Source organism: Cupriavidus sp. FW305-27, assembly GCF_058787995.1.
This window is the reverse complement of the sequence record NZ_JBYTAG010000061.1, coordinates 1-43,679: the sequence shown is the minus strand read 5'-3', so window position 1 is coordinate 43,679 and position 43,679 is coordinate 1. Positions and strand designations below refer to the sequence as shown.

At 64.4% G+C, this 43,679-nt stretch carries 38 protein-coding genes, 1 pseudogene and 1 other annotated feature; of the genes and pseudogenes, 23 read left to right on the top strand and 16 right to left on the bottom strand.

The genetic code is table 11. From position 1 onward, the window contains the following. Positions 1-184: 184 nt before the first annotated feature. On the bottom strand, positions 185-526 hold the full coding sequence (locus AC3WRI_RS25320) for a putative quinol monooxygenase (RefSeq protein ID WP_010810244.1): 342 nt from the start codon (positions 524-526) through the stop codon (positions 185-187). Between the two features lie 73 nt (positions 527-599). Then, complete coding sequence (locus AC3WRI_RS25315) at positions 600-1,349, bottom strand: SDR family oxidoreductase (protein WP_011617463.1); 750 nt, start codon at positions 1,347-1,349, stop codon at positions 600-602. A gap of 113 nt (positions 1,350-1,462) precedes the next feature. Between AC3WRI_RS25315 and AC3WRI_RS25310 the strand changes: the two genes are divergently transcribed. Together AC3WRI_RS25310 and AC3WRI_RS25305 are read left to right on the top strand one after the other, a co-directional pair. Beyond that, positions 1,463-2,380, top strand: a complete 918-nt coding sequence (locus AC3WRI_RS25310; protein ID WP_010810242.1) for a LysR family transcriptional regulator — start codon at positions 1,463-1,465, stop codon at positions 2,378-2,380. A gap of 68 nt (positions 2,381-2,448) precedes the next feature. Then, on the top strand, positions 2,449-3,828 hold the full coding sequence (locus tag AC3WRI_RS25305) for an FAD-containing oxidoreductase (protein ID WP_011617462.1): 1,380 nt from the start codon (positions 2,449-2,451) through the stop codon (positions 3,826-3,828). A gap of 29 nt (positions 3,829-3,857) precedes the next feature. Here the strand turns inward: AC3WRI_RS25305 and AC3WRI_RS25300 are convergent, their stop codons facing one another. Together AC3WRI_RS25300 and AC3WRI_RS25295 are read right to left on the bottom strand one after the other, a co-directional pair. Continuing rightward, entirely contained in the window at positions 3,858-4,454 is a 597-nt protein-coding gene (locus tag AC3WRI_RS25300; protein ID WP_011617461.1) for a DJ-1/PfpI family protein, read from the bottom strand. 83 nt (positions 4,455-4,537) lie between these two features. Beyond that, complete coding sequence (locus AC3WRI_RS25295; RefSeq protein WP_010810239.1) at positions 4,538-5,662, bottom strand: NAD(P)H-dependent flavin oxidoreductase; 1,125 nt, start codon at positions 5,660-5,662, stop codon at positions 4,538-4,540. Positions 5,663-5,926: 264 nt separating this feature from the next. Between AC3WRI_RS25295 and AC3WRI_RS25290 the strand changes: the two genes are divergently transcribed. Beyond that, a complete protein-coding gene (locus AC3WRI_RS25290; protein WP_051398573.1) occupies positions 5,927-6,826 on the top strand; it encodes a GntR family transcriptional regulator in 900 nt (299 codons plus the stop codon). A gap of 108 nt (positions 6,827-6,934) precedes the next feature. Here the strand turns inward: AC3WRI_RS25290 and AC3WRI_RS25285 are convergent, their stop codons facing one another. Then, positions 6,935-7,603 (bottom strand): GntR family transcriptional regulator, encoded by a 669-nt coding sequence (locus tag AC3WRI_RS25285; RefSeq protein ID WP_010810237.1) that lies wholly within the window; start codon positions 7,601-7,603, stop codon positions 6,935-6,937. A gap of 335 nt (positions 7,604-7,938) precedes the next feature. Here AC3WRI_RS25285 and AC3WRI_RS25280 point away from each other — a divergent pair, with 335 nt between their 5' ends. The 4 genes from AC3WRI_RS25280 to AC3WRI_RS25265 are packed head-to-tail and all read left to right on the top strand — an operon-like array spanning position 7,939 to position 13,462. Beyond that, positions 7,939-9,192, top strand: coding sequence for an MFS transporter (locus AC3WRI_RS25280; RefSeq protein ID WP_010810236.1), 1,254 nt, complete (start codon positions 7,939-7,941; stop codon positions 9,190-9,192). A gap of 28 nt (positions 9,193-9,220) precedes the next feature. Next, positions 9,221-10,033 (top strand): putative hydro-lyase, encoded by an 813-nt coding sequence (locus AC3WRI_RS25275; RefSeq protein ID WP_010810235.1) that lies wholly within the window; start codon positions 9,221-9,223, stop codon positions 10,031-10,033. Between the two features lie 27 nt (positions 10,034-10,060). Further along, positions 10,061-11,704 (top strand): 5-oxoprolinase subunit PxpB, encoded by a 1,644-nt coding sequence (gene pxpB / locus AC3WRI_RS25270; protein ID WP_011617459.1) that lies wholly within the window; start codon positions 10,061-10,063, stop codon positions 11,702-11,704. A 27-nt stretch (positions 11,705-11,731) separates the two neighbouring features. Beyond that, complete coding sequence (locus AC3WRI_RS25265; RefSeq protein ID WP_011617458.1) at positions 11,732-13,462, top strand: acetyl/propionyl/methylcrotonyl-CoA carboxylase subunit alpha; 1,731 nt, start codon at positions 11,732-11,734, stop codon at positions 13,460-13,462. 39 nt (positions 13,463-13,501) lie between these two features. Here AC3WRI_RS25265 and AC3WRI_RS25260 read toward each other — a convergent pair whose 3' ends face one another. Both AC3WRI_RS25260 and AC3WRI_RS25255 read right to left on the bottom strand, forming a co-directional pair. Further along, on the bottom strand, positions 13,502-14,305 hold the full coding sequence (locus tag AC3WRI_RS25260; protein WP_011617457.1) for a BPL-N domain-containing protein: 804 nt from the start codon (positions 14,303-14,305) through the stop codon (positions 13,502-13,504). A 172-nt stretch (positions 14,306-14,477) separates the two neighbouring features. Further along, positions 14,478-15,389 (bottom strand): LysR family transcriptional regulator, encoded by a 912-nt coding sequence (locus AC3WRI_RS25255; protein WP_041688156.1) that lies wholly within the window; start codon positions 15,387-15,389, stop codon positions 14,478-14,480. A 114-nt stretch (positions 15,390-15,503) separates the two neighbouring features. On the opposite strand from AC3WRI_RS25255, the gene AC3WRI_RS25250 reads away from it, so the two are divergent. Both AC3WRI_RS25250 and AC3WRI_RS25245 read left to right on the top strand, forming a co-directional pair. Next, positions 15,504-16,502, top strand: coding sequence for a Bug family tripartite tricarboxylate transporter substrate binding protein (locus AC3WRI_RS25250; RefSeq protein WP_010810230.1), 999 nt, complete (start codon positions 15,504-15,506; stop codon positions 16,500-16,502). A 7-nt stretch (positions 16,503-16,509) separates the two neighbouring features. Beyond that, positions 16,510-17,685 carry a M20 aminoacylase family protein gene (locus AC3WRI_RS25245; RefSeq protein ID WP_010810229.1) on the top strand — a complete coding sequence of 392 codons (1,176 nt, stop codon included), beginning with the start codon at positions 16,510-16,512 and terminating at the stop codon, positions 17,683-17,685. A gap of 146 nt (positions 17,686-17,831) precedes the next feature. On the opposite strand, the gene AC3WRI_RS25240 is transcribed toward AC3WRI_RS25245, so the two are convergent. The 7 genes from AC3WRI_RS25240 to AC3WRI_RS25210 all read right to left on the bottom strand — a co-directional run bounded on the left by AC3WRI_RS25240 (position 17,832) and on the right by AC3WRI_RS25210 (position 26,742). Then, entirely contained in the window at positions 17,832-18,785 is a 954-nt protein-coding gene (locus AC3WRI_RS25240) for a tripartite tricarboxylate transporter substrate binding protein (protein ID WP_011617455.1), read from the bottom strand. Positions 18,786-18,843: 58 nt separating this feature from the next. Next, positions 18,844-20,343, bottom strand: a complete 1,500-nt coding sequence (locus AC3WRI_RS25235; protein ID WP_011617454.1) for an aldehyde dehydrogenase family protein — start codon at positions 20,341-20,343, stop codon at positions 18,844-18,846. A gap of 24 nt (positions 20,344-20,367) precedes the next feature. Further along, complete coding sequence (gene mmsB, locus AC3WRI_RS25230; protein ID WP_011617453.1) at positions 20,368-21,267, bottom strand: 3-hydroxyisobutyrate dehydrogenase; 900 nt, start codon at positions 21,265-21,267, stop codon at positions 20,368-20,370. Positions 21,268-21,279: 12 nt separating this feature from the next. After that, a complete protein-coding gene (locus AC3WRI_RS25225) occupies positions 21,280-22,416 on the bottom strand; it encodes a CaiB/BaiF CoA transferase family protein (protein ID WP_011617452.1) in 1,137 nt (378 codons plus the stop codon). Continuing rightward, positions 22,413-23,666 (bottom strand): CaiB/BaiF CoA transferase family protein, encoded by a 1,254-nt coding sequence (locus tag AC3WRI_RS25220; RefSeq protein WP_492294289.1) that lies wholly within the window; start codon positions 23,664-23,666, stop codon positions 22,413-22,415. The genes AC3WRI_RS25225 and AC3WRI_RS25220 overlap by 4 nt, the downstream gene beginning before the upstream one ends. 73 nt (positions 23,667-23,739) lie before the next feature. Further along, positions 23,740-24,576 carry a patatin-like phospholipase family protein gene (locus tag AC3WRI_RS25215; protein ID WP_011617450.1) on the bottom strand — a complete coding sequence of 279 codons (837 nt, stop codon included), beginning with the start codon at positions 24,574-24,576 and terminating at the stop codon, positions 23,740-23,742. Between the two features lie 96 nt (positions 24,577-24,672). Beyond that, positions 24,673-26,742, bottom strand: a complete 2,070-nt coding sequence (locus AC3WRI_RS25210) for a flavin-containing monooxygenase (RefSeq protein WP_011617449.1) — start codon at positions 26,740-26,742, stop codon at positions 24,673-24,675. A 364-nt stretch (positions 26,743-27,106) separates the two neighbouring features. On the opposite strand from AC3WRI_RS25210, the gene AC3WRI_RS25205 reads away from it, so the two are divergent. The 11 genes from AC3WRI_RS25205 to AC3WRI_RS25155 all read left to right on the top strand — a co-directional run bounded on the left by AC3WRI_RS25205 (position 27,107) and on the right by AC3WRI_RS25155 (position 39,102). Then, on the top strand, positions 27,107-28,213 hold the full coding sequence (locus tag AC3WRI_RS25205; RefSeq protein ID WP_011617448.1) for a Zn-dependent alcohol dehydrogenase: 1,107 nt from the start codon (positions 27,107-27,109) through the stop codon (positions 28,211-28,213). 55 nt (positions 28,214-28,268) lie between these two features. Further along, a complete protein-coding gene (locus tag AC3WRI_RS25200) occupies positions 28,269-29,420 on the top strand; it encodes a 4Fe-4S binding protein (protein WP_011617447.1) in 1,152 nt (383 codons plus the stop codon). A gap of 20 nt (positions 29,421-29,440) precedes the next feature. Next, the gene (locus AC3WRI_RS25195; protein ID WP_011617446.1) at positions 29,441-30,637 is read left to right on the top strand and encodes a cytochrome P450; all 1,197 of its coding nucleotides are present in this window, start codon (positions 29,441-29,443) and stop codon (positions 30,635-30,637) included. Between the two features lie 40 nt (positions 30,638-30,677). After that, complete coding sequence (locus AC3WRI_RS25190; RefSeq protein ID WP_039016261.1) at positions 30,678-31,538, top strand: enoyl-CoA hydratase/isomerase family protein; 861 nt, start codon at positions 30,678-30,680, stop codon at positions 31,536-31,538. Between the two features lie 70 nt (positions 31,539-31,608). After that, positions 31,609-32,469, top strand: a complete 861-nt coding sequence (locus AC3WRI_RS25185) for an enoyl-CoA hydratase-related protein (RefSeq protein WP_011617444.1) — start codon at positions 31,609-31,611, stop codon at positions 32,467-32,469. Further along, complete coding sequence (locus AC3WRI_RS25180; protein ID WP_011617443.1) at positions 32,466-33,659, top strand: CaiB/BaiF CoA transferase family protein; 1,194 nt, start codon at positions 32,466-32,468, stop codon at positions 33,657-33,659. Before AC3WRI_RS25185 ends, AC3WRI_RS25180 begins: the two co-directional genes overlap by 4 nt. Positions 33,660-33,661: 2 nt before the next feature. Next, positions 33,662-33,907, top strand: a complete 246-nt coding sequence (locus tag AC3WRI_RS25175) for a ferredoxin (protein WP_136227872.1) — start codon at positions 33,662-33,664, stop codon at positions 33,905-33,907. A 58-nt stretch (positions 33,908-33,965) separates the two neighbouring features. Beyond that, the gene (locus AC3WRI_RS25170; RefSeq protein ID WP_041688154.1) at positions 33,966-34,763 is read left to right on the top strand and encodes an enoyl-CoA hydratase; all 798 of its coding nucleotides are present in this window, start codon (positions 33,966-33,968) and stop codon (positions 34,761-34,763) included. 58 nt (positions 34,764-34,821) lie between these two features. After that, entirely contained in the window at positions 34,822-35,790 is a 969-nt protein-coding gene (locus AC3WRI_RS25165; RefSeq protein ID WP_011617440.1) for a LysR family transcriptional regulator, read from the top strand. A 261-nt stretch (positions 35,791-36,051) separates the two neighbouring features. Next, complete coding sequence (locus AC3WRI_RS25160) at positions 36,052-37,656, top strand: class I adenylate-forming enzyme family protein (RefSeq protein ID WP_041688152.1); 1,605 nt, start codon at positions 36,052-36,054, stop codon at positions 37,654-37,656. 18 nt (positions 37,657-37,674) lie between these two features. After that, entirely contained in the window at positions 37,675-39,102 is a 1,428-nt protein-coding gene (locus AC3WRI_RS25155) for an aldehyde dehydrogenase family protein (RefSeq protein ID WP_492294287.1), read from the top strand. 28 nt (positions 39,103-39,130) lie between these two features. On the opposite strand, the gene AC3WRI_RS25150 is transcribed toward AC3WRI_RS25155, so the two are convergent. Then, positions 39,131-40,087: an IS5 family transposase gene (locus AC3WRI_RS25150; RefSeq protein ID WP_492294285.1), complete on the bottom strand. Its 957-nt coding sequence runs from the start codon at positions 40,085-40,087 to the stop codon at positions 39,131-39,133. A 189-nt stretch (positions 40,088-40,276) separates the two neighbouring features. Between AC3WRI_RS25150 and AC3WRI_RS25145 the strand changes: the two genes are divergently transcribed. Further along, positions 40,277-41,305 carry a zinc-dependent alcohol dehydrogenase family protein gene (locus tag AC3WRI_RS25145; RefSeq protein ID WP_439669208.1) on the top strand — a complete coding sequence of 343 codons (1,029 nt, stop codon included), beginning with the start codon at positions 40,277-40,279 and terminating at the stop codon, positions 41,303-41,305. 48 nt (positions 41,306-41,353) lie between these two features. Beyond that, positions 41,354-42,280, top strand: a complete 927-nt coding sequence (locus tag AC3WRI_RS25140; protein ID WP_011617436.1) for an AraC family transcriptional regulator — start codon at positions 41,354-41,356, stop codon at positions 42,278-42,280. A 43-nt stretch (positions 42,281-42,323) separates the two neighbouring features. On the opposite strand, the gene AC3WRI_RS25135 is transcribed toward AC3WRI_RS25140, so the two are convergent. Beyond that, complete coding sequence (locus AC3WRI_RS25135) at positions 42,324-43,085, bottom strand: SDR family NAD(P)-dependent oxidoreductase (RefSeq protein ID WP_492294283.1); 762 nt, start codon at positions 43,083-43,085, stop codon at positions 42,324-42,326. Positions 43,086-43,241: 156 nt separating this feature from the next. Between AC3WRI_RS25135 and AC3WRI_RS25130 the strand changes: the two are divergent. Beyond that, a pseudogene (locus AC3WRI_RS25130) lies at positions 43,242-43,679 on the top strand (transposase); the annotation flags it as partial. Further along, positions 43,520-43,636 (top strand) — a sequence feature (AL1L pseudoknot). (Overlaps the previous pseudogene by 117 nt.)

Below are 43,679 nucleotides of genomic sequence, written 5' to 3'. Positions count from 1 at the left end.
GAGCTTCCGTTGAGCCGTGCGGCATATTGCCACCTGCAGGTCTATGAGCGCCAGCGCGCTGCGCACCAGACGGCTGGCTGAGCAGCCTTCGCCCATTCATGGAAATCACCAATCACGACATGACTATGCCGTCAGACTGTGCTGCGCGCGACCGAGGATGTCGAAAATGCCTTCTCGGCGCTGATCAAGCGTGAAGATCCGGCCGGCACGCTGGCACAAGGCGAGACATCGCCGGCGTTAGAAACTCCGGCGTGCGTGGTGCTTTCAGCAGATCGGCCAGCACCGCCTCGTATTCGCGCCGGTAGGACGCTTTCAGGTGGTGGTCCCTGAAATGCTGCTCGCTGCAGGCCCAGTTCTCATAGAGAACCAGGGTGTCAGGATCTTCGAGCGAGCGGTGCAGATACGTGTTGATAAAGTCCGGCTCCTTCGACATCTGCTCGAGGACATCAAGCAGTCTCGACTCTAGCTCAGCGCGCCGCTCGGGCTTGCCCGGCAGATGGACGATAAAGGCAATGGATTGGTTCATGAAGCTGCTCCAGGCAGGATGGGCCACCTCATGCGCAGACCGCGCCCACGCCGCGGCCCGCAGAGGCATTGACTTACAGTTGGCTCATGCCGCCGTCGGCGATGATTTCCGTACCGACGATGAAGGCCGATTCGGGCGCCGACAGATGCAGCACCGTCGACGCAATCTCCGCCGGCAGGCCGAAGCGGCCCAGCGGAATCCGGCTCTGGATCTGCGCGGCAGTGGCCGACAGGGTGTCGGCTTCCAGGCCCAGCTTGCCGTACAGCGGCGTCGTCACCGGCCCGGGGCTGACCACATTTACCCGGATGCCCGAGCTGACCAGCTCACCCGACAGGGTCCTGGCAAGCGAGATCAGTGCTGCCTTGCTGGCGGCATACACGGAAGACATCGGCATGCCGATGCGCGCATTGATCGAGCCGTTCAGCACGATCGACGTGCCCCGGTTCAGCAGCGGCAGCAGCGCCTGGATCTGGAAGTACGCGCCCTTCACGTTGGCGTTGAAGGTGGCGTCCCACAGTGCCTCGTCCACATCGGCAACGGCGGCAAACTTGGCAATGCCGGCGTTGATGAAGACGGCGTCCAGGCGGATGCCTGCGTCGGTCAGCTGGCGAGCCAGGTCACGCGCGGCCTGCACGGTGCCGGTTTCGTTGCGGATGGCGATGGCCTCGTTGCCGAGCGTGGCGCGGGCGCCCTCCAGTGCCGCTGCGTCGCGGCCGGTGATGACCACGCGGGCGCCTTCCTGGGCGAATGCCTGGGCAGCCGCCAGGCCGATGCCGCTGTTGCCGCCAGTGATCAGAACGGTCTTGCCTTCGAAGCGATTCATGATGTCCTCCAATCGGGAAAGGTGAATTTGAACAATTGCGTGACTGGAGTATGGGCGCTGGCCTCCGGTTTGCCATACGATCAATCCGACGAACACGTTCGAAGGAGTTGCACATGTTGTCGGAGGACGAATTGGCCCTGCTGGAGGCCATCCGGGAGGCCGGCAGCCTGTCGCGCGCGGCGGCCAGGCTGGGCAAGGCGCCGTCCACGGTGTCGCACGCCGCGCGGCAGCTGGAGCAGCGCTTTGATGCACTCTTGTTCGACCGCCGCGGCTACCGCCTGCAGCTGACGCGCGCCGGCGAATTGCTCACCGAAGAAGCCGCCCGGCTTGCGCAGGATGTCGCGCGCGTCACACAGCGCGTGCGGCAGGTCGCCAATGGCTGGGAAGACCGGTTGTGGATCGTGACCGACGAGCTGATGGAATTCGAGACGCTGATGCCCGTCATGCATGCGTTCGACGCGCAGGAATCCGGCGTGGCGCTGCGCGTCACACACGAAGTGCTGGCCGGCACCTGGGAAGCGCTGCGGGATGGCCGCGCCGATCTGGTCATCGGTGCCACCAACGAGCCGCCCGCCATCCCCAACCTGGGGTGGTTCGAGCTGGGCGTGATCGAATGGGTGTTTGCGGTCTCGCCCCGGCATCCGCTGGCGGCCGCGCGCGAACCATTGACACGTGAGGAGATCGCCCGCCATCGTGCCGTGGTGGTGGCAGATTCATCACGCCTCACGGGCGGCCGCGCTTACGGCATGGTGGGTGGTCAGCGCTTGCTGGCCGTGCCGAGCGTGCGAGCCAAGACCCTGGCGCAGCGCGATGGCCTGGGGATCGGCTGGCTGCCCAGGCACCGGGTCGGCTCGCTGCTGCAGCGCGGCGAACTGATAGAGAAGCGCACCGCCGACCCGCGCGAGCCCAACCTGCTCTACGTGGGCTGGCGCGGCGATCACGAAGGCCGCGCGCTGCAATGGTGGCTGGAGCAGTTGCGACGGCCTCGGCTGGCCAGGCTGCTGGTGCGGGGCGTCGACGCCTACGCGTAGCTGGCAGGGCAGCGTCGCACCATCTAAAGTACCTTGTGGCTTTGCGATACCAGGCAAGGAGAATCGTGATGGCTCAAGGATTCGACGCGATCATCATCGGCACCGGACAAGCCGGTCCCGCACTCGCTGCGCGGCTGGCCGGCGCGGGCATGAAAACGGCCGTCATCGAGCGCGCGCGTTTTGGCGGCACCTGCGTGAACACCGGCTGCATTCCCACCAAAACCCTCATCGCAAGCGCGTACGCAGCGCAACTGGCGCGGCGGGCTGCCGAGTACGGCGTGACCATCGGCGGGCCGGTCGCCGTCGACATGAAGCAGGTGAAGGCACGCAAGGACGAGATCTCCGGCCGTTCCAGCAACGGTGTGGAACAGTGGATGCGCGGGCTGGAGAACGTCACGGTGTATCAAGGTCATGCCCGCTTTGAAAGCGCGCATAGCGTGCGGGTCAACGGCGAACTGCTGGAAGCTGACCGGATTTTCGTGAACGTCGGCGGCCGGGCCCTGGTTCCGCCCATGCCCGGGCTGGACCAGGTGCCGTACCTGACCAACTCGAGCATGATGGAGGTGGATTTCCTGCCGGAGCACCTGATCATCGTTGGCGGCAGCTACATTGGCCTTGAGTTTGGCCAGATGTACCGGCGTTTTGGGGCCAGGGTGACCGTTGTCGAAAAAGGCTCGCGCCTGATCCAGCGCGAAGACGAGGATGTGTCGCAGGCGGTGCTGGAGATCCTGGAGCGCGAGGGGATCGAAATCCGGCTCAATGCCAACTGCCTGAGCGCGCGCAGGGAAGGCGACCACATTGCGGTCGGGCTGGATTGTTCGGACGGGGCGCGCGACGTCCACGGCTCGCACCTGCTGCTGGCGGTCGGGCGCGTGCCCAACACGGAGGACCTGGGGCTGGACCAGGCGGGGGTGGAGACCGACGCCCGCGGCTATATCCAGGTAGACGAACAGTTGCGCACCAATGTCCCCGGCATCTGGGCGCTTGGCGACTGCAATGGCCGCGGAGCGTTCACGCATACGTCGTACAACGACTATGAGATCGTCGCTGCCAACCTTCTCGACAACGATCCCCGCAAGGTGACGGACCGCATCGCAGCCTATGCCATGTTCATCGACCCTCCGCTCGGCCGCGCCGGCATGACGGAAGCAGAAGCCCGGCAATCCGGACGCAGGCTGCTGGTCGGCTCTCGCCCCATGAGCCGCGTCGGGCGAGCCGTGGAGAAGGGCGAGAGCCAGGGCTTCATGAAGGTCGTGGTCGACGCCGATACCCGCATGATCCTGGGCGCCGCGATCCTCGGCGTGACCGGCGACGAGGTGATTCACTCACTGCTCGACATCATGTATGCCAAGGCACCCTATACCACCATCAGCCGCGCGATGCACATCCATCCGACGGTGTCGGAGCTGGTACCGACGCTGCTGCAGGAATTGCGGCTACAGGCTTAGCTGGCGCGCCGGCTCGACCGGGGCGCACATCAGAGGAACGGCGCAATGTTCGCCATCGCGCGCGTCACGTAGGCCACCTTCTCGCCCACTGGCGCCACATAGTCAATCGCGTTGCGTGCAGCCTCGACGCCTTCCAGACGGGCGATGAACCAGGCGGCCAGGTACTGCGACGCCAGGCATCCGCCGGCGGTTGCAACGTTTCCCCTGGCGACAAACGGCTGATCGAGCACAGCCACGCCTGCCTCCACTACCCATGGCTTGGAGATCAGGTCCGTACAGGCCGGAACGTCGTTCACCAAGCCCAGTTTGGCTAGTATGAGCGTGCCCGAGCATTGCGCGCCCAACAACTGGCGCGTCGGGTCGAAGCGGAGTTGCGACATCAGCGCGGTATCGGCGACGACTTCCCGGGTTCGTATCCCACTACCCACCAGCACAGCGTCCGCGTTGCATGCGTCCTCCAACGATGCTTGCGCCTCCATCACCACACCGTTCAGCGAACGCACCTTGGCCGCCGGACTGGCGATCGAAACCCGCCAGCCGGGCCGCTTGACCCGGTTGAGGATGGAGAGCGCGATCAGCGAGTCGATTTCGTTAAAGCCTTCGAAGGTCAGGATGGCGATATGCATGGGGCCTCGTGGGAGTGGCGACGTTGGGTTGCGCCATCGTAGAGCCGGCAGTCAGTACATTCAAATAATTGTTATAGATACGCTCAGGCTGCGTCCTGCGGGTCCGCAAACGTCGCCATGCGCAGGATCGCTTGCCTGAGCTCCGACCTGAGTTGCGCCACCAGCTCCGCGGCCGGCAGGGACCTGGCCAGCGGCGCTGCCTGCCCGGCCCACTGCGCCGCGTACTCAGCGCTCCCCGCGGCCTTGGCAGCGGCGTGAAGCGCCTTTCCCGCGTCATAGGCGATCGGGTAGTCCGGCACCGGAGGTGCGTCGGCGGCGGCGCCGAGTGCCGTGAGCCGGTTGGTGAAGCCCCTGGCCGCGCGGCCCGATATGGCGCGGGTGAGCGTGGTCGCGCGCGGCTGGGGCGCGGTCAGCGCCGCGCGATAGGCGGCATCGGCAGATGACTCCGGGCAGGCGACGAATGCGGTGCCAAGCTGGGCGGCTTCTGCCCCGAGAGCCAGTACCGCGGCAATGCCTGCCCCGTCCATGATGCCGCCCGAGGCAATCACCGGAAGTTTCGTGCCCAGCACCAGAAGACGCACCAGAGCCAGCGTGCCGAGGCCTTCGTCGTAGCCATCGGTGTCGAAGGCGCCGCGGTGTCCGCCAGCTTCAATGCCTTGCGCGACGATGGCGTCCACGCCGGCGGCCTCTATCTGGCGGGCCTCATGCAGGGACGTTGCACTGGCCAGCAGCACAATGCCGGCCGCGCGCAGCGCGTCAATTTTCTGCTTGGCGGGAAGGCCAAAATGGAAGCTCACAACCGCTGGCTTTTCTTCCAGCAGCATCTGGAACATGGCGTCGTCGGCCACGAAACTCCTGTAGATCTCGCGCAAGCTGGCGGGTGTGGTCGCGCCGTGCTCGGCAAACTGGGCGGCAAGGTAGCTGAGCCAGGCCTGCTCGCGCACCTCATCGGCCTTGGCGGGGGCGTGGCAGAACAGGTTGACGTTGAATGGCTTGCCGGTCAGCGCTCGTGTCTCGCGGATTGTCTTTCGCGCCGCTTCGGCATCCATTGCCCCGACGCCGAGCGAGCCCAGCCCGCCGGCCTCTGACACGGCTGCAGCCATGGCCGCTGTGCTGACACCGGCCATGGGCGCCTGGATGATGGGCGTGGAAATGCCCAGGATCGAACAAAGGTTGCGGCGCTGGCTGGAAGGCCTGGAAGTGTCCATGAGAGTCTCTTTCGCTTTGATGTGCATGATTCCGCTCGGGAAATTTTCGAAGGCGAGGCTGTGTCGGAGGGTATCGAGAATGCCATGAAATCTCGCGGCGTGAGAAGTTGCTGCGGCTTCGCAATGCATTGTTCATCGCGCGACGCATCCGGACCTGTCGGTGCCGGGCAAGGTGGCTTACCGCGCGCGCCCCGCATTGCGTGCCTGGAATACCCGGCAACTATCGACTAGCTTGAAAGCCTTGGGCCGCTTTGATGGGGCATCATGATGAAGAGGATCACAGGGCGCCTGGCCACCATTGTCTCCGTGGGTGTAGCAGCGGGCCTTACTGCCGCAAGCGGCGCGTGGGCCTCTGACATCGTCTGCAAGCCAATTGCGCGCGAATCCCCCGTACGCTGCAACAATCCGGATGGCTCCGGGGTGAGATGCAGCCTTGCGACGGACGAGGCCGGTCCGCAGGCGCGCCCGCGGCATCTGATCTGCGATTCCCCCAGGCTGTCAGAGCGCTACGAGCGCATTTACGCCGAGCAGCAGAGGATGCTGCGCAAGGGCAGGATCCTGGACTCGGACATCGCGGCGTGGCGCGGCCGGCGCGATGCGTGCGGCTCGGTGCGCTGCCTGGAAAGCATGTTCGCGAAATTCTGGCGGGAGCGGGATTCGATGCGAATCGCACCGGGCCGGTCCGACTCCGCGAATCAAGCAGCAACGGCGGTGTCGCCACCCGCCAGCCAGGAGGCGGCACCGCCGCCTGCGGTGTCTTCCGCGCAGGGCTCGCAGACCTCAACGCAGATCCCTGCGCCGACGCAGCGCGTGCAAGAAGAGCCGCCGCCGGCAGAGCCGCTTGCCGAGGCGGCTGGACCGGAACCCGTCGAACCAACACGGCCGACGGCTCCGGCTGTTGAAACGCTGCCTGTCTGGCAAGCCACAGCGCCTCCCGTTGCCGAGAACAAGAACAGCCGCCCGGACAAGTCCCATCCGGCAGCCCTTGCCGTGGAGAGCCTGCTTTCAGGACTGGTCGTGATGGGTGCGGGGTTCCTGTGGACGCGCCGTGCCGCGCGCGCACAGGATCGGACGCGTTTCGCCATCCCGGCGGCGGCGGTGGTCGTCTATGGCTTGCTGCTTGTGAATGCGCTGCTGCTGCCGTTTACGCTTGCCGTGAAGTGAGGACACTGGCGCCTTACCGACGACAATGCATGGCTCCGCATCTTGAGCAGGCGGGGGCCATTGCGGCTCGGCGTGCAGCAGCTATGCATGGATGCGCCGCACCGGCGTTCAACGCCCCTTGAAAATCGGGTGCCGGGCGCAAACCGACAGCACGATGCGCTCGGACTGCACCAGGTAGTCGTTGAGGGCTGCGGCACACTCTGCGAGCTTGCCCGCCTCGAACAACTGCAGGATGTGCTGGTTCAGCTCGACATATGGGCCATGCAGGAATTCGGGATCCTGCAGCATGCCGAAAGCCAGGCGCAGCTCGGCCAGCAGGTGGGCGAACATCACGTTCAGCCGCTCGCTGTCGGCCAGTTCCACGATCGCCATATGGAACTCCATATTGGCGGTACCCGCGCCTTGCCAGTCGCCGCTGTCGCGGCAGCGCAGTCCCATTTCCACCGCTTCGCGCAGGTGCTTCCTGGCTGGATGGCTGGGGTAGGCCTGGGCGATGGCCTGGCACTCGATCATGCGGCGCACGCGGTAGATGTCGATGATGGCCGCAATGCTGGGAATTGCCACGGATACCCCGCGGTTGGGTTCGTGCTTGAGCAGGCCTTCCTTGGTCAGCACGCGAAAGGTCTCGCGCAAGGTGTTGCGCGAGATCTGCAGGCTCTCGCTAAGCGCGGCTTCCGACAAGCGCTGCCCGGGCGCGAATTCGCCATGCACGATGCGCTGGCGAATCTGCTCCGTGACCCGCTCGGCCAGGTTTCTTACGTCAGTACTGGATGTCATGTTGGCTTGCGTCAGGGGCGACAGGTTCAGGCATGCCCCGTGCGGCGATGTTATCTCACTTTGTTGAACAATAGGCACAAGATTGGTGCGAAGTCTGCCCTGCAGACGTGACTTAGGTGTATACGAGAATCGAACCTCAGCCAATATTGTTCAACAATATGTCACGGTGGTTGAGTCATACGTGCAGATAGATGAACATGGCATGTGTTTTGCTAAACAGCGGCTGGGGTGCGGGGCCGCTGTCTTAGTGGTCTTGCTCGCTACCGGAACTTCGTCGTGAAGACATCGCGACGAGCCTTGTCCACGCTTTGTCCTTATCCATAGTGAGCGCAACCATGTGGCTTAAAGAAACAAATCAGGCGGAGCGCAAGACGCTCTTTGCCGCCTTCGTCGGCTATGGGGTCGATGCCTTCGACTACATGATCTACACCTTCATGATCCCCACCTTCATCCTGGTGTGGGGCATGACCAAGGCCGAGGCTGGCTACATCGCGACGGGCGCGCTCATCAGCTCGGCCATCGGCGGCTGGCTGGCCGGCATCCTGGCCGACAAATATGGTCGCGTGCGGATCCTGCAGCTGACCGTGCTCTGGTTCAGTTTCTTCACGTTCCTGAGCGGCTTCACCCAGTCCCCCGAGCAACTGTTCCTGACCCGCATGCTGCAAGGCCTGGGCTTTGGCGGCGAATGGTCAGTCGGTTCCCTGCTGATCGCCGAGATGATCCGGGCCCGCCACCGTGGCAAGGCGGTCGGACTGGTGCAAAGCAGCTGGGCCATCGGCTGGGGCCTGTCGGCGATTGCATTCTGGGCGGTCTATGCCGTGTTCGAGCAGCAATACGCATGGCGCGTGCTGTTCTGGGCCGGCGTGCTGCCGGCGGTCTTTATCCTGTATATCCGCCGCAATATCTCCGAGCCCGAGGTGTATCAGGAAACCAGGGCCAAGCTGGCCCGCACCGGGCAAAGCAATAACTTCATGCTGATCTTCAAGCCCGGCGTGCTGCGCGTGACGGTGCTGGCAAGCCTGCTGGCGACCGGCATGCAAGGTGCCTACTATTCGGTGACGACCTGGCTGCCCACCTACCTCAAGATGGAACGCAATCTCTCCGTGCTCAACACCAGCGGCTACCTGATGGTGCTGATCGCCGGGTCCTTCGCCGGCTACCTGACCAGCGCCTGGCTGTCCGACCGCCTGGGGCGCCGGCGTTGCTTCATGCTGTTTGCGGTGAGCGCGGCCTTCCTCGTGATCTGCTATACGCAGTTGCCGATCACCGACGCCGCGATGCTGGTGCTGGGTTTCCCCCTGGGTTTCTTCCTGTCCGGGATCTTCTCGGGGATGGGGGCCTACCTGACGGAGCTGTATCCGAGCCATATCCGCGGCTCCGGCCAGGGCTTCTGCTACAACTTTGGCCGTGCGGTCGGTTCCATATTCCCGGCCATGATCGGGCATATGAGCGCATCGATGTCGCTGGGGGTTGCCATCGGCTATCTCGCCGCCGGCGCCTATGGGCTGGTCGTTATCGCCTGCCTGCTGTTGCCGGAAACGCAAGGGCGCGAATTGCTCGCCGAAGCCGGGGCCGAGGCCGCGCATTGATCTGATCCAAGACACTGGAGCAACACGCATGCAAGATTCCGCACTGGAACGCACCCGCATCGCCGCCGTGAACGCCGCGCGCGCAGCGCGCGCAAGCTACCGTGCCGGCACGGTACAGCCTACCGCCGGCATTGCACCGGGGATGACGCAAGCCAACATGATCGCGTTGCCGCGCGACTGGGCCTGGGACTTCCTGCTGTACGCGCAACGCAACCCCAAGGCCTGTCCCGTGCTCGACGTGATCGAAGCGGGTGCACAGCAGACCGTGCTGGCGCAAGGGGCCGATATCCGCACCGATATCCCGCTGTATCGCGTGTGGCGCGACGGCAAGCTGGCGGAGGAGGTGGCGGATGCCACGCCCCTGTGGACTGAGCACCCGGACCTGGTCACCTTCCTGATCGGCTGCAGCTTCACCTTCGAGACGCCGCTGCAAGAGGCAGGCATCGAGGTGCGGCATATCGCCGACGGTTCCAACGTGCCGATGTACCGCACCAACCGCCAGTGTCGCCCGGCTGGCCGCCTGCATGGCGAGATGGTCGTGTCCATGCGGCCCATCCCTGCGCATCGGGTTGCCGATGCGGTTTCCATCAGCGGACGCTTCCCGTCGGTGCACGGCTCGCCCGTCCATGTCGGCGATCCGGCCGCGCTGGGCATTGCCGACCTCGCCAGGCCTGACTTTGGTGACGCCGTGCGTATCGAGCCGGGCGAGATCCCGGTGTTCTGGGCTTGCGGCGTCACGCCCCAGGCGGCCGTGATGGCGTCAGGCGTGCCGTTCGCCGTGACGCATGCGCCGGGCCACATGTTCATTACCGACGTGCCAGACAGCACGTATCACGTCTAGGACCTCCGGGTCATTGCGGAGCTCGTTTTGCGTTTTCTGCCCGTCACTTCGAATGCACTGCTGGTGGAACTGGCCGACCTGGACCAGACCCTGGCCCTGCTGGCCTCGCTGCAGCGCGATCCCGTGCACGGCGTGGCGGAGCTGGTGCCCGCCGCGCGCACCATCCTCGTTCACTTCCGCCCATCGGCCATCAGCGCCGCCGCGCTGGTATCGGCCATCGCCGCGCGCGACCTGTCGCAGCGCGTCGAGCGCAGCAACATCCTGGTCGAGATTCCGGTGCGCTATGACGGCGAGGACCTGGCCGAGGTGGCCCAGCTGCTTGGCATCACGCCCAGGGAAGTGGTGCGCCGCCACACCGGCAGCGAATACACCGTTGCCTTTACCGGCTTTGCGCCAGGCTTTGCCTATCTCAGCGGCGGCCATCCCAGCTTCGACGTGCCGCGCCGCAGTACGCCGCGCACGCGTATTCCCGCCGGCGCCGTGGGCCTGGCTGGCACCTTCAGCGGCGTGTACCCGCAGGCCAGCCCGGGCGGCTGGCAGATCATCGGGGTTACCCCCGTGGCCATGTGGGACCTGAATCGCGAACAGCCTGCGCTGCTGCAGCCCGGCTATCGCGTGCGCTTCATCGACATCGCCACGCTCGATGGCGTGCTCGATGCGGGCAGCGCCATCGCCGCCGGCGCCCCGGCGCGCCAGCCGTTGCCGACGGACAAGGCGGCTGCTGCCGCGGCGCTGAAGGTGAGGGCCACCGGGCTGCAGACCGTGTTCCAGGACCTGGGCCGGCACGGCCAGGCGGGGCAGGGCGTCTCGGCCTCGGGTGCGATGGACCAGGCCGCCCTCAAGATGGCCAACCGCCTGGTCGGCAACCGCAGCGACGGCGCGGCGCTCGAGACCGTGGGCGGCGGCCTGCAACTGCAGAGCGTGGGTGAAACCGTGCTGGCTGTCACTGGCGCCGATGCGGCGCTGACGGTGCGCACTGCCGATGGTCGCCAATGGAGCGTCCCGAACCACCAGGCCGTGGCGCTGGCCGATGGCGACACGCTGAGCATCGGTCAGCCTCTTGCCGGCGCCCGCAGCTATGTGGCAGCACGCGGCGGGTTTGCCGTCACGCCGGTCCTGGGCAGTTGTGCGACTGACTCGCTGGCCAAGGTCGGTCCCGCGCCACTGGCCGTGGGCGATGTGCTGGACCTGCTGCCCGCACCGGCCGGCGCCGTCGTGGGCACCCCCGGGTTGCCTGCCGCCGATCTGCCCACGGTGGAGCAGGACGTCGTGCTGGATGTGGTGCTCGGTCCCCGCACCGACTGGTTCACTGCGGAGTCCGTGGCGCGCCTTGCTGCGCAGCGCTGGCAAGTCACCCCGCAATCCAACCGCGTGGGCCTGCGCCTGGCCGGCGAGGTGCCGCTGGAGCGCGCCATCACCGGCGAGCTGCCCAGCGAGGGCACCGCCCTGGGTGCGTTGCAGGTGCCGCCAAGCGGCCAACCCGTGCTGTTCCTGGCCGACCACCCGCTGACCGGCGGCTACCCCGTGATCGGGGCCGTGGCGCCTTACCACCTGGACCGCGCCGGACAGATTCCGGTTGGCGCCTGGCTGCGCTTCAACCCGCTCGGCGCCTTCGAAGAACTTCAACCGTCAGAACTGCAACTGTCGGCGCAGCGATCGTCTGCCGCCTGAGCGCACAAGCCCCAACCGAGATTTGCGATGAAGAAAGTCCTGATTGCCAACCGTGGCGAGATTGCCGTCCGCATCATCCGCGCCTGTGCCGACTACGGAGTCGGGTCGGTGGCCGTGTATGCCAATGCTGATATCGACGCGCTGCACGCGCGGCTGGCCGACGAGGCCTACGGCCTGGATGGCGACCGTCCGGCCGACACCTACCTGAACATTCCCAAGCTGCTCGATATCGCCCGGCGCAGCGGGGCAGATGCCGTGCATCCAGGCTACGGCTTCCTGTCGGAAAGTGAAGCCTTTGCCAAGGCCGTGATCGATGCCGGCCTGGTCTGGATTGGCCCGTCTCCCGCCACGATTGCGCGGCTGGGCGACAAGGTGGAAGCGCGCAAGATCGCCTTGCAGGTTGGCGCCCCGCTGGTCGCCGGCACGCCCGACCCGGTCGTGGATGCCAGTGAGGTACTGGCCTTTGCCGAGCAGTACGGCCTGCCGATCATCATCAAGGCAGCCTTCGGCGGCGGCGGCCGCGGCATGAAGATCGCATGGCGCATGGATGAGGTGGAGGAGTTGTACGCCTCCGCCGTGCGCGAGGCTGTCACTGCCTTTGGCCGCGGCGAATGCTTCGTTGAGCAGTTCCTCGACAAGCCCCGCCATATCGAAGCGCAGGTACTGGCCGACCAGCATGGCAATGTCGTGGTGCTGGGCACGCGCGACTGCTCGCTGCAGCGCCGCAACCAGAAGCTGGTCGAAGAAGCCCCCGCGCCGTTCCTGACCGACGCGCAGCGCGCGCGTATCCACGCCGCCGCCCGCGACATCTGCGCGGCGGCCAGCTACACCAGTGCCGGCACCGTGGAATTCCTGCTCAGCGCCAGCGGCGCGATCTCCTTCCTGGAGGTCAACACCCGCCTGCAGGTGGAGCACCCCGTGACCGAGCAGACCACCGGCGTGGACCTGGTGGTCGAGCAATTGCGCGTGGCGGATGGCTTGCCGCTCTCCATTACCGAAACCCCGGCGCCGCTGGGCCATTCAATCGAGTTCCGCATCAACGCCGAGGACGTGGGCCGCGGCTTCCTGCCCACGCCCGGGCCGGTGCAGACCTTCGAAGCTCCGTCGGGCCCCGGGGTGCGCGTGGACTCGGGTGTGCAGTCGGGCTCGGTGGTCCCCGGCACATTCGACTCGCTGATGGCCAAGCTCATCGTGACCGGTGCCACGCGCGAACAGGCGCTGGCGCGCGCACGCCGTGCGCTGCGCGAGTTCCGTATCGAGGGTGTGGCGTCGGTGCTGCCGTTCCACCGTGCGGTGATCGACCACGCAGATTTCCTCGGCGCGGATGGCTTCAGGGTCCACACGCGCTGGATCGAGTCCGACTTCGCCGAACCGCTGGCAGCGGCCACCCGTGCCGAGCCCCGGCACGATGCCAGCCTGTTGCGCACCGCCATCGAGATCGACGGCCGCCGCATGGTGCTGGGGCTGCCGGCGCAGCTGCTGCGCGGCCTCGCCGACGCGCCCGGGCAAGGCAGCGCCGCGGCGCCGGCCCAGGCCGCCGCTACTGACCCGGCCGACCTGCCATCCCCGATCGCCGGCACCGTGCAGACCTGGAAGGTCGCAGTTGGCGACGAGGTCAAGGAAGGCGATCTGATCGCCGTGATGGAAGCCATGAAGATGGAGATGCAAGTCCATGCTCATCGCGGCGGCCGCGTAACGTGGCAGGCGGCCGCAGGCACGTTCCTGACGGCGGGGACGCGGCTGGTCAACATTGTGTGAATTCACTAAGAATGCCGGCCAAAGGGTAGGGCGCGCCGCTCAGTTCAGCACCAGCCCCGCGTGCGCCAGCAACCGGCGAAACACCGCCAGGCGTGTATCGCCGGTCTCCGCCAGCCGGTCGCAGACATGGAGGTGTTCACGCATATCGCTGTGTCCGCGCAGCGCATCCTTGCACTCCCGCTCGGAGATCTCAAGGTGGACGCCGGCGAGCACCGCGCGGCCCTTGCCAACCCGTGAACTGACGATGGCCGGCGGCGTGCCATCGATATCCGCATAGACGGCCAGGACCTGCGTGTCAGCGCCGGGAGCGTCGCCGAAGTCAAAGCGGCAGCCGCCATGGTAGTGGGTGTATAGCGACATCGGGACATCGGTCAGGCTGTCCGTGGTGCGCAGTTTCACCGCGGCCGTGGTACGCGGCGTGCCGTCATACAGCATGCCGTCAGTCAGTTCTGGCAGCGAGCCCACTGCCACGGCGTCGACAAAGCACAGCTCGCGCGGGCCGCAGATTGCGCCCCTGGTGCCGGCGTGAAACGCCAGTTCCCGACATGCGTAGTAAGCGCCCGCGCAAATCCCGAGGTAGACGCCGCCCTGTTCGACGAAACGCCGGATGCGCGCGTTCGGGGCACCGTTCAGCATTGCACAGTAGGGAAGGTCGGCGCCTCCCGGCAAGACAAACAGCACCGCCCCATCGAACAGCGTGGCGTCGTGCCGGATGTCGTCTGCCATCACCGCACGGTTCTCGTAGGTGCTGGCGTGGAGTTGGTGCCCGATGGTCCGCATCAGGCATGCGGTCCAGTCGGAAGCGCCGGCGTCGACATAGGTCAGGATCTGGGGCCTTGGCATACCGGCATCCGCTTTTGAATAAGGAACGGGAACTCACGGGACGGCTCCGGTACCGGTCTCGGAGTGGAGGTTGGGTGATCCAAGGAACTCTTATTGTGCATCGACAAGGCACATCATTGCCCTGAATGGATTCAAGCATAACGCTGCCGATCGGGAACAGCTCGCCTGGCGGCTAGTCACGCAAATGCTCGTCCGTGAATTTCCGGAATATTTCCATGCTGGGCGCCTCGGTCCGCCCCGCCAGGGTGAAAGAGGCATAGCGGGGGCCATCATCGACCGCTGGGGTCGTGACCAGTTCGCATAGTTTTCCTGCGGCAATCTCCGCACGCACTGCGGCGACGATGCTGAACAGTATCGCGTCGGAATCCAGCACAGCTTCGACCAGGCTCCGGACATTCTCGCACCTGAGGCTAAGGCAATGCTCCGGATCCGCGCGTGGACCGAAGCGCTTCACCAGGTTGCGCGCGACTTCCGTGCTGAGCGGGGCGGAAGCCAGCGGATAACGCATGACATCGTCAAACGATACGGCGTCTCCGCCGGCAGCCTGTTGCACAAGCGGATGTCCTGTGCGGCAGATAAAGCGGCCCTGCAACGCGTTCAGCAGTTCGTGGCGAAGGTCCGTTGCTGGCGCCACGCTGCTCACCTCCACGATGACTGCATCAAGCGATCGCTGACGCAGCTGGATCATCAGCGCATCGGAAGTACCAAGCGACACGCTGACCTGTATGCCGGGATGGTGCCTGGCCATGTATCGGAGAAACGGCGTCGCCAGCACTGCGCCCGGCCCCGCGCCCAGCCCGACGCGGATGGCACCCAGGTGGTGGTGGTGGAACAGTTCGACGCTGCGGTGCAGTTCCGCTTCCTCGAACACGATGCGCCGGGCCCGGTTTGCAGTCAGCTCCCCCAATGGGGTCAGCACATTGCGCTTGCCGTGCCGGTCGATCAGGCGGCCTCCCAGTTCGTCCTCCAACGTCTGGATGCTCCGGCTCAGCGCGGACTGGGTCAGGTGCAGGCGTTGTGCCGCCTGGCTGAAGGACGCCATATCCGCCACCATCAGCAGATGCTTGAGATGTTTGAGATGCATTGCGCACTTATAGATGAGATTTTTGAATAAATTTTAGACCGATAATGCATTGGACGCATGCCGGACGGCGCTTTACGATCCGATTCCACAAGAACACGCATTGAGGAGACCGCCATGACCCGATTCAAGAACATTGGCCGCCGTTGGCTCGGCGGCCTGGTTGCAGCACTGCTTTTTGCAGGGCTGGCGCCGGCACACGGCTTTCCTGACCGGCCGGTAACGCTGATGGTGCCGTTCCCGGCGGGCGGCCTCTCCGACGTTGTTGCCCGGAACCTGAACGGGTCCCTGGCCCGGCAGTTCGGGCAGCCAGTCATCGTCGAGAACCTCGGGGGAGCTGGTGGCGCGATTGCCGCGCAGAAGGTCCTTCATGCACCGGCCGACGGCCACCTGCTATTGCAGGCAGGGCCCGGCGAGCTCATCACTACGCCGCTGGCCAATGCCGCAATCAAATTCAGGAGCGAAGATTTCAGGCTGGTGCATATGGTCGGCACTGTCGATCTTGCCATCCTGGTGCGCAGGGATCTGCCGGTAAAGGATGTCGACGAACTCGCCGCCTATGCCGCGCAGGCAGCCAAGGCCGGCAAACCACTGACGTACGCCAGCGTCGGCATCGGCTCGCTCTATCACCTCCTGGGGGCGCACATGTCCCAAACCATCGGAGCGCCGATGACTCACGTCCCTTACAAGGGCGGCGCGCCCGTGATCCAGGACCTCGTTGGCGGAATCGTCGATATCTTCATCTCGCCATTTGGCAAGCCTGACATCGAACGCATGCGCACCGGCCAGGTCCGGATGCTGGCCGTACTGTCGCCTACGCGAGTGGAGGCAGTGAAGTCGGTCCCCAGCGTCAATGAGAGCAAGGCGCTGCGAGGCTTCAACTATTCAACCTGGGCTGGCATCTTCGTGAAGAAGGACACTGCCGAGCCTGTCGTGCAGGCGGTGCACAACGCGATTGTGCATACGCTGGCCGACCCCTCGGTGCGCGCAAGCCTGGATGCCGCGAACCTGCCTGCGTCCAAGCCGGTGTCGCTTGCCGAAAGTCAGAAGGCCTATCAGCAGAGCATCGAACAATACCGCGGCATTGCCCGTGCCATCGGCTTGCAGCCGCAATAAGGACGACATGCATCCCATCCTGGCCGCGCTGCGGGACAGCGCCGAAGAGTTCGTAGCAGTTCGCCGTGACCTGCACCGGCATCCGGAGCTCGGCTTCGAGGAACACCGCACCAGCGACATGGTGGCCAGCCTGCTCGCCGAATGGGGCTATGAGGTCGAGCGCGGGCTGGGGACAACGGGGGTCGTCGGCCGGCTGCGACGCGGTACGGGCAACCGCAGCCTTGGCATTCGCGCCGACATGGATGCCCTGCCGATGGAGGAGGCCACAGGGCTCCCCTATGCCAGCTGCCATCCCGGCGTGATGCACGCCTGCGGGCATGACGGGCATACCACCATGCTGCTTTGCGCAGCAAAGTACCTCGCCCGGCGCGGCGACTTCAGCGGAACCCTGAACCTTATCTTCCAGCCGGCAGAGGAGGGGTTGGGCGGTGCAAAGAAGATGATGGAGGACGGACTGTTCAGGAAGTACCCTTGCGATGCCGTCTTCGCCATGCACAACGTACCGGGCACCGCATCGGGCCGTCTGCTGTTGCGCGAGGGCGCGGCGCAGGCTTCGGCCGACAACGTCACCATCACGCTGGAAGGCGTCGGCGGCCATGCGGCGATCCCGCACCACGCGGCCGACCCTGTCGTGGCCGGCGCCTCCATCGTGATGGCCTTGCAGACTATCGTGGCGCGCAATGTCGATCCGCTGCAAGCGGCGGTCATTACCGTGGGCGCGTTCCAGGCCGGTACCGTCTCCAATATCATTCCCTCGCACGCCGTGCTCAGGCTGAGTGTCCGCGCACTGGACCGCGATGTGCGAGAGCGGATCGAGCAGCGTGTCAGGGACCTGGTATCCGCGCAGGCGCAGAGTTATGGCGTCACGGCGCAGGTCGATTATCAGCGCGGGTATCCAGTCCTGGTGAATACGCCGGCCGAAACGGCGTTCGCAAGCCAGGTCGCCCTGGACTTGCTGGGCGCGAGCCACGTCAACTGCCAGGCGTCGCCCATTGCCGCCAGTGAGGACTTTGCCTTCATGCTGGATGCCGTGCCTGGCTGCTACCTGTGGCTTGGAAACGGCGAAGGCGGAAAGGCCGGAGGCTGCTCGGTCCACAATCCCGGCTACGACTTCAATGATGGGAACATTGCTGTCGGTGCGGCGTATTGGGCCCTGCTGTGCGAACGTTTCCTCGTGGACTAAACGCCACCGATCCCCCTGGAACTGTCTGGCGACCGTCGAAATGCTGCTCGATTTCGGGGCCGCACGGCTTGCGCCCAGCGCGGCCCCGAGCCGATGTGCCCGGGGACAGACACGTCAGGCTATTCGCACCAATGCATGTGGCTTCTCTATTCCGGCTTGAGGTCGAGCTGATTGGCAATCTGTTGGTACCGCGTTGTGGTCGCGCCGAGCATATCCCGGAAGGCCTTGGGAGATGCAGGTGAAGGGAGAAATCCCAGCCTTTCTGCAAAGGCCTTGAATTCAGGGTCTCGGAGGACCTTGAGCAATGCGGCGTTCAGTGTATCGACGACGTGCGGATCCATGCCGGCCGGACCAAGTATGCCGATATAGTTGTCCTCTACGTAGCCTGGGATGCCAGATTCAGCAAGCGTCGGTACGTCCGGAAGGAGAGGGTGGCGGTTTTCGCCGGTAACCAAAAGAGCCTTGGCGCGACCCGATCTGATGTTTGGCAGCTCCGCGGCAACGCTGTCAAACATCACGGATACCCTTCCAGAAGTCACATCGATAAAGCCTTCCGGTGCGCCACGGTACGACACGCGCATCAGGTCGAAACCGGCCAGCGCCTTGATTTGCTCGGTCGCAAACATGATGCCCGGCGACGGCGAGGCGTAGCTCAGGCCTTTCTCTTTTCGCGCCATCTGGACAAATTCTCGGCCATTGTTGGCCGGAAGGCCCGGACTACTGACCAGTACAAGAGTCACTCTGACCAGACTGGAAATAGGAGTGAAATCCTTCAACGCATTAAGCTTGTGCGATGAGTACAACATCGGCCCGATAATCAGCGCATTGCCGCCGACAAGCAAGGTACGGCCGTCTGGTGGGCTCTTGGCGACAACGCCAGCGGCAATGTAGCCGTTTGCCCCGGGCCGGTTTTCAACGACAACAGGTTCGCCCAGTACCTGAGAAAGCTTCTGGCCGATTGCCCTGGAAAGCGTGTCGCTGCCTCCGCCCGCGGTATAGGGAACGATGAGGCGACGGGGCGTCGTGCTGTCATTGGCGTGAGACGGCATCGAGACTGTGGTGACCAATGCACAGAACAGCAGCGCGATCGAATTTTTCATGACCGGTGTCTCCTTAATGATTTTCTGAGGCAGAGCGGCGCCTGCGGCGCCGCTGGTGCTATGCGAGATTCACGAGGATGGTCTTCATCTGTGTGAAGTGGTCCAGCATTGCCTCAAGCGATGCCTCCTTGCCCAAGCCGGAATTCTTGTAGCCGCCATACGAGAGGCCAGGCTGGGCTACGAGATTCTGGTTTACCTGGACGAAGCCGGCCTGAAGCCTCAGGCTGGCATCCATCGCCGTCTTCAGATCCCGGGTCCAGACTGACGCCGTCAAGCCGTAGTCTGTGTCGTTGGCCATCGCCAACGCGTCCCTGTAGCTCGAGAATTTCATGACGCAGACGACCGGACCGAAGATCTCTTCGCGCGCCAGCTTACTATCATTGGTCAGGCCGGTGAACATCACAGGGCGGATGAACAGTCCGGCTCCCAGCGCCAGGTCTGCTGGCAATGTCGAGCATTCCACCGCGGTTGTGCCGGGCAGGGATCGTCCCGCTTCGATGTATCCGCACACCTTGTCGTACTGGGCTGGCGAGATGATAGTGCCGATGTCCGTGGCCTCGTCCATCGGATCGCCAATCTTCATGGCATCGACCAGCGCCTTCACCTTGCCGACAAATGCGTCATGCACCGACTCGTGCACGATCATCCGGCTGGAGGCCGAGCAGCTCTGGCCCTGGCGGGTGAACCGCATGCCGGCCACCGCGCCGGCGGCAGCCTGATCCAGGTCAGCGTCGGGCATGACGATCATCGGGCTCTTGCCGCCAAGCTCGAGCGTGACGGGGATCAGCTTGTCGGCCGCTGTCTTGTAGATGATCTTGCCTGTTTCCACGGAGCCGGTGAAAGTGACCTTGTGCACACCGGGATGCGCGACCAGCGGCGCGCCGCATTCAGGGCCATAGCCGGCAACCACGTTGAGGACACCCTTGGGCAGCACCTGGCTCAGGATCTGGCACACGCGCAACACTGCCAGGGGTGCTTCCTCGGCAGATTTCACCACGACAGTGTTACCGGCCACGAGCGAGGGTCCGATTTTCATCGCCAGGATGTACATTGGCGCGTTCCAGGGCAAAATCGCGCCAACGACGCCGAGCGGTTCCCGCACGGTGAGCGTCAGGACATCCGGCCGGTGGGGCACGGTCTCGCCCTTCAGCTCCGGGGCCAGGCCGCCGTAGTACTGCAGCATGTCGGCGATACCTTCCGCTTCGGGACGGCTTTCGGTCCGAATCGCCTTGCCGGTCTCGAGTGTCACAAGCCGTGCCAGCTCCTCGACGTGCGAGGCCAGCAGCCGGGCACATTCAATGACCAGGGCGCCGCGCCTGCGCGCCGGTGTATCGGCCCATTCGCGCTGGGCGCGCTGCGCGGCATGGACGGCGAGATCCACGTCATCGGCAACGCTGAAGGGCGCATCCGCGATCTTGCGGCCGGTGGCGGGATTGATCACGGCGAACGTCCTGCCCGAGCGTGTGGGCGCAAGCTCGCCGTCGATGAAATTGTGCCCACTCAGGGCCAGGGCCAGATCTTCCGCGTTGAGATTGGGATGGAGGGGGTTAGCTGACACAGAGGTCTCCTGGGCTATGCAGCATTAATTGAGAGAAGCGCTGTTTTCGATCAACCTGGCAACTACGGTCCAATCGCGGGCGCCAAGGCCAGATTCGCTTAGCTGCCGGTACAGCTGGATGGCCCTGGCGCCAAACGGTGTCGCGGCGCCAACCTCACTGGCGGCAGACGCGACGAGGGAGAGGTCCTTGAGCATCAGATCCGCCGCAAATCCAGGGACATAATCGCGACTGGCGGGCGAAGACGGCACGGGGCCCGGCACCGGGCAGTTGTGCGAGAGGGTCCAGCACTGGCCGGTAGACTGTGTGATGATGTCGTACATCGTCTGATAGTCCATGCCGAGCTTGCTGCCCAGGATGAAGGCTTCCGAGACGACCGCGCTGCTGACGCAGGCGATCAGGTTGTTGCACAGCTTGGCAATCTGGCCATTGCCGCTGGCCCCGGCATAAAAGATTCTGGCGCCCATCTGGCGCAGGACTGGCTCAGCGCGGTCGAAGGCCGTGCGCGCGCCGCCGACCATGAATGTCAGCCGCGCTTCGCGGGCGCCAGCCTGGCCGCCGGCCACGGGAGCATCCAACATCGCAAAGCCGGCTTGCGCCGCTTCCGCGGCGACAGCACGCGCGGCGGCGGGTCCGATGGTTGAGCTCTCGATCAGCAGGGCTCCCGGCGCGGCGACGTCCAGGACACCGCCTGCGGTGCAGTACAGGTTCTTCACGTCATCGGCATTTCTCACGATGGAAATGACGATCGATGCGCCATCGACAGCCGCTGCCACGCTGCGCTGCGATTGCCCCCCCTGTCCGGCGAAGCCGGCCAGTGCGGCTTCCGAGATATCGAATCCCTGCACGTCGTGGCCCGCACGTACAAGGTTCAGGGCCATGGGCATGCCCATATTGCCAAGACCAATGAATGCAATTCTGCTCATTTCGCTTACCCCTCAGCTATCGGTTGCCGGTTCGCTTGCGCACAGTGCGGTGCGACGCCCGGGGCGGATCGCATCGCGATCGTCCTGTTGAGGGCGAAGCATCCTGGGTGCATCGTTCACGGTGCGCGAGTAGCGCGGAGCCGGGCTGGGCTGCACGACACCATCGATGGTCGTGAATACCCCGCGCGCGCGGGCGTGCGGGTGATCGGGCGCCTCGCTCATCGAAAGGACCGGGGTGACACAGGCATCGGTGGGGTCGAAGATGCGGCACCATTCGTCGCGGCTGCGGGTCTTGAAGATCGTGGAAAGCCTGGCTTTGAGATCCGGCCAGGCTTTCGGGTCCCGCTGGCGGTCGAAGTCCGGGTCGTCGGCCAGACCTAGCCTTTCCCGCAGCAGCGCATAGAACTCGGGCTCAACCGCGCCGATCGCGATGTACTTGCCATCGCTGGTCTCATACGTCTCGTAGAAATGCGTGCCGGTGTCGAGCAGATTGACACCGCGCTCGTCGCGCCACACACCGGCGGAACGCAGCGACCACATCATGCTCATCAGCAACGCGGTGCCGTCGAGCATGGCGCAGTCCACCACCTGACCTTCCCCCGTGGCGCGTGCATGCAGGATGGCGCTGACCATGCCGAACGCAAGCAACATGCCGCCGCCGCCAAAGTCTGCGACCAGGTTGGCGGGTGGCGTTGGCTTGCCGCCCTCGCGCCCGAAGGCGTGCAATGCACCGGCCAGCGCGATGTAGTTGATGTCGTGCCCGGCGCGCTGTGCGAGGGGCCCGTCCTGGCCCCATCCGGTCATGCGCCCGTACACCAGCCGCGGGTTGTCAGCCAGCAAGACCTCAGGGCCAAGCCCGAGTCTTTCCATGACGCCCGGGCGGTAGCCCTCGACAATGCCGTCCGCGTCGCGTGCGAGCGCGCGGGCCTCGCGCACACCTTCGGGCGTCTTGAGGTCAAGGTGCACGACGCGGCGCGAGCGTGCCAGAACGTCCTTGCTCGCATCCATGATGCCTTGCCGCCAGGCCGGTACATGCCGCGCCACGCGGATGACGTCCGCGCCGTTGTCGGCCAGCATCATGCAGGCGAATGGCGCCGGCCCGATTGCGCCGAACTCGATGATCCTGACGCCTTTCAATGGACCGCTCATGCTTGTGCTCCCACCGCGGACTTGCCTGCGGCATCCGCCTCGTCCATGCGGCCGGCGACCACCCGGCTTGCAAAGGCCTGGTTGATCTGCGTTGCCGTCTTGCCCAGGCCCGCGAGGAGTGCGCTGGTGTCCTCCCCGAGCAGGGGCGGCCGGCGGCGGCTGGCCGCTGGCGTCAGCGCCAGGCGGATCGGGGACCGAAGCTGACGCACTCTTCCGAGCAATGGATCGTCATCGTCCGAGTACGTGCCGTTGTGCCGGACCTGCGGATCGGCGAAGAACCCGGCCAGGTCGTTGACGCGCCCAAGCGGGACGCTGTGCTTCTCGGCAAGCTGCTCGACGGTGGCCGTGTCGAGCCGCCGCGCGCTGTGCCGGATTTCATCCCACATCGCCTCACAGTGATCGCGGCGCTCCTTCACACCAGCGAAGCGGGGATCGTCGATCAGGTCCAGGCGGTCAAACATCCGGCAGAGATTCCTGAACTGCTCGTCGGTGAAGATATGGCCCATGACGTGGCCGTCCGACGTCCGGATTGGGAAGTAGGTGTTGGGCAGGGCGCGCGCACCGATACTTGGCGTCTGGAAGTAGTGGTTCACCATCAGATCCGGCAGCATGAAGGCGGCGTAGACGTCCAGCAGCGACACGCAGACCCGCTGGCCCTTGCCGCCGTTGCGCTCGCGGTGGACGAGCGCGGCCAGAATTGCTTGTGCGGCGGTGGCAGCGGTAATCTTGTCGACGACCGAATTGCGGACGGGCTCGGGCTGGTCCTGGCTGCCGATGCCCGGCATGGTCCCGCTCAGCGCCTGCACGACATGATCGTATGCGGGCCGTGCGGCATACGGTCCATCGACGCCGAAGCCATTGATTGACGCATAGATGAGCCTTGCATTGGCCTGGCAAAGGGTCTCATGCCCGAGCCTGAATCCGTCCATCACGCCCGGGCGGAAGTTCTCAATCAGCACATCGGCAGTCAACGCCAGCTCGCGCGCCAGCGCTTGTCCCGAAGGGGACTTGAGGTCGATGCACATGCTTCGCTTGCCACCGTTGAACAGCGCGAATCCAGCCGCGACCCCCTGGTGCTGGGGGTGCCCCTTGCGCATGGGATCGCCACTGATGGGCTCGATCTTGATGACCTCGGCCCCGAGATCGGCCAGCATCTGGCCGGCGAACGGCCCGGCAACCATGGTTGCGAATTCCAGCACGCGCAATCCTGCGCACGGGCCGGGTGCCTTGTCCCCGTTTTCGGTTGTCATATTGTTCCCCGAAGTTTCTGTACACCCAGGCGGTGTTGCGTGAAAGACGCCCGCCGCCGTCGGGTTCCCTACATCAGCACACCCGCCATGCGTCCGGCATTTCACGGACGAGTTGCTTACCCTGCCGTCTCCCTGCCTCGGCGGCCACCTGGCGCCGGCTGGGGTCGAAGTTGTTCTGGCCGATCGCGGCTTCGCTGCTCGCGTCAGGAACAATGAGCACGGCGTCGTCGCGCTTGCCGCAGGCGTCGATCTCGGACTGCACCGTGACGCCGGTTAGGTTGCCCGGCCGGGGCGAGATGACGATGCATTGGCCGAATCTCCGTGCGAGGTGTGCATTGGTCACCGATACGCTGCCGCCGTCCACCCAGCGTTTGCCGCCGGCCGAGATCACGGGCCAGATGCCCGGCGCCGCACCGCTGGCAGCGGCAGCGTGCACCAGGTCGATGCCCGAGTCGCTGGTAAGCAGGTGCAGCTCGCCGCTGTCCACGTCGATGGCGGTGAGCATCAGCCGGTCGGACGGCCAGTCATCGCGGTCGAGCCGGTCGCGCACGACAGCCAGGCGCCGGCGGACCTCAATGGATGAGGCCGCCAGCGCAAACTCGCCGATGCGCCGTCCGGCGCGCGCCGCGTCGCCGGCGCATTCCGTCAGCAATACGGACAGGGTCTGGATGACATCAGAGGACGAGGCGACCGGCACCTCTTGTACGCTCGCAGCAACCTGCCGCGCGTACGCCCACGCAATGCCCCTCGGGTCAAGGAGTGCGCAGCCGGCAAATGCGCCGGCCGATGTCCCGATGACTTCGCTTGCGCCGAGCAGGTCGATGCCGCCGGACGCAAGCCCGTGGAGCACGCCAATCTCCCAGGCGAGGCCGAGGACGCCACCGCCCCCAAGTATCAAACCGCGGTTCATGCTCTAAGTTCCCGTTACCTTGACTGGTTCATAGCCCCGCGCCGGAGGGCTGCCTGCCGGCAAGCATCCGGGCGGCGGGGCGCCGACGGCATTGCATCAGCGCAGGATGAAGGCTTCCTTCATGGGCTCGCGGGTCATGCGCCAGAAGTCCACATGGCGCCATGGCGTCGGGAGGATGGGCCGCCCCTTCTGGTTGGTGTAATAGGTGTGGGCGCGCCGCTCCCAGGCCCAGATCGCCCCCGCCATCTTCTCGTCGAGCTTGCGGTTGTGTTCATCAAACGCTTCCTGGGTCACCTCCAGCGAGCGGGCATCCTCCTCGACCAGTAACTGCAGGCATTCCATCGCGTAGTGGTTGACGACCTCCGCCATGAAGTTGTGCCCGCCAGCATGCCCAGCCCCGGTATGCGGGCCAGAGTTGATGAAGAGATTGGGGAACTTCGGCACCATCCCGCCCAGGTAGGAGGACGGATTGTTGTCGCGCCAGACGTCGGATAGCCGTACCCCGTTGCGTCCCGCCACCTCGATCGGCGACAGCCAGTCGAGGGTCAGCCCGGTCGCGTAGATGATGACGTCGAGCTCGATCAGCTTGCCGTCCACGGTCAGGATGCCGTCCGGCACCACACGCGCCAGCTTGCTGGTCTCGAGGGCCACGTTCGGCTGCGACAGGGCGTAGTAGAAGCCACCGGGGGCAAAGTCATACGGGTCGCGCACGCTTCGCTTGCCCAGCGGTGCGTAGTCCGGCGTCAGCTTCCGGGCCAGTTCGCTTCCCTCGCCAAAACACGAGTTGATGTAGTTGATGCAGAACTGCATCAGGCGGTCGTTGGCTGGAGAGATGGAGACGTGCGTCTTCGCCCATTCTGGGTCTGCGCGAACGATCGGATATCCGACCTTGTCGCTATAGGTCCAGTAAGACTTCAGCCTGTCCCAGTGGAGGAAGTACGGCAGGTACTGGCGCGCCCAGCGCTTGCTTTGCGGAATATCCCCGTCTCCCGCCTGGTTGGGAATGATCCACATCGGCTGGCGCATAAAGACGGTGAGGTGGTCCACTTCCTGCGAGATCTTGCCGATCACCTGCACGCCGGTCGCTCCGGTGCCGATGATGCCGACGCGCTTGCCGCGCAGATCGACGTCATGCTTCCAGCGGTTGGCGTGAATCGATACGCCCTTGAACGTCTCGCGGCCTTGCAGGTCGGGATAGTTCGGGCGGTTGAGGTGGCCGAGGCATGACATGACTGCTGTGGCGCGCACCCGAGATGCCTCGCGCCCCTTCTTGACCACCATCAGTTCCCACTCCTGGTCCTCTTCGATCCACTGGATCTTCAGGATTTCGCTCTCGAGCTCGATGAACTCACTGATGTTGTGCTTCTCGACGATGCCTTCGAGATAGCGCAGGTACTCGGAGCCCACCGGGTAATAGTTGCTCCACGATGGATTGAGTTCGTACGACAGCGAGTAATACGTGGCGGGTGTATCGACCGCGACGCCCGGGTAGTCGTTCGCCGCCCATACGCCACCGACCTTGTTGTTGCTATCGAAGATGCGGTAGCGGAAGCCGCGGTCCTTCGCCTGGATGGCGGCCGCGATGCCACTCATGCCGGCACCGATGATGGCCAGTTCGATACGCTCGGTCGGGCGGCCGCGCTGCGGCAGCACGGGCTGGTTGCGCACAAAGCCTGCCTGTTCGAGCAGCATGTCGCCAAACTCGGCATCGATCGGCTCGCCGGTGACCATCGCTGCCATCTTGAGAAACAGATCGGGCGCCAGATCGTAGCCCGACAGGTATTCGGTCTGTTCGGAGGCGGGCTTGTCCAGCGCGGCAACCGTCAGCTCGATCATCTCTTGCCGGATAGCCCCTGGGATGGTGGCGACCTGGGCGAAGCCCTTCAGCGTTTCGACGACCTTCACGCCAGGCATGAGATCGCCCTTGTCCGGCATCTTCAGTTCAGGCGCGTAGCGGCTGAGCAGCGATGGGTCGCGCGTGATGTGCACGAGCGACGCTAGCAGCAGCGCCGGGTCTACGTCTGCAAGGTATTTGCGAAGGTCAGATTCCGCGATCTGGCGTTGACGCGCAATGTTTGTGAAGACATCTCGGAGTTCGCTCCTGGCTGCAAGCGGGTTGGTCCCGGCTGCGGATGGGATGGCTGCGTTGGAAGGTTCAATATACATAGTGGATTGGCGTTCCGGTTTAGTGGTTTGTTCATGTGGCACGGCCTTGCAGATTGCGGGGACCATGCCGTCCCTGGTCACGTGTCGGAAGTGTAGGAACGGCGCAGTGCCGGACCAACAGGAACCGGTGAAGATGAGAACTTCGCAAAACGCGATATGCAGCGCCAGCGCATGCCGAATGGATCGGCGATCGAGGGTCGTGCTGACGCAGTGCAGCAGTACGAGGCGCGCCTGGACTGGTGATGCAAAGAGGGCAGGAATTGCTCGAATTGAGCAAGTAAGAACTTCGTGAAACGGCGCAATGCGCCCGGACGTCCGCCTCTAAACTTCAAGCGACTGAAGACCGGAAACAAGAGGCGACGCGATGCGAACAAAGGTGCAGGCTGCCGTGATGGTGAAGGCCCGCGAACTCCAGGTGGAGTTGCTGGACCTGGATGAACCGCACGATAACGAAGTGATGGTGGAGATTGCCGCGACAGGCGTGTGCCATTCGGACCTGTCGGTGTACCAAGCAGTGCTGCCGACACCGCTGCCAGTGATACTGGGGCACGAAAGCGCGGGTGTCGTCGTGGGCCTGGGATCTCAGGTGTCGGGCCTGGCGCTCGGCGACCGCGTGGTGCTCAGCCTGCTGGCCCAGTGTGGCAACTGCTTCTATTGCAACCACGGCCAGCCGGTGTTGTGCGAGTCGGGGCAGCCATCGATGCTGCAGGGCACCATGGCAGATGGCACGACGCGATTTACATGGAATGGCGCACCGGTGTTCCAGATGGCCGGTCTGGGAACGCTTGCACAGCGGGTTGTCGTACCGGCTACATCGGTCGTTCCCATCCCGGACTCTCTGCCGCTGGAGCAGGCGGCATTGCTCGGCTGCGGGGTCATGACGGGCTGGGGCGCAGCGGTCAACACGGCCCGGGTCGAAGTCGGCGAAGCGGTGGCCATCCTCGGTTGCGGCGGTGTCGGCCTGCATGCGATCCAGGGCGCGCGTACCAGCGGTGCCAGCATGATCATCGCAATCGATCCCCGTACGGATCGCCTGGAGCTGGCGCGGTCGCTGGGTGCGACCCATCAGCTGCAGCCCGGGACCGGACTGGTGGAAAAGGTACGCGCGCTCACCGGTGGGCGCGGCGTCGAGGTCGCGCTGGAAGTCGCCGGGCGCCAGCAATCCATCGATGACGCCATACGGATGACCCGACGAGGCGGCCGTGCCGTCATTGTCAGTGCGCCGGGTAAGGACGTGGTGGTGAACATCTCCGCGTTCGGCGGGCTGGTGCTCACAGAGAAGACCATCCGCGGCTCCCTCTATGGTTCCGCTCACGTGCGCCGCGACATTGCGCGGCTGGTAGACCTCCACGGGGCGGGCAAGCTGCAACTGGACAACCTCGCGTCAGTCATCTATTCGCTGGACCAGGTCAATGAGGCCATGGCGCATTGCGCCACGGAGGCGGGCGGTCGGGCCATCGTGCGCCCATGAGGTCACGCGCGATGCCTACTCGCCGCGCAGGCGCCGCCAACGAACAGGAGCAACCATGACGCTTCCCACGTCAACATCGATCACGCAGCACCTGATTGATCCGGCCATTTGCATACGCTGTAACAGCTGCGAGGAGTCCTGCCCGGTTGGCGCGATCACACACGACCACAACAACTACGTGGTCGACGTCGAGCGCTGCAACCATTGCCGTGCGTGTCTCCCCCCGTGCCCAACGGGCGCGATCAATCACTGGTACCCGGTGCAGCAGCCGTACACGCTTGCGCAGCAACTTTCGTGGCAGGATCTGCCAACGCCGATGCAAGCGGGCACCGAGACCGATGCCAACGAGAGTCCTGTCCTAGTGCGGGCGCCCGCGTCGGCGAGTGCGCCGGCACTGCACCTGTACAGCCGCGCTGCACCAGCCGTCGCGACGGTGACATTGCGCGAGCGGGCCACGGCACTCGACGCTGACGATGATGTCTGGCACATCGTGCTGGATTTCGGCAACCAGGCGATGCCCATCCTGGAGGGTCAGAGCATTGGCATCCTGCCGCCCGGCCTCGATGCCAATGGGCGCCCGCATATCGAGCGACTGTACTCGGTCGCCAGCGCAAGAACGGGCGAGCGGCGGGGCACCAGCACTGTCGCACTGACGGTGCGGCGCAAGCCGGGCGGCCTGTGTTCGAACTATCTGTGCGGCCTGGTCCCAGGTGAAACGGTGCGGGTCGTCGGCCCGCTGGGCGATACGTTCCTGATGCCCATGGAAGCGTCCGCCAACCTGATCATGGTCTGCACTGGCACAGGCGTCGCGCCTTTTCGGGGCTTCATCCAGCACCGCCTGCGCAGCATGCGCGGCGCCACAGGCAGCCTGATGCTGTTCTTCGGCGGCCGTCGTCCCGTGGAGCTGCCTTACTGCGGTGAGGAAGACGGGTTGCCGGAGGGTTTTGTCGACCACTACTTCTGCTTCTCGCGTCAACCGGACGCGCCCCGCATATATGTGCAGGACGGCATCCGGGCCGCCGGCAAGCGAATCAGGACGCTTCTACAGGACGAACTCACGCACGTGTTCCTGTGTGGCCGCAAAGGCATGGAAGCCGGCGTGGAGGATGCCTTCGCGGGTGTCCTTCGCGGCGACGGCGCATCCGCATGGCCAATGGTCCGGGAACGCCTGTTAGCCAGCGGACGCTATCACGTTGAAACGTACTGACATTTTCCAGGAGATCCCAAGTGACCGACACCAACCAGCACGCACTGCTCCATGACGGCTATGACCTTCTCTCCGACCACTATGTACAGGAGGCGCATGCCCTGTGGCGCGACATCCGTTCCAGCGGCTGTCCGGTGGCGCATAGCGAAAAGTGGGGCGGCTCCTGGCTGCCGACAACATACGACGATATCCACCATGTCGCCCAGAATCCCGCAGTGTTCTCATCGCGGGCCGCGGAAATTGCGGGCGAAGTGCCGCCGCAGGGTTCGGGCCTGGTGCTGCCACCGCTGACCAGCGACCCGCCGGATCACAAGATCCACCGTGACCTGCTCGAGCCCTACTTCACGCCGGCGCGAGTTGCAGCCATCGAGCCGTACGCACAGAGTCTCGCGCGCGACCTGGCGCGACGGGTCGCCGTCAAAGGCGAAGCGGACCTTGGCGAGGACTACTCCAAGCCCTTCGTCTTGTCATTGCTGACACGCTTCCTCGACGTACCCGACGACCGTCAGGAGCGCTTCATGGACTGGGCCATCCGGGTCCTGAAGTACGGGCCCTTCGACCAGGAGTTGCGCAAGGCGGCGTTCGATGAAGCCTTCGCGGATCTTGAGCAATTGCTCAAAGAGCGGGAGCAGGACCCGGGCGAAGACCTCGTCAGCCATATCGCACTGGCCACCATCGACGGCAAGCCGATCTCGCGCAAGCACCGTATCGGTAGTCTGCTGCTGGCCGTCCTTGCGGGCGCCGATACCACGTGGAACGCTCTCAACGCCAGCCTGAACCATCTGGCTGATCACCCTGCCGACCGGGCGACGCTGATCAACGAGCCAGGCCTGTTGAGGACGACTGCGGTGGAGGAGTTGCTTCGCTTCTATGCGCCGCTGTCTATCGCGCGCGTCACCACCGAGGAAGTGGAGTTGAAGGGGCGCTGCATCGGTGCTGGCGAGCGGGTGATTCTGGCTTATCCGGCGGCCAATCGCGACCCGGCGGTATTCGAGAACCCAGACGAAGTGCAGCTTGATCGCAAGCGTAACCGACACCTGACCTTCGGGGTGGGCGTGCACCGATGCCTCGGGTCCCACCTCGCCCGCATGGAAATGCGCGTCGCCATCGAGGAATGGCTCAAGGCGATTCCGAATTTTGAGCGCATATCCGGCGCGGTCAAGTGGTCTGCGGGCAATGCCCGTGGTCCTGAGAACGTGCGTATCCGGGTGGTTTGACGCCTGGATGCCCCAGCGGATACAGAACAAGGAGACGACGTTGAACAGCACAGTGATCCTGGAAAAGGACGGCCCGGTGGCGCGACTGATCCTGAACCGGCCGGAGAAGCACAATGCCCTGCGCTTCGATGAGATGGACGACCTGGTTGCCGCCCTGCGGGATGCCGAGTACGACGATGACATCAAAGTCATCATCCTGAAGGGGAACGGGCCCTCATTCTGCGCAGGCCACGACTACAACGATGCCGTCAAGTCGTACGGGCTGGAGCTAACCCCGGACGGCGGCAAGCCGCGGCGCCCCAACCAAAGAACGCGCTTGCAGCGGGACCGACGCCTGGGCATGAGCTACATGGCGTTCCAGAATTCGGCCAAGCCGGTTATCGCACAGGTCCATGGCCATTGCACCGGCGTGGGCATCTACCTGGTGGAGCTGGTGGATCTGGCGATTGCCGCGGACGATGCCTGCTTCAGCCATGCGGAACAGCGCTTTGGTCTCGCCGGCAATACCTGGCACATGAACTCGCAGATCCTGATGTATGGCGCCAAGGTTGCCCGGGAACTCATGCTACTGGGCGAGCGCTTCAATGGCAGCGAGGCTTGCCGGCTCGGTCTGGTCAATCGCGCGGTGCCGTTGGCTGAACTGGAGACTACCGTTGAGAACTGGGCCGGACGTATCGCCAAGCACCCGCGCGACGCCCTGGTGACGGGCAAGGCCATGCACCAGATGGCGCTGGAAAGCCTGGGCTGCGCGGCCCAGTTCACACGTGGCTTTGTCGGCCACACGCTCGGTACGAACCTGAGGTTCGAGAGCGACGAGTTCAACTTCCTGCGCGAGCGCAGGGAGTCTGGCACAACCGCGACTTTCAAGCTGCGCGACATGAACCATCGGGATGCCGACTGAGGCGAGGCCCGGCCGGCAACGACGCTGCCCACCTGCGCGTCAATGCCCATCACCCTGATAAGGAGACGGCGTGGAACTGCATGTCACCCAACTGAGCGTCGACAACGGCGTCGGCCTGGTTCGGCTCAGCCGCCCCGGGCGCGGAAATTCCTGGACTACGCGCATGAATGCCGAGTATCGTTGGCTGATGTCATGCCTGGACGACGACCCGCGCGTGCGTGTGATTGTTGTCACCGGCGCCGGCCAGCAGTTTTGCGTCGGCGCTGACACGAAGGCGCTGGACCATTACCGTGAGTCCGATCAGGACTATCTCGAAAGCTTCAGGAATGACGTGATGGCAACGCCGGGTCACGGCGTACGCCCGGAGTACGAGCACGAGCTGATCTGGCATTGGGGCCTGCAAAAGCCCGTCATTGCCGCCATCAACGGGGCCTGCGCCGGCATCGCCGTCGCGCTGGCCGCTTACTGCGACCTTCGCTATGCCGCGGCAGGCGCCAAGCTCACGACCTCAACGCCACGGCTAGGGCTGCCTGCCGAATTCGGGCTGTCCTGGATCATGCCGCGTATCGTGGGCCTGACCCACAGTGCCGACATTCTGCTGTCAGGGCGCGTGTTCCTGGCGGAAGAGGCGCGCGCCATGGGGTTCCTCAACGGCGTGATGCCGCGTGAAACCCTTGAGGAGGAAGTTCTCCGGATCGCGCGCGGCCTGGCGGACTCGACATCGCCGGTGGCCGTGAAAACGGCCAAGCGTCAACTCTACGCCGACCTCATGCGGCACGACGCGGGCGCCGCGATCGAGGATTCCCGGGAACTGATGGGGCAGTTGATGAAACAGCCGGATTTCAGTGAAGCCATGCGGGCCATGAAGGACAAGCGGCCGCCGGCCTTCAGCCCGCTGCCCGGCACGGCCATGGGGAGTACCGCGTCATGAGTGCCTCCAATCGGCAGGGCCCGCTCGAGCGTTTTCGTGTACTCGACCTCACCCGCCTGCGAGCGGGCCCGACGGCGGTACGGCAGCTGGCGGACTGGGGAGCGGATGTCATCAAGATTGAAAGCCCGCAGGCGCTTGACGTCAGCGACGGCTGGATCGGGGACCGCCTCGGCTCGGATTTCCAGAACCTGCATCGCAACAAGCGCAGCATCACGCTCAACCTCAAGGATCCGGAAGGCGTGCGGATCCTCCAGCGGCTGGTCGAGGCCGCTGACGTGCTGGTGGAGAATTTCCGGCCAGGCGTGAAGACCCGGCTTGGGGTGGACTATGAAACCTTGCAGCGCAGCAATCCCGGGCTCGTCTACGCCAGCATCTCGGGCTTCGGGCAGGACGGCCCGTATGCCGACCGGCCAGGCTACGACCAGATTGTGCAGGGCATGGGCGGGCTGATGGCGATCACCGGCGAAAAGGGGCAACCGCCGTTGCGGACCGGGATCTCGCTGGCGGATACCGGTGTCGGCCTGTACGCGGCGCTCGGCATCATGACGGCCCTGCTCGAGCGTGAAGTGTCGGGCCGTGGGCAATGGGTGCAGACCTCCCTGTTGCAGGGCATGATCGCGCTGACCGACTACCAGGCGGCACGATGGCTGATGGACGGCGAGGTGCCGGAACCGGCAGGCAACGATCATCCCACTGCGACGCCAACCGGCGTGTTCCCGACCGCCGATGGCCATATCAACATTGCCACGGCAGGCGAGGAGATGTGGCGGCGCTTGTGCAATGCGATCGGGGCGCCGGAGCTGCTCGGGCGGGTCGAGTATGCCAGCAACGAACTGCGCACAAAGAACCGGGAGGCGTTGAAAGGCGAGCTTGCGCAATACACGAGGCGCAAGACAAGTTCCGAATGGATCCGGGCCTTCGAGCAGGCGAGCGTTGCCTGTGGCCCCATTTACCGGATGGACGAGGTATTCGAGGACCGGCAAACGCAGCATCTGGGCATGGCCATATCCCTGCGGCATCCGGAGCTTCAGGAGATAAAGGTCGTGGCGCAGCCGTACACGTTGTCGCGCACGCCAAGCCAGATGCGCACGGCAACGCCCGGGCGAGGCGAGCATACCGAAGCGGTGTTGATGGAACTGGGATATAGCGCGGAACAGATCTCGGACCTGCGCGAGCGTCACGTGGTGTGATCGTGGGCGAGCGCGCCAACCTGACCACAGACTACGGAGTGAGCATGAAAATTCGAATTGAATCGGCACGATGCAAAGGGCATCAGAACTGCATCCGGGCGGCGCCGGAACTGTTCATCGTTGGGGAGGACGGCTATGCGCGCGTCAGGGGAAGTGGCGATGTGCCGCCGGCCCTGAAGGAGGAGGTGCTGCTTGCCTGGGCAAACTGCCCTGAGTTCGCCATCGAGGTCGAGGACGACGAGCAATGACCCGGCCTTGATGCGGATACCTGGCGCGACTGGCGCTTTGTAACGAAAACCGGACCATATGATGGAGAACAGCAGGGGACACCTGATTCTCGAGCGCGACGGTGCGACGGGGCGGATTGTGTTCAGCAATATCGCCCGTCGCAACGCAGGCACGGACTCGATGTGGCGCGACGTGGCGCCGGCCCTGGATTCGCTCGCTGGTGACCCGGATATCCGGGTCATTCTGATCGAGGGCGACGGCGGACGCGACTTCATGTCCGGCGCCGACATCGCCGAGTTCAACAGCCGCTTGTCGCAGGCCGATGCCGTGCGCACGGTCGAGCGCAGTGCGCTGCAGGCTTACCGGGCAGTCTGGGACTGTGCCAAGCCGACCGTGGCCGTGATCCGTGGCTACTGCCTCGGCGGGGGACTGGCGCTGGCGAGTTGTTGCGATCTTCGGATCGCATCGGAAACGGCGCGGTTTGGCATTCCTGCTGTAAAGCTGGGAGTTGGCTATCCGGGTGACAGTATGGCGAAGATCCGTTCGCTCGTCGGGCCGGCGTTCATGAAGGAAATCCTCCTGACCGGACGCCAGTTCTCTGCTTCGGAAGCGCTGCGCATTGGACTTGTCAATACGGTCGTGCCCGATGGGGACCTGGCTGCGGAAGCCAGGAGCGTGGCCGCCGCCATTGCCGCCGCAGCACCCCTGACTGTCCGGGCAATCAAGCTGATAGACCGTGATCTGGACAGGTCATCCGCGGACTGGAATACTGAGCGTTGGGACGAATCTATTGCTGCCTGCTTCGCGAGCGAGGACTTTGTCGAAGGTTGCAAGGCATTCGCCGAGCGGCGCGCGCCGCAATTCAAGGGAAGCTGATTGGCCTGGATGTCGTGCGCGCAGTGCAGTGCAGTAGTGGGCGCAGGAGCAAAGGTTAGTGGATAAGTTCGCGGCTATTCAATCCTTCGTCGCCGTTGCGCAAAGGGGAGGCTTCTCGGCGGCCGCTCGCCAGCTCGGCGTGACGGCGTCCATTCTGACCCGGCGGATCGCAAGCCTGGAGCAGGAATTGCGCGTGCCGCTGCTCGTGCGCAATACCCGAAAGCTTGCTTTGACGCCGGCGGGCGAGGCGTATTTTGTGCGCTGCCGCGAAATCCTTTCCTCCATGGAGGAGGCGGAACAGGAGCTGGAACGCGCCTGCGATGATCCGGTCGGCCGGCTGCATGTCCAGCTGCCGCTGATCGTGGCGCGGCTGCACGTGGTGCCACGCCTCAGTGAGTTCGTTGAGCAGTATCCGGGAATCAATCTCAAGATCACGCAAGCCGACGGCTTGCAGCACGACCTGATCGGACGCGGCCTGGACATTGCCGTCTGGGGCGGCGATTTGCCCGACTCGCGGCTCGTCGCGCGCCCGCTGACACGGAACCTGCGCGTCACCTGCGCGACGCCGGAGTATCTTGACCGCTACGGCCGACCCGAACGCATCGAGGACCTGGCATCGCACAACTGCCTGACTGCGGACCTCTTTCATGGCGGGCGCTCGTGGCTCTTTCAGACGCCGGAGGGAGAACGCCTGGCGCCCGTGAAAGGCAACCTGGCGTTCGACAACAGCGACAACTACCGGGAAGCGGTTCTTGCCGGGTTGGGGCTGGGCCAGGGCCCATCGATCCTGTTCGATGTTGACGTCAGAGTCGGGCGCCTTGAACAGGTCCTGACCGGGTACGTCGCGCGCGGGCAGACCCTGTACGCGGTCTACCCGCCAGCACAGGGCCGGAACGCCAAAGTGAAGGCGTTCGTCGAGTTCCTGTCCCGCGTACTTCCCGTGGGCTGGAGTGGCATGACCGTGAGCCAGCCGCGCCTGGACGAAGCCGCGCAGGCGCTGGCAGGCAGGCGCGCGCAACGTCTGTAGGGCGCGATTCCCGGTCGGCGAAATCACGTCGCCCAATCCGGTACGCGCTGCATCTCTCGCCTGGCGAAGTACTCTTGTTCGCTCCGCTGTGTTGATCGCCGCCAGCGCACGGGGTCTACTACTACCCATGCGATGTGCGATCAGCATCGGGGTATCCCGGTCAATGGTCGGTACCGCGTGGGGCCATGGCCTCGACCCCGGATGTCGAGGCCTGGTGGCTGGACTCCCGTCAACGTAGTCGTCTGCATTGGTACCACTCCTATGATCACCCCACGACGCTGGTCTCGCGAGGTCGCGAGAGCAAGAGTTGAGAACTACTCAACACTGGTCTATACATATCGTCCGACGTCACTGGCCGAGTTTCTGCTCGACGCGCGCCGCTGGGCAGACCGTCCGTTCATTGTGCAAGGTGAACTGCGCCTGAGCACCCGGGAATTCGAATGCGCCGTACGGCGCGTCGCCGGCTTCCTGGCCGCGCAGGGGATTGGCCGCAGGACGAGCGTGATGTTGCTGGGCCATAACAGCCTGGAGTGGCTGCTTGTGTTCTGGGCGGTGCAATGTCTTGGCGGCGTGACAGTCCTTGGTAATGCAATGTGGGGCAATGCACAGGCGCAAGCTTGCGCGGAGCTGGCTGAACCGACGCTGCTCATTACGGACAGGGCGACGGCGTCGCCCCGGGGGCCGTGGTTGACCACTTCCTTCGATGAGATTGGCGCGGCCTTGCGCAACACGACTGCGGCGTTTCCATGCCCGGAGCCTGCGCCTGACATGGAGGACGAGACCGCCGTTATCATGTTCAGCTCCGGCACCACGGGCGATGCCAAGGCGGTGGTGATCTCGCACCGGTCATTCATCGCCAATATCCAGAATCTTCTGGTCCTGACCGGGCGCCTGCCTGACGAACTCGCGCCCGAGGCGTCGGGGACCATCAGCCTGCTGACCATGCCGCTGTTCCACATGGGAGGCATCCAGATCGCCACGACCACCCTGCTGACCGGCGGGACCCTGGTGATGCTGGAGGGACGCTTCGATCCGGTGACGGTGCTGAGGCTCATCGAGCAGGAAAGGGTGCGCGTCTGGGGCAGTGTGCCCACGATGGTTTCGCGCGTGGTGGAGCACGAACTGTTCGGCAACTTCGATACCACCAGCCTGAGGTCGATCCCGATGGGTGGCGCGGCTCTGTCCGACGATCTTCGCGCCAGGATCCAGAAGGCGTTCCCGTCCATGCAAAAGCGGGTGGGCAGCCTGTATGGGATGACGGAGGCTGGCGGTGTCCTGGCGGCAGGATCGAGCGCAGAGATCGAAGGCCGGCCCAAAGGGTGTGTTGGCAGGCTGCTACCCCTGGCCGAGGTGAGGATCGACGCCCCTGACGACGCGGGGGTAGGGGAGATCATGGTGCGCACCGCCACGATGACCCGGGGCTACCTTCGCAACCCTGAGCCGATGACCGGTCCGGACGGATGGTTTGCCACGGGCGACCGCGGCTGGCTCGATGCCGAGGGCTACCTGTACCTGGTTGGCCGTTCCAAAGACATCATCATCCGTGCAGGGGAGAACATCGCATGCGCGCAAGTCGAGCAATGTCTGCTTCAACACGGCGATGTGGTCGAAGCAGCGGTCGTGCCACTGCCGCACGCCGACCTTGGCGAGGAAGTCGGCGCCGTTGTTGTCTTAAGGCCGGGTACCACCGTTACGCCTGAGCGCCTGCGCGCCCATGCTGCCGCGCTGCTCGGGCGGCATGAAGTGCCCTCCCGCTGGTGGCTGCGCGCCGAGGCACTGCCAACGAATGCTGCCGGCAAGGTCGCCAAGCGAGAAGTCCTGGCTCAGTGGCGGCAGGCGGGGTCGGATCTTCCGCATGCTGATTGAGCGACGTGAGACTGTTACATGATCGAACGCACCACTCTCTATATTGGAGGACATTGGCTGACGCCGTCCTCTGCCGGGACACTGCAGGTGACAGACTCGAACACGGGCGACCTCTTTGCCACCATCCCTGCCGGCTCCGAGGCGGACGTGAATGCGGCCGTCAGTGCAGCGCGTGCGGCTTTCCCCGGATGGTCTCAGACCTCGTCAGCCGATCGTGCGAAGGTCCTGCAAAAGGTATCCGATGGCCTGCTGAAACGCGGTGACGCGTTGACGCGGCTGATTGCCACAGAGGTCGGTACGCCGCTGCGGGCCTGCTCACTGGTCCAGGTCGCCGCGCCCGCGAATTCCTGGGCGTACTACGCGAGACTGGCACAGCAGTTTGACTATGAAGCGCGCGTTGGCAACTCAATGGTTGTGCGCGAACCCGTGGGGGTGGTCGCCGCCATCACGCCCTGGAACTATCCGCTGCACCAGATCACGCAGAAGATCGCGCCGGCGCTTGCCAGTGGGTGCACGGTTGTCCTGAAGCCGTCTGAAATCGCTCCACTCAATGCCTTCGTTCTTGCCGAGGTCATTCATGAGGCCGGCCTGCCGCCGGGAGTATTCAATCTGGTGACGGGTCTCGGTCCGTTGGTCGGTGAGGCACTGGCAGCGCACCCAGAGGTGGACATGGTCTCGTTTACCGGGTCAACGCGCGCCGGCAAGCAGGTTAGCAGGATCGGCTCGGAGACGATCAAGCGCATCTCGCTGGAGTTGGGCGGAAAGAGCGCATCGATTGTGCTTGACGACGCCGACCTCGCGAAGGCCGTCCAAGCCACCGTTTCACACTGCTATCTGAACTCAGGCCAGACCTGTGCAGCATGGACTCGCATGCTGGTGCCTAGAGACCGCCTGGACCACGCACGCGAATTGGCGCGCCAGGCAGCCGATTCGTTTGTCGTAGGAAGTGCCTTTGCCGAAGGCGTAAAGCTGGGTCCGCTGGCGTCGGCAGCGCATCGGGACCGGGTGCTCAGCTACATTCGCCTCGGCCTCGAAGAAGGCGCCGAACTCGTGACCGGTGGACCCGAGGCCCCGGCCGGCACCGGTGACGGGTATTTCGTCCGGCCCACGGTGTTCGTCGCGGATCCTCGGAGCACGGTTGCACGGGAAGAGATCTTCGGCCCCGTACTTACGATCATTCCTTATGACTCCGAGGCCGAGGCCGTGAATATCGCCAATGACACGATATATGGACTGTCGGGCGCTGTCTGGGCCGGAACGGATGATCGTGCTCTCGGTGTCGCGCGGCAATTGCGCACGGGCCAGGTCGACATCAACGGCGGCCGCTGGAACCCCCTGGCTCCGTTCGGCGGATATAAGCAATCCGGACAAGGTCGCGAGAACGGAATTTACGGATTGGAAGAATTTCTTGAGTACAAGGGGCGTTGTTGCACAAATCGATGTTGAAAACAAAGGCCCCCCTTTGCTGCTGAATTCAGGCGATGCGAACGGATTGCGGACGAGCGAGGTCCACCATGCGGTTGAGCACGCCCGCGCGGATGGACACCTCCGTGGCCTGGGACCCGACTTCGCGTGCCCACATGCTGCGTCCCGTCAGCGTTTTGAGGCGGCACATCAGGGTCTCGGCCAGCGAGCGCCGGTGATAGCCACTGGAGGCTTTCCATTCGCTTCGGCTGGTTTTCCCGATGACATCAATCACCCCGTTTCGCCAGGCCGCTCCCGGCGTTCTTTCAGGCCACGGCTGTGCTCCGTCACGCGGCGGAATCGATGGCTGGGCACCTCGCGCGGCAATTGCGGCGTGGCACGGCTTGCTATCGTAGGCGCCATCCCCACCGATGGTGTCAATCGGCGCGTCAGCCGGAATCTGGTCGAGCAGATCTGGCAACACTTCGCCGTCGCCCACGTCCTGGTGGGTCATCAGTGTGGCGCAGACCCAGCCCGTGTTCGCGTCCATCGCGAGGTGAACTTTGCGCCAGGTGCGTCGTTTGGAATAGCCGTGCTTGCGCACTTTCCATTCTCCCTCGCCGAATACCTTCAGACCCGTGCTGTCCACGACAAGGTGAAGCGGCCCATCAGCACGGACGGCGGGCAATCGGACTTCCAGATTCTGCGCTCGTCGGCTCACCGTCGAGTAGTTGGGCACTGGCAAATTGGCAAAGGCAAGCTTGTTCAAGCTGCCAGCGAAGCCCTGCAATGCGCGCAATGGCAGCCTGAACACCTGCTTGAGTTCAAGCAGCATCTGAATGACGGCATCCGCATAGACCAGCGGATGGCCTCGCTTGCGCACTCCGGCCTCTGGCACAGCCTGCAGCAGATCCTGATCCATCCACACCGTGACATCTCCTCTGGCGATCAGCCCGGCGTTGTACTGCGGCCAGTTTCTGACGCGGTAGATCGCTTTGGGCTTGGTTTGCTGCTTGTCCTTGCGCATCGTCCGGGCAAAAGGCAGGACGGTACGCCGCTTCGTCAAAAGTTAACAGCGCCCCCGTCCCAGCCGTTGCGCGTAAACGTCAGCCGCGCCGCCCACGGGATTTGTGCAACAACGCCAGTACAAGGCAATCCAGCTACGTGCCTGATGCGCAGCCGGCTGGACGCCCGGGATCTTTACAGGACCATAGACATGGCCACAGCGATACGCCTGGGACGGCCCGCCGGCATCGATCAACTGGTGCCATTCGATGAGGAGCCGGGTCGTCCGGGACCCGGGGAGGTGCTGGTGCGGGTGCGCGGCAGCTCGCTGAACTTCCACGACTACCTCGTGGTGACGGGCCGCATGCCGACTGCCGAGGGCCGTATCCCCTTGTCCGACGGCGCGGGCGAAGTTGTTGAGGTAGGGCCGCCACACGGGGATGAGGCGGATCCGTCCATGGCATGGCGCGTGGGCGATTCGGTGCTGGGGACGTTCTTTCGTCACTGGCGCGAAGGGGCACCCGCCCAGTGGAAGCATGGCGCCGTTGCCGGGGAACACGTCGACGGGTACGCGCGCCAGTTTGCCGTGGTGCCGGCGGCCGCCCTGACGCGCGTGCCGCTTGGCCTCTCGCTGGCGGCAGCCGCAACCCTGCCCTGCGCCGGCCTGACCGCGTGGCGCGCACTTGGATGCTGTGGCGGCATCGGTCCTGGCGATGTGGTGCTTGTCCAGGGCACGGGCGGGGTGTCGGTGTTCGCGCTGCAGTTCGCCAAGACGAGGGGGGCAGCGGTGATTGCGACCTCATCCTCCGAGGGCAAGCTGGAGCGTCTTCGCGCGCTCGGGGCGGACCACGTGATCCACTACAAGGCGGAGCCGGACTGGGGGCGCGCGGCCAGGCAATGGACGGGCGGCCGGGGCGTCGATCACATTGTCGACATCGGCGGCGCCGACCTGCTTAACCAGTCGATCGAGGCCTGCCGGACCGGCGGCAGCATTGCGCTCGTGGGCTTGCTCGCAGGCACGGCCGGCCGTGTCGACACGGGGCGGATCATGGCGCGGCAACTCCGGCTGCAGGGGGTTGTGGTCGGCAGCCGCACGGATCAGCTGGAGATGATCCGTGCGATCGAGGCGGCTGGAGTGCACCCAGTGATCGATTCCAGTTTTCCCCTGGAAGCACTGCCTGCCGCGTTCCGGCACCAGGAAGCCGGTCGCCATTTCGGCAAGATCGTTGTCGAAATCTAGCTGAGAACAAAACCCGTACCGCGCTGGCCTCCGCGCCACCCATGCACCATGAATGAGGACCCACTCACTGACATTCTCACCCTGGCCAGCGCGCAGTGCGTCGACGTCGGGAGCCTGGCTGCGGGAGGATCGTGGGCATTGCGATTCCCTCCGCCCGGGCAGCTCAAGTTTATGGTTGTCGTGAAGGGTGCCTGCTGGCTGACCATCGAAGGGATGACCGCGCCGCGCGAGGTGACGAGAGGCGACGTGTTCGTGCTGCCAGCCGACCTGGCTTTCGTGCTGGCGAGCGACTTGCAGACAGCGTCCGTCGATGGCCGTGAGCTTTTCTCTGGTGCATTAGAAAGCAAGGTGACACTCGGCCATGGTCTAGATTTCTTCGCCGTTGGTGCTCACATTGCCTTGGACCGCGAGCGTGGCAAGCTGCTCTCGGAGGTGTTGCCACCATACCTTCATATCGGCGGAAATTCGGCCGAGGCTGCGGTCGTGCAATGGCTCTTGAATCAACTTGTTCAGGAGCTTGTCTCTGAGCGACCAGGGGTTGCGCTGGCAACCAGGCAGCTTGCGCAACTGCTGTGTGTTCAGGCCATCCGGTCATATCTCGATGCTTCCGGGCCTTGTGTGGCGGGATGGGTCAAGGCACTCAGCGACGAGCGCCTCGCTCCGGCGTTGCGCCTGATGCACCGCGAGCCTGGCCGGGCATGGGAGCTTGGCCAACTGGCGAAGGAAGTTGCCATGTCACGCTCCAGCTTCGCCATTCGCTTCAAGGCTGGTGCGGGCATCCCGCCCCTGACTTACCTGCAGAACCTGCGCATGTGCCTTGCCGAATATGAATTGCGCGAGGGCGTCATGCCCATATCGGAACTTGGCCGTTCGCTGGGCTATTCATCTGAAAGCGCGTTCAGCAGCGCCTTCAAGCGTTCCTCAGGCATGGCCCCCGGGCGCTACCGGTGCCTCTTCGCGAAGGCAAGCCGGTAGCGATCAGGCAGCGGGCGGGGTCCCCGTGCTTAGCGCGGAAGCCTCAAACTTGTCTCAATCCGCCGTCGACAAACAACTCGACGCCGTTCACATAGCTTGATGCATCGCTGGCGAGGAAAACCGCGACCTTGCCGATTTCGCGAGCATCACCGATGCGGCCCGCTGGGCTTCGTTGCGCGATGGATTGAACGATGGCGTCCGCCATGTCGGCGCCTGCCGCTTTGATAAGCGCTCTGCGCAGGGAAGGCGTGTCTACTGCCCCCGGGCTCAGAATGTTGATCCGGACGCCGGTGTCTTTGGCATCCTGGATCAGGGACCGGACCATGCCGTGGAATGCGGCTTTGATCGCGCCATAGATGCTCATGCCAGCGGGTGGGGCGACTGAAGCGGTCGACCCGATAAGAATGATGCTGCCGTCGCTCTCCAGCAGCGGCATCGCAGACTGGATGGTGAAGAGCACGCCCTTGAGATTGACGCCGACCATCTTGTCGAACTGTTCTTCTGTAATCTTGCCCAGCGGCGCATGCTCGTCAGCGACGGCGTTGGCGATGACGGCATCCAATCTCCCGTGATCGGCTTTGACTCGCTTCAGCAGCGCGTCCATCTCGGCAATGCTGGAAGCATCCGCCTTGGCACCGAAGCTGCGCGGGCCGATTTCCCTGACGGCTTCGTCGAGTGGCTCCTGTTGAAGCGCAGTCACAACAACTTTAGCGCCTTCCGCAACGAATTCCTTGGCGATTGCCAGACCGATTCCTGTTGTGCCGCCCGTGATCACGGCGACTTTTCCTTCAAGGGAATTACTCATGTCATCTCCAATTGGATTGATTAAACGTCCTCTTGCAGAAAGATACTTCCATCGAGCTGTGCATGGAATGCTTGGGATTCTATAAAACCTGCGAGAGCGTCCAAGATGAACCGCCCCGGATTTTGAGGAGGCTCCAATCGTTGAGAGAATGGAGCCATGAGGAAGTCAGTGAAGTTTTCCCCCGAGGTCCGCGAGCGCGCCGTGCGCATGGTGTTCGAGCATCGTGGCGAGCACGAATCGCAGTGGGCTGCCGTGGTGTCGATCGCAGCAAAGATCGGCAGTACTCCGCAGACCTTGTTGAATTGGGTTCGCCAGCATGAGCGTGACAGCGGCCAGCGCGCGGGCACAACCACGGCAGAAGCCCAACGCATCAAGGATTTGGAGCGCGAGGTTCGCGAACTGCGCAAGGCCAACGAGATCCTGAAGCTGGCCAGTGCGTTTTTCGCCCAGGCGGAGCTCGACCGCCGATTCAAGTCTTGAGGGACTTCATCGACGAGTACCGAGGCACCCTCGGGGCCGAGCCGATCTGCAGGGTGCTGCAGATCGCCCCGTCGGGCTATCGCCGCTACGCGGCCAGCAAGCGCGATCCGGCAT

Bases quoted from the DNA above. Each gene is read 5' to 3' on its own strand.
- AC3WRI_RS25155 (WP_492294287.1), top strand. From the start codon at position 37,675: ATGATCGAACGCACCACTCTCTATATTGGAGGACATTGGCTGACGCCG.
- AC3WRI_RS25200 (WP_011617447.1), top strand. From the start codon at position 28,269: ATGACGCTTCCCACGTCAACATCGATCACGCAGCACCTGATTGATCCG.
- AC3WRI_RS25295 (WP_010810239.1), bottom strand. From the start codon at position 5,662: ATGGACACTTCCAGGCCTTCCAGCCAGCGCCGCAACCTTTGTTCGATC.
- AC3WRI_RS25215 (WP_011617450.1), bottom strand. From the start codon at position 24,576: ATGAACCGCGGTTTGATACTTGGGGGCGGTGGCGTCCTCGGCCTCGCC.
- AC3WRI_RS25140 (WP_011617436.1), top strand. From the start codon at position 41,354: ATGAATGAGGACCCACTCACTGACATTCTCACCCTGGCCAGCGCGCAG.
- AC3WRI_RS25240 (WP_011617455.1), bottom strand. From the start codon at position 18,785: ATGAAAAATTCGATCGCGCTGCTGTTCTGTGCATTGGTCACCACAGTC.
- AC3WRI_RS25305 (WP_011617462.1), top strand. From the start codon at position 2,449: ATGGCTCAAGGATTCGACGCGATCATCATCGGCACCGGACAAGCCGGT.
- AC3WRI_RS25275 (WP_010810235.1), top strand. From the start codon at position 9,221: ATGCAAGATTCCGCACTGGAACGCACCCGCATCGCCGCCGTGAACGCC.
- AC3WRI_RS25310 (WP_010810242.1), top strand. From the start codon at position 1,463: ATGTTGTCGGAGGACGAATTGGCCCTGCTGGAGGCCATCCGGGAGGCC.
- AC3WRI_RS25320 (WP_010810244.1), bottom strand. From the start codon at position 526: ATGAACCAATCCATTGCCTTTATCGTCCATCTGCCGGGCAAGCCCGAG.
- AC3WRI_RS25205 (WP_011617448.1), top strand. From the start codon at position 27,107: ATGCGAACAAAGGTGCAGGCTGCCGTGATGGTGAAGGCCCGCGAACTC.
- AC3WRI_RS25265 (WP_011617458.1), top strand. From the start codon at position 11,732: ATGAAGAAAGTCCTGATTGCCAACCGTGGCGAGATTGCCGTCCGCATC.
- AC3WRI_RS25290 (WP_051398573.1), top strand. From the start codon at position 5,927: ATGATGAAGAGGATCACAGGGCGCCTGGCCACCATTGTCTCCGTGGGT.
- mmsB (WP_011617453.1), bottom strand. From the start codon at position 21,267: ATGAGCAGAATTGCATTCATTGGTCTTGGCAATATGGGCATGCCCATG.
- AC3WRI_RS25225 (WP_011617452.1), bottom strand. From the start codon at position 22,416: ATGAGCGGTCCATTGAAAGGCGTCAGGATCATCGAGTTCGGCGCAATC.
- AC3WRI_RS25150 (WP_492294285.1), bottom strand. From the start codon at position 40,087: ATGCGCAAGGACAAGCAGCAAACCAAGCCCAAAGCGATCTACCGCGTC.
- AC3WRI_RS25220 (WP_492294289.1), bottom strand. From the start codon at position 23,666: ATGACAACCGAAAACGGGGACAAGGCACCCGGCCCGTGCGCAGGATTG.
- AC3WRI_RS25245 (WP_010810229.1), top strand. From the start codon at position 16,510: ATGCATCCCATCCTGGCCGCGCTGCGGGACAGCGCCGAAGAGTTCGTA.
- AC3WRI_RS25210 (WP_011617449.1), bottom strand. From the start codon at position 26,742: ATGTATATTGAACCTTCCAACGCAGCCATCCCATCCGCAGCCGGGACC.
- AC3WRI_RS25170 (WP_041688154.1), top strand. From the start codon at position 33,966: ATGATGGAGAACAGCAGGGGACACCTGATTCTCGAGCGCGACGGTGCG.
- AC3WRI_RS25315 (WP_011617463.1), bottom strand. From the start codon at position 1,349: ATGAATCGCTTCGAAGGCAAGACCGTTCTGATCACTGGCGGCAACAGC.
- AC3WRI_RS25285 (WP_010810237.1), bottom strand. From the start codon at position 7,603: ATGACATCCAGTACTGACGTAAGAAACCTGGCCGAGCGGGTCACGGAG.
- AC3WRI_RS25145 (WP_439669208.1), top strand. From the start codon at position 40,277: ATGGCCACAGCGATACGCCTGGGACGGCCCGCCGGCATCGATCAACTG.
- AC3WRI_RS25260 (WP_011617457.1), bottom strand. From the start codon at position 14,305: ATGCCAAGGCCCCAGATCCTGACCTATGTCGACGCCGGCGCTTCCGAC.
- AC3WRI_RS25180 (WP_011617443.1), top strand. From the start codon at position 32,466: ATGAGTGCCTCCAATCGGCAGGGCCCGCTCGAGCGTTTTCGTGTACTC.
- AC3WRI_RS25255 (WP_041688156.1), bottom strand. From the start codon at position 15,389: ATGCATCTCAAACATCTCAAGCATCTGCTGATGGTGGCGGATATGGCG.
- AC3WRI_RS25160 (WP_041688152.1), top strand. From the start codon at position 36,052: ATGATCACCCCACGACGCTGGTCTCGCGAGGTCGCGAGAGCAAGAGTT.
- AC3WRI_RS25250 (WP_010810230.1), top strand. From the start codon at position 15,504: ATGACCCGATTCAAGAACATTGGCCGCCGTTGGCTCGGCGGCCTGGTT.
- AC3WRI_RS25300 (WP_011617461.1), bottom strand. From the start codon at position 4,454: ATGCATATCGCCATCCTGACCTTCGAAGGCTTTAACGAAATCGACTCG.
- AC3WRI_RS25135 (WP_492294283.1), bottom strand. From the start codon at position 43,085: ATGAGTAATTCCCTTGAAGGAAAAGTCGCCGTGATCACGGGCGGCACA.
- AC3WRI_RS25280 (WP_010810236.1), top strand. From the start codon at position 7,939: ATGTGGCTTAAAGAAACAAATCAGGCGGAGCGCAAGACGCTCTTTGCC.